Consider the following 54,218-nt stretch of genomic DNA (forward strand, 5'->3'; position numbering starts at 1 on the left):
CCGATGGTACTGCAGGGGGGACCCTGTGGGAGAGTAGGACGCCGCCGAACTAATATTACGGAAAAGCCCCCGCACTTCGGTGCGGGGGCTTTTTTTTGCGTTCCGGTACATGCAGGTGCATTCGGTTTCGTTACCGTGGCCCTCATGAATCCTGAGTACGTGATCCGTTCGATAGGCAGTGACGAGTGGCCCGCAGTGAAGGAGCTCGCGCTGGCCGCTCTCAGTGATCCGGTGGCACATCTGGCTTTTCTGGATACGTACGAGGTCGCGGTGGGCCGGCCCGACAGTTTCTGGCAGGAGCGGGCCGCCGGAGCCGCGGAAGGGGTGCGTGAACGGCAGCAGATCGTCGCCGAGGGGCCCGGTGGCCGGTGGGTCGGGTGTGTGGTCGTACTGGTCGAGGAAGCCGGGGCTGTCGGGGCGCTGGGTGCCGTGAGCCACGTACGGCAGGGGCATTTGGTGGGGGTGTTTGTGCGGCCCGAGGTGCGGGGGAGTGGGCTCACCGAGCGGCTTTTCTCGTCTGCGCTGCGGTGGGCGTGGGAGGACGCCGGATTGGAGCGGGCGCGGTTGTTCGTGCACGAGGGGAACGGGCGGGCTCAGGCCTTCTACCGGAAGTTCGGGTTCGTGCCCACGGGGGAGAGTGTTCCGGCACCCGGGGATTCGGGTGCGCGGGAACTGGAGTTCGTGTACGAGCGGCCCTGGGCGCCGTAAGTCACACCGGGAGGTCCTGGTGGGGCCAGCGGGAGCGGGCCTGTTCCTGGGAGCGGAGCAGGGCCAGAACGGGGAGGCCTCGGTCCGGGGCTGTGCCGCCTGCCGCGGCGAGCAGGTCCGGGAGTTGGGGGAGTGGGGCCACCGCGGCGACGTCGTCCAGGACGAGGGTGAGTGGTGGGTCGAGGCGACCGGAGGATGACCGTTCGGCCATGCGCCGGCCGCGCTCGACCACGCTTGAGGCGAGGGCCGTCAGGAGCGGCATGGCGCCGGGGTTCGACCTCGGGTCCTCGATGGGTTCACCGACCACATAAAGCGTGCCCCCTTCGTTGACGAAGGAATCCAAGGTGAGGGTGTCGGTTCGGTTTGGAGTGCAGGCTTCCCGGACGTTGACGGTGGAGAGGGCGGAGAGCGCTCGGGCCGTCAACTCCTGGGCGATGTCACGACGTTCCGGGTGCGAGGTGAGAGCGGCTTCGAGTTCACCCGCGGAGCCTGCGGCCGACTTGGGGTTCGTACGGAGGATGCGTACGGCTTCCTGGACCTGGGCGCCCTGGGCCCAGCGGTGGACGTGGCGGATGGTGCGGCCGTCCACCGCCGCGGCGTGGAGGTAGCTGCGGAGGAGCGTTTCCGCGGTGTCGGCGACCGCCTGGTCGAGCTTGGCGGTCGGCCGGACCGGGGCGAGGAGTGCCGCCGCGCGGGCCTTCGCGGTGTCCTTGGTCTCGCAGCCCGCGGACGGGGACCAGTGGAGGCGGGCCGGGCTGTCGCAGAGGTGGGAGGGGTCGTAGAGGAGGACGGGGCCCAGTTTCGCGCGGGCGTCCTTCGTGCTTGACCAGAGGGCGGGGTCGGAGGTGATGACGAGGGCGGGGCCGTCCGCGTCCCGGATCGCCTGGACGGCGAGGGGGTGGCGGGTTTCGGGCGGGCCGAGGACCACGGGTCCCTGCGGGGCCGTGACGGGGCTTTCCCACCCGCCCGCCCGTTCGGCGGTTTCCACGGGAACCGACTCCAGCGGTGGCTCCGCCGACCGGGCCGCGGGCGCCGAGGCGTGCTCGACCGGCGGGCGTGTCACCTCGGGCCGTTCCGACGCTCGGCTCCGAGGGATCTCGGGTGTCGTCTCGTCCTTGCGCGGAAGGTCCGGGCCCGCTGGGGCGAGTGCTCTGCGGCGGGCTGTGCCCGCCCGCCATCTCGCCACCGTGCCCAGCACGAAGACCACCAGGACCACCAGGACCATCAGCTGGCCGATGAACAGTCCCCAGAAGAGCCCGTATCCGGAGAGTTGGACCGGTGGGGTGTCGGGCCAGGCGGTCGGCAGGTCGTGGGGGGCCTCGACGAGTTGGCGTATGGCCAGGGGCGTACGGCGGAAGGTGACCTCGGCCGGCCAGGAGCCGTGGGAGAAGAGGCCGGCGAGGCCGGTCGCCGTCCAGACCATGACGGTCATGCCGAGGACGAAGGCCAGGATGCCGAGCAGCAGGCCGTCGGGGATGCCCCCTTCGCCGCCGCGGTGCTGATCACCGCGGTGACCGCGGTGGTCCGGTCTCATCTCGGGTCGCTCCTCTACGCCACTGTGGACTCGGACGAGTCGTCTAGATCGCTCAGGTGTTGCTCCATGAACGCCGCGGCCCGCTCCTCGGCCTCCAGCTCGGCGGCGCGCAGGGCGTCGTCCGCGAGGTGGTCCGCCGACGACTCCGTCATGGCGCGGTCGGTGAAGACGAGGGGGCGCTCGGCCTCGGAGATCAGGTGTTTGACGACCTGGACGTTGCCGTTGACGTCCCACACGGCGATGCCCGGTGTGAGGGAGGGGATGATCTCGACCGCCCAGCGGGGCAGGCCGAGGACGCGGCCCGTCATTCTGGCCTCGTCGGCCTTCTGGGCGTAGATCGTCCTTGTCGAGGCCATCTTGAGGATCGCCGCGGCCTCCTTCGCGGCGGCCCCGTCCACGACGTCGGACAGGTGGTGGACGACGGCCACGAAGGACAGACCGAGGCGGCGGCCGAACTTCAGCAGGCGCTGGAAGAGCTGGGCCACGAAGGGGCTGTTGATGATGTGCCAGGCCTCCTCGACGAGGAAGATGCGCTTCTTCCGGTCGGGGCGGATCCAGGTGTGCTCCAGCCATACGCCGACGATCGCCATGAGGATGGGCATGGCGATGGAGTTGCGGTCGATGTGGGACAGGTCGAAGACGATGAGCGGGGCGTCGAGATCGATGCCGACCGTCGTCGGGCCGTCGAACATGCCCCGCAGGTCACCGTCGACCAGGCGGTCGATGACCAGGGCGACGTCGAGGCCCCAGGCGCGTACGTCGTCTATGGCGACGTTCATCGCCTCCGCCGACTCCGGTTCGGGGTGGCGGAGCTGCTCGACGATGTCCGTCAGTACGGGCTGGCGGTCGATGATCGTCTCGTTGACGTAGGCGTGCGCGACCTTCAGCGCGAAGCCGGAGCGCTCGTCCAGGCCGTGGCCCATCGCGACCTCGATGATCGTCCGGAGCAGCGCGAGCTGGCCGGTCGTCGTGATCGCCGGGTCGAGCGGGTTGAGCCGGATCCCCATGTCCAGGGCGGCGGTCGGGTCGAGGCGGATGGGCGTCAGTCCCAGCGCCTGGGCGATGAGGTTCCACTCACCGGCGCCGTCCTCGCCCTGCGCGTCCAGCACGACGACCTGGCGGTCCTTGAACCGCAACTGCCGCATGACGTACGTCTTCTCCAGGGCCGACTTGCCGTTGCCGGACTCGCCGAGGACCAGCCAGTGCGGTGCCGGGAGCTGCTGTCCGTACAGCTGGAAGGGGTCGTAGATGTACCCCTTCCCGGAGTAGACCTCGCGGCCGATGATGACGCCGGAGTCGCCGAGGCCGGGGGCCGCGGTCGGCAGGTAGACGGCCTGGGCCTGGCCGGTGGAGGTGCGCACCGGCGGGCGGGTCGTCTCGACCTTGCCGAAGAGGAAGGACGTGAAGCTTTCCGTGAGGACGGACAGCGGTTCCCGCATGAAGTCCTACCTCCGGATGCCGGTCGCGAACGGGAGCGTGTTGACGAAGGCGCGGTGGTGCTCGCGGTCGCACCATTCGAGCTTCAGGTACGACTTGCCGGCCGAGGCCCTTATCGTCCGCTTGTCGCGGGCGAGCGCCTCGGGGTTGCGGGACGAGACGGTGATGTATCCGACGAGGTTGACGCCGGCGGCGCCGCTGGCGAGGTCCTGGCCGCGCTGGTCGACGCGGTTGTGGGAGGCGACGTCGCGCGGGTCGACGGTGCGGTTCATCTTGGCCTGGCGGCTGGCCTCGGCCTCGTCGTTCGTCTTCTCGGTCAGCATCCGCTCGATGGCGACCTCGGTGGGTTCGAGGTCCATCGTGACGGCGACCGTGCGGATGACGTCCGGGGTGTGGACGAGCAGCGGGGCGAGGAAGTTGACGCCCACCGGGGTCATCGGCCACTCCTTCACCCAGGCCGTGGCGTGGCACCAGGGGGCGCGGGTGGAGGACTCGCGGGTCTTGGCCTGGAGGTAGGTCGGCTCCATGGCGTCCAGCTCGGCCGGCCAGGCGTTGCGCTTGGTCATGGCCTGGATGTGGTCGATGGGGTGGTCCGGGTCGTACATCGAGTGCACGAGTGAGGAGAGTCTGCCCTGGCCGAGCGGCTGGCGCACCCGGATGTCGGCCTCCTGGAGGCGGGAGCAGATATCGGTGAGCTCGCGGGCCATGACGACGGCGAGCCCGGAGTCCTTGTCGAGCTTCCTGCCGCCATGGGGGCGGGCGGCGCGGGCCATCGCCTGGGCCTCGGCGGCCAGTTCGCGCGAGTAGTGCATGCAGGCGACGAGGTAGGCGCGGTGCTGTTCGCTGCTGGTCGACACCATGGACGAGAGCTGCTCGTACGACTCCTGCAGCCAGCCGGGTGCCCGGTCGTCACCGCGTACGGAGACGTCCTTGGCGTGGGCGTCCGGGTCGGCGGGGAGGGTGCGGGCGAGCATCTGGATGCGGGTGACGAAACCGTCTCCGTTGGCGACGTGCTTGAGGAGGGTGCCGAAGCGGTCGACGAGGGCTTCCTGGTCCTCGCTGTCGCGCAGGCCGACGCCGGGACCCTCGATCTCGATGGCGGCGGTGACGGTCTTGCGGTCGGCGTGCAGGAGGACGGCGATCTCGTCCGGGCCGAACGGCGCCGCGAGCCAGGAGATGCGTCCGATGCCCGGGGGCGGGCCGATCTCGACCTCGCGGCCGTCGACGTGGGTGCCCGACTCCATGACGTTGCTGCGGTAGGCGGTGCCCCGGCGGAGCGATCGCTTGTAACTGCGGTTGATCTCGAACCACTTGTAGAAGGTGCGCCGCTTGTACGGGACGTAGACCGCGGCCAGCGCCAGCATGGGGAAGCCCATGAGCAGCACGATGCGCAGGGAGAGCACGGGGACGATCAGGCCGCACATCATGCCGAGGAACGCGCCCGCGATGATGAGCCCGATCTCGCCCGACTCGCGGTTGCGGCCGACGATCGCGCTCGGCCGGGCGCGGCCGATCAGATATGTACGGCGGGGCGTGACCGGATGGGACGTATGGGCCACATGGGAATCAGTCGTCAACGCCCTTCACCTCCCGTGCGGTTGTTGCTGCTGTTGCTGTTGCGGTTGTTCCCGGCGTGGGGGGTGTTGATCGGGCTGGAGCGGGGCGGGGGTGCGGAGGGGACCGATCCGCCGCCACTGCCCGAGGAGCCGCGTGAACTGTGGGCCGCGACGCCGCCGGAGATGGGGTTCGAGGGGCGGGCGCCGCTGTTGCCGCCGCCTCCGCCGCCGTTGTTGTCGGCCCGGGTGCTGTGGGTCTTGATGCCCTGGGCGACGAGGGTGGCGGGCGAGCTGATGGCGGCCGCGGCCTTGCCTTCGGCGCCCTGCATGATGCGGTTGTTGCGGCCGCCCGCGATCTCGTCGCCGAAGCCGGGGACGAAGCGGTAGATCATCGCGCTGGCGAAGATGGCGAGCAGGATGATCGCGAGGCCGGAGACGACGGCGGAGAAGGAGTCCGGGCCGTCCTCCGCGGAGAGGGCTCCGGCGAGGCCGAGCACGATCACGATGACCGGTTTGACGAGGATGACGGCGATCATGATGCCGGCCCAGCGGCGGACGTGGCCCCAGAGGTTCTTGTCGACGAGGCCGGCGTAGACGACCGTGCCGAGGAGGGCGCCCACGTAGAGGAGGGCGGCGCGGATCACCAGTTCGAGCCAGAGGACGCCCGCGGCCAGGATCGACACGAGGGAGACCACGATCAGCATGATCGGGCCGCCGCCGATGTCGGTGCCCTTGTTCAGGGCGCCGGAGAAGTTGCCGAAGAACGTGTCGGTCTGGTTGCCGGTCGTCTTGGCGAGGACCTCGGCTACGCCGTCGGTCGCTGAGACGACGGTGTAGAGGATGAGCGGGGTGAAGGCGGAGGCCAGCACCGTCAGCCAGAGGAAGCCGATGGCTTCGCCGATGGCCGTGCTGAGGGGGACGCCTCGCACGGCGCGCTTGGCGACCGCGAGCAGCCACAGGAGGAGGGTGAGGATGGTCGACGCGGCGAAGACGACTGCGTACTGCTGGAGGAACGTGGGGTTCGTGAAGTCGACGGTCGCCGTGTTCTGGACGGCGTCGCTGAGCTTGTCGATGGTCCAGGAGGCGGCTTTGGCGCAGCCTTTGGCCAGGGAGGCCAGGGGGTCGAGGGCTGCGGTGGGGTCGTTTAGGGAGGGGCTGTTGCGATTGTTGCTGCCTTGTTCACAGTAGTCGCGAGCCTGACCCGAAATCTGTGAGCAGTAGTCTTCCGAGGGAGTTGGCGTCGGCGTTGGCGCCGCGTGGGCCTGCGAAGCAAGCAGCACGACTGTGGTCTGTACGGCTGCTACGACGCTGGTGAGCTTGAGGGCGCGCTGCGGGCTACCGGGCATACGTGAACCCTCCGAACTCCTCGACCGCCTTGCCGATCTCGTCGGACCCGGAGACGGGGTTGTCTCCATTGACGGGGGTTGGGCCGGTCTTCTGGCTGGTTCCCAGGACTTTCCAGTCGTCATCGGCCCAGTTCAACTTCACGGTCACGGTGAACCAGCCGCTTGTCACGGGTTTGGTGGACGTCTCCCCGGTGAGTCCGAAGAGGCTGTTGCACCAGACTTCGACGGTGGCCGCGTCGGTGCTGCTGGACGTGACTTTTGTGCCCACTGGCAGCGTGCGGTTGACGAAGGTGCTGCCGGAAGGCGCGCTGCCGTCCTCCGCGAGGCCGATCTTGGCCAGGAGCGCCGCCGAGTAGTCCGCGTCGAATCCGGACCGGAGCCGGTCCAGTGCGCCGGGTTCGGCGATCGTCTTCAGGATTTCGTGCCGCTTGGCGGTAATGAACATGCTGTCAGAACCGAGTGCTGCCGCGTAGTTGGCCGCAGCGCTCTGCGCGCCCTGGTCGTCCTGGGCGTACCCGGTGGGGATTCCGGCGGTCTTCGACCGCACCGGCCGCTCCCCCGAGGCCGACGTAGGCGCGGCGCCAGCCTTGCCGGTGCCTTCGTCGGAGGTCGCGCCGGGATCTCCGTCGCCGCGGTTGGCGAAGGCGATGGCTGCGATCAGGAGGACCACCACGCCCACCACTGTGACGAGGCTGCGCGACGACGAGCGGCCACCGCGTCGCGGCCCTCCGTGGACGTCACCGGCACTGTCGGGGAGTCGCGTGCGCGTCTGGCCGGTACCTCCGTACCCGCCGTCCTCGCCGCGCGCTCCGTGCTCGTCGCCGAGACTCATGCCGCGTACGCCCCCTCAACCTCGTGCTGAACCGCGTGATACGACGGTAGCCCCGCTGGTTTCCGCGCGGGCGCGGTGTGGTGACTGGACATCAGGGAAACGCAACCTCAGCCGGTGGGCACGACGGACGGGTGGGTGGAGGAGGGACCGGGTGTGCCCGGCCGGGTCCGAGGACACCGGGCCGGCGGCCGCCTAGACGGCCATGCCGTACACGATGGTGAAGAGCGTGCCCAGTGAGCCGATGATGAAGACCCCGGTGAGACCCGCGATGATCAGACCCTTGCCCTGTTCCGCGCTGAAGGTGTCGCGGAGGGCGGTCGCGCCGATACGTTGTTTCGCCGCTCCCCAGATCGCGATGCCGAGGCACAGGAGGATGGCGACCGCCATCACGACCTCGATCATCACGCGGGCTTCGTTGCCCAGGGTGCCGAACGGGCCCCAGTCCGGAGCGATTCCGCCGATGATCGTGTTGATGTCGCCCTTTTCGGCTGCGAAAAGCATGTAAGTCACCGCCCCTAGTGGGTTGTTCTGCCTCCTCTGCCACTCTGCGCAGAGGTCACGGCTATTGTCGCTGACAATGATGCTGTCGCATGTCGACTTGGCGTCATTGATTGGCGGGTTTCGTGCGAATCCCTTGTCACCGGAGCTCGCGGGACCCTTCAGGGGGCGCAGGACGGTATACGAGGGGACGTATCGTCACTCTGTGTATCACGGCAGGTCACGCCGGGCAATGAAGTAGATGCGGAACCTGTGTGTGGTTCCGTCGTTAGCCCCTCTTGCGCGAACGCCAACTGATGGTGGCCGATTCCGCCCGTCCATCGAGCCCGACTCCGTCCCGAGTGCGCCGGTCCGTCGTGCCGATGTTCTCCGGGTCGCGCGTCTCCTGGTGTGTAGACGCCCCCGTTTCGCTGTGGTGCAGGTTATCCCGGACGGGGTGGCGCGGTGTGCCGGGGTGGGGCGGTGGACGGCGCTCTCTATCGCCTCGTACTTATATAAGTGTGCAGTGATATGTTGGTCCTGTGCACGCATTCGACGTACTCGGTGACCCCGTTCGCCGACGGATCCTGGAGCTGCTCGCGGACGGCGAGATGAGCTCCGGGGCGGTGAGCGAGGTCGTGAGGGAAGAGTTCGGGATATCGCAGCCCGGTGTCTCACAGCACCTCAAGGTCCTGCGGGAGAACGGCTTCGCCACGGTCCGGCCGGAGGGGGCCCGGCGGTTGTACGCCGTGAACTCCGACCCCCTGCGCGACATCGACGCCTGGCTGGACCGCTTCCGGCGCTTCTGGACGCCCCACCTCGACGCCCTGTCCACCGAGGTGGCCCGCGGCAGGCGTGACCGCCGGCTCCGCGAGCGGTCAGGCGACGGCAGAGCCGGCGACGGCAGCCCTTTGCAGTGAAGGACGCAGTGAAGGACGCAGCGAAGAACGTAGTGGAGGAGTAGCGCATGATCGATGTCAATCAGCAGGTCAACGCCGTGCGGCGGCAGGTCGGCAGCCGTGTCGTCGAGGCCGGTGAAGCCCACGTGGTGACCGTGAGTCAGACGTACGACACGACCGTCGAGGACCTCTGGGAGGCCTGTACCGATCCCGAGCGCATTCCGCGCTGGTTCCTGCCCGTCACCGGCGAGCTGCGTCCCGGCGGCACGTACCAGTTGCAGGGCAACGCCGGGGGCACTGTCGAGCGTTGTGACCCACCGAAGGGGTTCACCGCGACCTGGGAGTTCGGCGGGAACGTCAGCTGGATCGAGCTGCGGCTGACCCCCGCGGCGGACGGCGGTACGCGCTTCGAGCTGGACCACATCGCTCCCGACGACGACGAGAAGTGGCAGCAGTTCGGGCCCGGGGCCGTCGGCGTCGGCTGGGACATGGCGCTCATCGGGCTCACCCTCCATCTGTCCTCCGGCGCGGCCGTGGATCCGCAGGAGGCCATGGCCTGGTTCGGGACCGAGGAAGGGCTGCGGTTCGTCGGGCTGAGCAGCGAGGGGTGGTACGCGGCGGCCGTCGCCGGCGGTGAGGCCGAGGAGGTCGCCCGGGGGAGGGCGGACCGGACGACCGCGGCGTACACGGGGGCGGAGCCCTCCTGAGACCCGACTGCTTACTTTCGAGTAACCTCGCACGGCAGCCGCTGCCCCAGCCCTTCATGGGCTCTCGGAGGAGGAACCGTGCCAAGGTCGGAACGCTCGCCCCTGTTGCTCGCAGGCCTGTTGGCCTCCGCCGCTGTCGCCCACTTCGCGGTGCCTCGGCAGTTCGACGCGACCGTCCCGCGCGCACTGCCGGGCTCGCCGCGGGCCTGGACGTACGCGAGCGGTGTCGTCGAGCTGGCGCTGGCGGCCGGAGTGGCGGTGCCGCGTACGAGGCGGGTGGCGGCGCTGGCCACCACCGCGTTCTTCGTCGGGGTGTTCCCCGCGAATGTCCAGATGGCCGTGGACTGGCGGCACCGGCCAGCGCCACAGAGGGCCGCGGCGCTGGCGCGGCTGCCGCTTCAGGTGCCGTTGGTGCTGTGGGCCCGGGGTGTGGCGAGGAGTGTGGCGAGGGGTGGTGCGGCGGGGCGGGCCGCTCAGGGCTGACCGCCGCCGAATTCCTCGAACCCCTCCACTCCCTCCACGAAGTGGTCGAACTCGCCTGCCTGTACGCCGAGTACGAAGGCGTCCCACTTCTTCCGGGTGGTCGTGACGACGGTCTCGGGGTCGCTGGTCTCGCGGATGTAGACGAGTTCGTCGTCGCCGAAGGCGAGTTCGATCCAGGGGCCGGGCCCGGTGGCCTCCGGCGGGGCGGCGCGTTCCCAGGTGAGGTTCGCGGGGATGTCGGACATGGGTCGGGCTCTCTTCGAGTACGTGGATGAGGGCGTCGAACGTCTTTGGCGGCAACCGTATCTCCGTCCTGGGTCCGCGCCCTTCGACGGTGGGTGACGGGGTGGCGGGGTGATCATTCCGTGGTGGGCTTTCCGGCTCTACACTGACGTTCGGATTACCGTGCGGCGAGGGGCGGTTGACGGTGCGTAAGGGCTGGATCTTGGCGACCGCCGCCCTGGGGGCGGGGCTCAGCTTCGTCATGGTGCTGGTGGTCGGCGTCTACATGGTTGCCGGGAACCTCGCCAACGGTGTGGGGCAGGGGGCTGTCGGCCTTGCCAAGGGGTCCGTGCCGGCGGCGTACCGGACGCTCGTGCAGAAGTGGGGCAATCTGTGCACCGCCATTAATCCGGCACTTCTCGCCGCGCAGCTGTATCAGGAGAGCGGGTTCAATCCCGGCGCCAGGAGCCCGGCCGCCGCGCAGGGGATAGCGCAATTCATCCCCGGGACGTGGGCCACGCACGGAATCGACGGCGACGGGGACGGCGACCGCGACGTATGGGATCCGAATGACGCGATTCCATCGGCCGCGAAGTACGACTGCACGCTCGCGAAGTACGTCAAGGACGCGCCGGGGAACCCGACGGAGAACATGCTCGCCGCGTACAACGCGGGGGCGTACGCCGTCATCAAATACGGGGGCGTTCCGCCGTACAAGGAAACCCAGAACTACGTGAAGACGATCACCACGCTGCAGGAGAGCTTCGCCGCTCCCGTCGGTCGTGTGCAGCCCTCCCAGCAGGCCGCCGGCGCCATCTACTTCGCGCAGAAGAAGCTTGGCACGCTCTATCTCTGGGGCGGCAACGGCACCGCTGACCAGGGCGGACGCTTCGACTGCTCCGGGCTGACCAAGGCCGCGTACGAGACGGTGGGCATCACCCTGCCGCGGGTCGCCAACGACCAGTACAACGCCGGTCCGCACCCCGGGCGGGACGAGCTGCTGCCCGGGGACCTGGTCTTCTTCTCGGACGACCTCACCAACTCCCGGGCCATCCGGCACGTGGGTATCTACGTCGGCGGCGGGTACATGATCAACGCGCCCCGGACGGGTGCCGTGATCCGCTTCGACGCCATCGACACCCCTGACTACTTCGGGGCGACGCGTGTGACCGAAGATGGCGCGAAAGCATTGCCCACCTCTGTGTGAAACCAACCCCTGAGCTGCGGCGATGTATCTCTCTTCGATAACGTCTGCGTGATCATTCGGTGGAGGGTGGAACGTATTGAAGGGGAGTGTGCGTTCCTGTTCTTGTAGCCGACGACGGGGGTTGTGGCGCGACGCATCCGGTGGGTGCGTCGGAAAGATGACGACGAAGGAGCCGTTGCACCATGGCTGGACTCGCCGACTCCGGATCGAACCCCGACGTCGACTTGCTCTACGACATCAATGGTCTCGCCAAAGACGCGCCGCACTGGTTCGACCGCGTCATGGAGTTCGTGGGCGAGTGGGGACTCCTGCTCGTCATGGTTCTGCTGGTGCTGTGGTGCTGGTGGAACGTACGGCGGCGGGGTGGGGACGAGGCCGCGTCCTCTGTGGCCTCACTGATCTGGGCGCCGTTGGCCGCCGGGGTCGCCGTACTCGTGAACGTGCCGATACGGGGATTCGTCGAACGGCCTCGGCCCTTTGTGGACCATGAGGGGCTTGATGTTCTCATCGGCGGCAAGAGCGACTATTCGTTTGTGAGCGACCACTCGACTCTCATGATGGCTATGGGGGTCGGGCTGTTTGTCGCGAACCGGAAGTTCGGGCTTGTCGGGATAGGGCTTGCGCTGCTCGGTGGGTTCTGCCGGGTTTATATGGGCGTGCACTATCCGACTGACGTGGTCGGGGGGTTCGCGCTCGGGACGGCCGTTGTTCTGCTGCTTTCGCCGCTTGCCACCGCTTTGTTGACGCCTGTGGTCAAGGCTGTTGAGCGGGCTGGGCGGGTGGGGTGGTTGGTTCGGGCGGATCGCTCCGCCGGGGCGCGGGAGAGAGTGATTCCTGGGACTCGTAGTGATGTTGATGCTGCGGAGCGGGATCTTGCGGCGTAGGTAGGTGGGGGGTAGGGGGTGGGGGTGCGGGTTCGCTGTGGCTGGTCGCGCCGTTCCCCGCGCCCCTGCAGGCGAAAGGTCGCGCCGTTCCCCGCGGCCCTGAAGGACACAAGATTGCGCCGTTCCCCGCGCCCCCAAAACACACAAGACTGCGCCGTTGCCCGCGGCCCTGAAAGACACAAGACTGCGCCCTTCCCCGCGCCCCTGGGGGGTTCGGGTTCTGTGTCTCGTTATAGGGACTGGGGGAAGTTGAAGAAGTTGTTGGGGTCGTACTGGGTTTTCAGGGACTTCAGGTGGGGGGCCGCTTGGCCGTAGTACGCCTTGCGCCAGTTGGGGAGGGTGGGGTCTGTGTAGTTCTGGTAGGCCGCGCCTGAGGCGTGGGGGCGCATGGCCGTGTGGGTGGCCGTCAGCCAGGACTCCGAGGCGCTGCCTGAGGTGCCCGGCCGCCACGCCGCGATGTACTGGGCCAGCATGCGGGAGCGGCGGTGGACGAAGGCTGTTGCTGTGGGGTCGACTCGGTTGATCGCGCCGCCGAGAGCGGTGAGGGCGATGCTGCCCGTGCCGCCTCGTACCCCGGATATGCGGGAGAGCAGGGTCCGGATGCCCGTCGCCGAGATCGAGCGGTCGAAGAAGTCCGAGCGGCCCGCGTACGTCTCGCGGCCCAGCGCGCCCTGCGTCGAGCGGCCCGGTGTTCCGCCCGGGAGATGGCACTGGGCGTCGGCCGAGAAGGACGAGCAGCCCGCGTACACCTCCATCGCCTCCTGGTAGGAACGGCGCCTGAGGGAGACGCTCCGCGCGGAGGCGCCTATGCGGTCGGCGAGGCGGTCCACCGCGTTCTGCAGGTCACCGTACGTGCCGAGTGAGAACGCGGAGACGGAGACGGTGGGGGTGCCGCCCGCCGCGTTCCCGACGTGGACCGATGACCAGATCTCGTCCGGCTGGTCGGGGCCCCACTCCTGCCAGGCCGCCAGGACCGCCGCCGCCCTCGACCACGGCCAGGACATGTTCGCCACCACGCCCCGCGGGGCCGGGTGCGTCTTGAAGCGGAGTTCCGTGACGACGCCGAAGTTGCCGTTGCCCGCCCCGCGCAGCGCCCAGAACAGATCCTTGTTCTCGGTCGCGCTCGCGGTGAGCTGCTTGCCGTCCGCCGTGATCAGGGTCGCGTGTGTGAGGCTGTCGCACGTCAGCCCGTACGCCCTCGACACCACCCCGTGGCCGCCGCCCAGCGCCAGACCCGAGACGCCCACCGTCGGGCAGGAGCCCGCCGGGACGGTCACCCCCTTCGCCGCCAGCCCGCGGTAGACGTCGATCAGTTTGGCGCCCGCGCCGATCACCGCCTCGTCGCCGGAGGCGCGTATCCGGGACAGCTTCGACACGTCGACGATCAGCCGGCCGTTCCCGGAGGACCAGCCGGCGTACGAGTGACCGCCGTTGCGGATCGCAACGCGGACGCCGTGGCCGCGGGCGTACGCGAGGGCCGTACGGATGTCGTCGGGGTGGGCCACGTACGCGACCGCCGTCGGCCTCAGGGAGTCGAAGCGGGTGTTGTAGAGCTGGCGGGCCGCCGCCCAGTCGCCGTCGCCGGGGCGGACCAGGGGGCCGTCCAGGTCCGCGGCCAGCGCCCGCAGGTCGGCGGCCGGTGTGCCCGCCGGGGTGCCTTTGGCCGTCGTGGTCGCTCCGGTGCCCTCGGCCGGCGTGCCGGACGTACGCGTCGTTCCGGCCGACCGCGGCCCCGAGCCCTTGCCGCTGCATGCCGCCGCCGCGGTCACCGCGACCGCCGCCGTGCCGCCTACGAACGTACGCCGTTGCATGTGCGCCTCCCGTTGCCCCCTGTGAACGAGACGGGTAAACCGCCCGGCGGGTTCCACAGGCGGCGTCCGGCAATCCACGAGTACGTGCACGACTACGCGCACGAGTACGTACGTGAAGCCGCGGTGACGGGTTCTGGCCAGGGGTGGGAGACGGGTGAGGGAGCGAAGGGAGGGCCTCCGTTCGTCGGGACCCGCACGTGTTCTACCCGTAAGCGTTCCGTGACCTCACCGCACTGACGGCAGGGGTTCACCCTCCGTTCACTCACGGCCATCGGCGGCTTCACCTGTTCTGCCTAATTTCGGCCTTACACGGTGCGTGGTGCGGATGAAAGTCCGCTTCCGTGCCGATCGATGAACAAGCGGAACCCATGACATCGCACGCCGCCGGTAACGGCGGCTTCTGGAAGGAACTCACGAAAGTGAAGCTTCAGCGCAAGAACCGGCTTCGCGCCCTTTCCCTCGGTGCTGTCGCCGTCTCCGGCGCCCTTGCGCTGACGGCGTGCGGCTCCGACGACACCGGCGGCAGCAGCAGCGACGGCAGCACGACCGCCGCCAACAGCTCCATCAAGTGTGACGACGCCAAGGGTCAGCTGCTGGCCAACGGCTCCTCCGCGCAGAAGAACGCGATCGACGCGTGGGTCAAGCAGTTCGTGACCGCCTGCAAGGACGTGCAGATCAACTACAAGTCCGAGGGTTCGGGCGCCGGTGTCACGGCGTTCACCCAGGGCCAGGTCGCCTTCGCCGGTTCCGACTCCGCGCTGAAGCCCGAAGAGGTCACCGCCTCCAAGGAGGTCTGCAAGGACGGCCAGGGCATCGACCTGCCGATGGTCGGCGGCCCGATCGCGGTCGGTTACAACGTCCCGGGTGCCGAGGGCCTCGTCCTCGACGCGGAGACCCTTGCGAAGATCTTCGACAGCAAGATCACCAACTGGAACGACGCGGCGATCAAGAAGCTGAACCCGGACGCCACGCTGCCCGACCTCAAGATCCAGGCGTTCCACCGCTCGGACGAGTCCGGCACCACGGACAACTTCACCAAGTACCTGATCGCGGCCGCGCCCGACCAGTGGAAGTACGAGGGCGGCAAGGCCTGGCAGGCCAAGGGCGGCCAGTCCGCGTCCGGCTCCTCCGGTGTCGCCCAGCAGGTCAAGCAGACCTCCGGCGCCATCAGCTACATGGAGCTGTCGTACGCCAAGGACGGCATCACCTCGGCCAAGCTGGACACGGGCGCCAGTGAACCCGTCGAGGCCACCGTCGAGAACGCCACCACGGCCATCGCGGACGCCAAGGTCGTCGGCACGGGCAAGGACCTCGCGCTCGAACTGAACCGCGCGACCAAGGCCGACGGCGCCTACCCGATCACCCTGGTCACGTACGAGATCGTCTGCGACAAGGGCAACAAGGCCGACACCCTGGCCGCCACGAAGGCGTTCCTCACCTACATCGCCAGCGAGGACGGCCAGAAGATCCTGGCCGAGAACGACTACGCCCCGATCCCCGAGGAGATCATCGCGAAGGTCCGTACGACCGTCGCGGGCCTGAGCTGACCTGAGCGCGCGGTCCGGCCCCGCACGAGGGGCCGGACCGCGCGCCGTCCGGTGCACCGCCGCCTGGGGCCACACGGTGTGTGGCCCCGCAGACCGGAGAACCTCATGGATATATCCACCAAGAATTCCGCAGCGCCTCCCCCCGTCTCCCCACCCTCGGAGACCGAGCAGAAGCGTGCGGCCCGCGGGGCCACCCGGCCCGGCGACCGCATCTTCCTCGGCCTGTCCCGCGGGTCGGGCATCTTCCTGCTCGTGATCATGGCCGCCATCGCGGCCTTCCTCACGTACCGCTCCGTGCTGGCGATCAGCAAGGACGAGAGCAACTTCCTCACCACCCTGGAGTGGAACCCGACCGCCGCGGAGCCGAGCTTCGGCATCGCGGTCCTGGTCTACGGCACGGTCATCTCGTCGATCATCGCGATGGTCATCGCGGTACCGATCGCGGTCGGCATCGCCCTGTTCATCACGCACTACGCCCCGCGCAAGCTCGGCGGAACCCTCTCCTACGTGATCGACCTGCTCGCCGCCGTACCGTCCATCGTGTACGGCCTGTGGGGCGCCCTGGTCCTCGCACCGCAGCTGGTCGGTCTCTTCGGCTGGCTGGACGACTACTTCGGCTGGACCGGCATCCTCGACTGGCAGGGCGGCGCACCGCGCTCGCTGTTCACCGTGGGCGTCCTGCTCGCGATCATGATCCTGCCGATCATCACCAGCGTGAGCCGCGAGGTCTTCCGGCAGGCTCCGCTGATGCACCAGGAAGCCGCACTGGCCCTCGGCGCCACGCGCTGGGAGGTCATCCGCATGTCGGTGCTGCCCTTCGGCCGCTCCGGTGTCATCTCCGCCTCGATGCTCGGCCTCGGGCGCGCGCTCGGCGAGACCATGGCCGTGGCCACGGTCCTGTCCCCGAGTTTCGAGATCAACGCCAGCCTGCTCGACCCGGGCGGCGGCACCTTCGCCCAGAACATCGCCAGCAAGTTCAGCGAGGCCAGCGAGATGGGCCGTGACGCGCTCATCGCCTCCGGTCTGGTGCTGTTCGTCATCACCCTGCTGGTCAACGGCGGAGCCCGCATGATCATCGCCCGCCGCGCGGAGTACTCGGGGGCCAACGCATGAGCCAGACCGTGAACGACAGGCGCCCCAGTACCCTGCAGGGCGCGACGCTGCCCAAGTGGAGCCCGTACGCGATCGCCGGCGGCTCGATCGCCCTCGGTCTCGGCATCAGCGCCGCGGCCGGACTGGACAGCAACATCCAGTGGGGCCTGATGGCCGCGATCTTCTTCGTGGTCGCGTCGTACGGCATCGCCGCGCGGGTCGAGGGCCGCCGACAGGCCAAGGACCGGGTGGCGACCAGCCTCGTCTGGGTCGCGTTCCTCCTCGCCGTCATCCCGCTGGTCTCGCTCATCTGGGAGACCGTCGAGCGCGGGGTGAAGGTCCTCGACGTCTACTTCCTCACCCACTCGATGGGCCTGGTCACCGACACCGAGCCCGGCGGAGGCATCTACCACGCGATCCTCGGCACCCTTGAGCAGGTCGGCATCGCCACGGCGATCTCCGTGCCGATCGGCATCCTGACCGCGATCTACCTCGTGGAGTACGGGCGCGGCAGGCTCGCCCAGGCCGTCACCTTCTTCGTCGACGTCATGACGGGCATCCCGTCGATCGTCGCGGGCCTGTTCGTCCTCAGCTTCTGGATCATCATCCTGGACATGGGCTACTCCGGGTTCGCCGGCGCGATGGCCCTGACCATCCTGATGCTGCCGGTGATCGTCCGCTCCACCGAGGAGATGCTCAAGCTCGTCCCCAACGAGCTGCGCGAGGCCTCACTGGCGCTGGGTGTGCCGAAGTGGCGCACCATCATGAAGGTGGTCCTGCCGACCTCCATCGGCGGTATCACGACCGGTGTGATGCTCGCGGTCGCCCGCATCACGGGTGAGACCGCGCCGGTGCTCCTGCTGGTGTGGGGTTCGACCTTCATCAACACGGACCCCTTCGACGGTCCGCAGGCCTCGCTCCCCATGTACATCTACCAGCAGTACGCGAACAGCGGCGGCTCCGGCGCGGCGTACGACCGGGCCTGGGCGGCGGCGCTCACGCTGATCGCGTTCGTGATGATCCTCAACTTGGCGGCTCGCGGCATCGCCCGCTGGAAGGCCCCCAAGACCGGTCGCTGACGCGGCCAGACAGCGACCAGTCTTCCCCCTCGAAAGAAGCAGTGATCCCATGGCCAAGCGAATCGACGTCAGCGGCCTCAGCGCCTACTACAGCTCGTTCCGAGCCATCGAGGACATCTCGATGGCCATCGAACCCCGATCGGTGACGGCCTTCATCGGCCCCTCCGGCTGCGGCAAGTCCACCTTCCTGCGGACCCTCAACCGGATGCACGAGGTGACGCCGGGCGGACGGGTCGAGGGCAAGGTCATGCTCGACGACGAGAACCTGTACGGCGCCGGGATCGACCCGGTGTCGGTGCGGCGCGAGGTCGGCATGGTCTTCCAGCGTCCGAACCCCTTCCCCACGATGTCGGTCTTCGACAACGTGGCGGCGGGGCTGCGTCTCAACGGCAGCTACAAGAAGTCCGAGCTGGGCGACATCGTCGAGAAGTCGCTCAAGGGCGCGAACCTCTGGAACGAGGTCAAGGACCGTCTGAACAAGCCGGGGTCCGGTCTGTCCGGTGGTCAGCAGCAGCGTCTGTGCATCGCGCGGGCGATCGCTGTCGAGCCGAAGGTGCTGCTCATGGACGAGCCCTGCTCGGCCCTCGACCCGATCTCGACGCTGGCCATCGAGGACCTGATCGGTGAGCTGAAGGAGCGCTTCACGATCGTCATCGTGACGCACAACATGCAGCAGGCGGCGCGGGTTTCCGACCGGACGGCGTTCTTCAACCTGTCCGCGGTCGGGCAGCCCGGCAAGCTCATCGAGATCGATGACACCGAGCGGATCTTCTCCAACCCGTCCGTGCAGGCCACCGAGGACTACATCTCGGGGCGTTTCGGCTGAGCCCGTCCGTGGCGTAGACCCCTCGCGGTGCTGCATGGCGGTGCCACCGCGGGGACCGATAGGGCCCGCCTCCCGGCTATCGGGAGGCGGGCCCGTTGGCTTGTCCCCGCCCGCGAACCCCCGGTCCGCCGGCGCGACAGGGGGGTCTGGGGGCGCAGCCCTCAGGGATGGGAAAGGAGGCTTACAGGAATGTCACGTTCACCAGCCAGAAACTGGTTGCCGCGACCAGCGCCGCCGCCGGCATCGTGATGAACCAGCCGAGGATGATGTTCTTGGCGACACCCCAGCGGACCGCCTTCACCCGCTTCGTCGCCCCCACGCCCATGATCGCCGACGTGATGACATGAGTCGTGGAGATCGGCGCGTGGAAGATGAACGCCGTCGTGAACATCAGCGACGCGCCCGTCGTCTCCGCCGCGAACCCCTGCGGGGGATCCAGCTCGATGATCTTCCGCCCCAGCGTGCGCATGATGCGCCACCCACCGGCGTACGTACCCAGCGACAGCATCACCGCGCACGCGATCTTGACCCAGACCGGAATCGGGTCGCCCGCCTCCTCGACGTCCGAGATGACCAGGGCCATCACCACGATGCCCATCGTCTTCTGGGCGTCCTGGAGGCCGTGCCCCAGGGCCATACCGGCCGCCGACACGGTCTGCGCGATACGGAAACCGCGCTTCGCCTTGTGCGGGTTGGAGCGGCGGAAGAGCCACATGATCGCGCACATCACCAGATAGCCGGCGATCAGGCCGACGACCGGGGAGATGAACATCGGGATGACGACCTTCTCCAGGACGCCGGACCAAATGACATCGATTCCGCCGGCGAGCGCCGCGCCCACCATGCCGCCGAACAGCGCGTGGGAGGAGGAGGACGGCAGGCCGAAGTACCAGGTGACGAGGTTCCACACGATCGCGCCCACCAGCGCGGAGAACAGGATCCACATGCCCCTGTTGCCGTGCGGAGTCTCGATCAGGCCCTCGCTGACGGTCTTGGCGACCCCGCTGCCCATGAAGGCGCCGGCGAGGTTCATCACGGCGGCCATCGCGAGTGCCGCACGCGGCGTCAGCGCGCGTGTGGAAACGGAGGTGGCGATGGCGTTCGCGGAGTCGTGGAAGCCGTTGGTGTAGGTGAATCCGAGCGCGACACCGATGGTCACGATCAAGGCGAAGGTGTCCATGAAGGGGTCAGGACTCCTTGACCGCGATGGTCTCCACCGTGTTGGCCACGTGCTCGAACGCGTCGGCGGCCTCTTCGAGGACGTCCACGATCTGCTTGAGCTTCAGCACCTCGATGGCCTCGTACTTGCCGTTGAAGAGCATGGCTAGCAGCTTGCGGTGGATCTGGTCGGCCTGGTTCTCCAGACGGTTGACCTCGATCCAGTACTCGGTGAGGTTGTCCATCGTGCGCAGGTTCGGCATGGCCTCGGCGGTGAGCTCCGCCGCCCGCGCCAGTACCTCGATCTGCTGCTCGACGCCCTTGGGCAGTTCCTCCACGTTGTAGAGGACGACCAGGTCGACGGCCTCCTCCATGAAGTCCATGATGTCGTCGAGCTGAGAGGCGAGGTTGTAGATGTCCTCGCGGTCGAACGGCGTGATGAACGAGGAGTTCAGCTGGTGGAAGATCGCGTGTGTGGCATCGTCACCGGCGTGTTCCGCGGCCCGCATACGCTCTGCGATCTCGGCTCGGTCGGACGAGTCCGCCCCGAGCAGTTCCATCAGGAGCTTGGAGCCTGTGACGATGTTGTCCGCGGAAGCGGCGAACATGTCGTAGAAGCTCGTCTCCCTGGGGGTCAGACGAAATCGCACGTGGGGTCCTCGGATTGCTTCGGTGTCGGTCAGGCTGATGCTAGGCGCATCATCCGGCCACGGCTAACCGGCCGCCCCCCAGTGTCGCCCATCGGGCACAGTGATCAGCACGGGGTCCCGCGAGGGCATCTGCCAAGGGCCCTATACCCAGCAAAGTTCGTTACGATATACCCGGTAGGGGTATCAGTCAGCAGGAGGACGCGATGACGACCACCGAGGCCGGCGCCACGGCGCCCTCCGGGGAGACCGGTGCGGCGGGGGCTGGTGCCGCAGAGATCGTGACCGACCACGATCGCGGGATCCACGGCTACCACAAACAGAAGGACGAGCACCTCAAGCGGCTGCGGCGGATCGAGGGGCAGGTGCGGGGGCTGCAGCGGATGGTCGACGAGGACGTCTACTGCATCGACATACTCACCCAGGTCTCCGCCTCGACGAAGGCGTTGCAGTCGTTCGCCCTGCAGCTTCTGGAGGAGCATCTGCGGCACTGTGTCGCTGACGCGGCGGTCAAGGGGGGTGCCGAGGTCGATGCGAAGGTGGAGGAGGCCACGAAGGCGATTGCTCGGCTGTTGCGCACGTAGGCGCTGCTGGGCGATGGGCGATGGGCGATGTGCGGGGGGCGGGGGGCGGGGTAAAAGACTGCGCCGTTCCCCGCGCCCCTCAAGGCCAACGGATTGCGCCGTTCCCCGCGCCCCTGGAAGGCCCTCGTGAGGGCTATGGGGTGGGTTAGTTTGTGGGGGTTCCTGTTCGTTGGTGGGGGAAGCGTTCTTCGGCCACTTTGAGGACCTCGTCGATGCGGTCGGGGCTGAGACGGTCCTCGTGGGCGGCCGAGGCCGCGATGATCAAGTCGCCGCACAGCTCGATCTCGGCCAGGGCCACGTGGTCCTGAACTGCCGTACCGCGCGCCGGAGCCACGTGCATCACCTCTTCCTGCCGTTACCGACTTCCTAGAGTAGGGAGCGGTCCACGGACAGCGCATGGCACCAACGGACCATTTCCGGCCCCGTACGCCAACGTTTCCTCACTGGGCGATCCGCCCGGCGAAGATGTCCTTCGTTTCGGGCAGGCGTACGTCGACCGCGGCTCCGAAGTCGTACAGCAGTGTCGTGGAGAACACCGCGACCGTGTCCTTCTGCTGCCCGTTCACGAAGCTGAACCGGTGGCGGACCTTGCGGATGCGGCCCTGGTCGTCGAGGTAGACGTCGAAGGGGACCGTCGCCGTGGCGAAGCCTTTCGCCGCCGCCCGCAGCGCCTTCCGGTTGCCCGCCGAGGCATCGCGCGCGGCCACCGTGAGGTCGGCGGTGCCCCGGTAGTGCCGTACGGCCGTGCCCGCGACCGACGTCCTCCCCATGTACGTCGCCTTGCGCGCGCCCCGCAGCAGCTCCGCGGCGGCGAACGGATCGGTCGCACCGCCCGTGACCAGGTTCCCGTCGGAGAGCGTGGCGGTGTCGACACGCACCCACTTGTCGGTGGGCACGCCCGCGCCGCGGTTCTTCATATAGAGCGCGCCCGGTGCGAGCAGCTCGGTGATGGGGCGGTGGCCGTCGGCGCCGGCCGGGTCCTGCGGGAGGAGTACCTTCAGCCGGCCCACCTGGTCCGCGAAGTCGTAGACGCCCTCGCCGCGGATGGTCACACGGGTGCCGCCGGTCGCCATCTCCATGGACGTACGCGCCTTGGACGTACCGGCGCGGACCAGGTCTCCGGCCGCTCCGTGGAGCACTTCGACCGGGTCCTCGGCGGCCCGGGCGTCGCCGGAGGCGGTCCCACCGCCCGAGCATCCGGTGGCGCAGAGCAGAAGCCCCGTCGCCGCGGCGGCCAGGGCGACCGCCCCGTCCCCTAGTTTTCGCTGCCGCTCCACCATCGCCTGCTACCCCCAGCCGGGACGTCCTTGGGCGGGCCTCGTGTCGTTCCGCTTAACGACCGGTGAGGGGTGTTGTCACGCGGGCGCCGGGCATGGGGAAGCGTTTACCAAGCATCGGTACGGTGGGGCGCGTGGCACAGCAGGAAGAGATCACTCCCCTGGAACACCGGACGACGACGGTCGAGCAAGGCCCCTTCTGCCTGGCGCGATGCACCTGCGGCTGGAGAGGCCCGGCCCGCAGAGCCAGAAGCCTGGCAAGGACGGACGCCCGGAGCCACATGACCGACCCCGGCTGAGACGCGCCCCTCAAGGGGCGCGGGGAACTGCGCCCCCCAGCCTCCACGGGCCCGCCCTCGACCATCCGCCGGCAGCCGCCCAGCCCTGCTCGAACCAGCCGCACGCAAGCGCTACGCGTGCCGCAGCACCGACAGCAGCTCATCCACCAGTTCCCGGTCCCGCGCCTGCGTGAGCCGCCCCCGTGCCGCCGCCGGCGCGAGCCAGAGCACCCGGTCCACCTCACGGTTGGCGACGAAGCCGCCGCCCGTCTCCTCGGCGGCCCAGTAACTCACCAGCTTGGGCCGGTCATTGGCCACATAGCGGAGGGTCGTCAGCCGCGGCCCCGGCGCGCACCGGTGCCCGGTCTCCTCCTCGACCTCGCGCAGCGCCGCCGCGAGCGTGTCCTCGCCGGACCTCAGCTTGCCCTTGGGGTGCGACCAGTCGTCGTACTTCGGCCGGTGGACCAGGCAGATCCGCAGTTCGCCGTCGGCCGGTGAGCGGCGCCACAGTACGCAGCCCGCCGCGAGCACCGGGTCTTGGTTTACGGGGTTTCCGTCCACGGGGTTTCCGTCCATGGGCACGGGGTTTCCGTTCGAGTGCACCGGGCCTCCGATCGCGAGTAGCGGCCTCCGTGGGTCAAGCCGTCACGGAGTGCCGACCGTCTCCCTCATCCAGGCCCGCTGAAACGTGAACCTGGCCGCTTCCACTTCGTGTCGCTGGTCCGCGTGGAGCACGCCGAGCGCGTACGCCGTCGCCGGTGCGATCCGCGGGGTGCGGGCCGCCGCGGCCGCCGCCGCGGCCGCCTCCGCCGCGTCGCGATGCCGGTCCAGGGCCTTGCCCGCGTTCAACAGGCGGACGTCCAGGAGGACTTCGTCGCCGAACAGGACCTCGCGCGCATAGCGGTGCAGGCGCAGCAGGAGGCGTACCTGGTGCCAGGGGGCGTCCTGGGGCTGCGGGGCCGTGTCGGCGGAGAGACCGTGGACGAGGGCCTCCGAGTTGTAGGGGTGGTCCGCGGCGACCAGGGGGAGTCCGGTGACGGCGTCGCGGAGGCGGTCCTCCGCGGCGGCGGCCAGCGGCTTGAGCCCGGCGGAAGCCGTGTGCGCCGTCGCCGTGGCTGTCGCCGTGGCTGTCACCGTCGTCGTGGCCGTGGTCGCGGCGGCGGTCAGTGGGACCTCGCTGGCCAGTACCGCGACATTGTCGGCGATGGCGTGGAAGCGGCTGGAGCCGAGGGCCTGGAGCGCGGCCGAGTGGGCGCGGGTCCGGGCGAGGGTCAGCTGGCGTTCCAGGAGGGCGCCTGCCTTGGCCGCGCCGACGGTCAGCTGGCCCTTCTCCTGCCGTACCTCGGAGGAGGCCTGCGAGGGGAAGGCCGCCGAGCCCGACAGCCGGTGCAGTGCCGCGAGCAGCCTCTCCTGGCGGGAACCGTAGGCGTGTTCGCGGGCCAGGGTCCCCGAGAGCCAGGCCAGTTCGGGGCGCATGATCTCCGACCAGCCCTCGTCGAGGAAGGGCCGGAAGGTGTGCAGGGTGCCGCTGATGCGGCGGGCCGAGCGGCGCAGGGCGCGCGCCGCGTCCACGGCCTCCTTCGAGCCGTTCTCCCCCACGCCCGACTGCGCTCGCGCGAGGGGACCCCCACCCGCCGCGCCGCCGGTCTCCCGGTGCTGGCGCAGCGCGCGGAGGAACTCCGTGGCCTGGGCCCGGAGGTATGCCGCGAGGGCGTCCCCGGCCACAGGTCCGGCCGTCGGGTCAAGGTGTCGCTGTGCCACGCCGGCGCCTCCGGGCGTCTATGAGCATCTCCTGGACGTTGCGCAGGGGCTGGCCCTCGGCGTCGGTCGCGTGCCGGGTCCACTCGCCGTCGGGGCCGAGGTGCCAGGAGGAAGTGGTGTCGGACATGCCGGTCTCGAACAGCCGGGTGATGGCCGACCGGTGGGCCGGGTCGGTGATCCTGACCAGTGCTTCGATACGGCGGTCGAGGTTGCGGTGCATCATGTCGGCGCTGCCTATCCACACCTCGGGCTCGCCGCCGTTGCCGAAGCCGAAGACCCGGGAGTGTTCGAGGAAGCGGCCGAGGATGGACCGTACGCGGATGTTCTCGGACAGGCCCGCGACTCCGGGCCGTACCGCGCAGATTCCGCGTACCCAGACATCGACCGGCACGCCGGCCTGGGAGGCACGGTAGAGCGAGTCGATGAGCGCCTCGTCCACCATCGAGTTGACCTTTATGCGGACATGGGCGGGGCGTCCGGCGCGGTGGTGCTGGACCTCCTTGTTGATGCGCGCTATCAGGCCGTCGCGCAGGGACTTGGGCGCGACGAGCAGACGGCGGTAGGTCTCGCGGCGGGAGTAGCCGGAGAGCCGGTTGAAGAGGTCGGAGAGGTCCGCGCCCACCTGTGGGTCGGCGGTCAGGAGCCCCAGGTCCTCGTACAGGCGGGCGGTCTTGGGGTGGTAGTTGCCCGTGCCGACGTGGCTGTAGCGGCGCAGGGTCTCGCCCTCCTGGCGCACCACGAGCGACAGCTTGCAGTGGGTCTTGAGGCCGACGAGGCCGTAGACCACGTGGCAACCCGACTCCTCCAGTTTGCGGGCCCACTTGATGTTGGCCTGCTCGTCGAAGCGTGCCTTGATCTCGACGAGGACGAGGACCTGCTTGCCGGACTCGGCGGCGTCGATGAGGGCGTCCACGATGGGGGAGTCGCCCGAGGTGCGGTACAGCGTCTGCTTGATGGCCAGCACGTCCGGGTCCGTCGCCGCCTGCTCCAGGAACGCCTGGACGGAGGTGGAGAAGGAGTCGTACGGGTGGTGCAGCAGGACGTCGCGTTCGCGCAGGGCCGCGAAGATGTCGGGCGGGGACGCCGACTCGACCTCCGCGAGGTCGCGGTGGGTGCCCGCGATGAACTTCGCGAACTTCAGCTCGGGCCGGTCGAGGGCGCCGATGCCGAAGAGACCGGTGAGGTCGAGGGGGCCCGGCAGCGGGTACACCTCGGCCTCGGAGATCTTCAACTCCCGTACCAGCAGGTCCAGTACGTACCGGTCGATGGACTCCTCGACCTCCAGGCGCACCGGCGGGCCGAAGCGGCGGCGCATGAGTTCCTTCTCCAGGGCCTGGAGCAGGTTCTCGGCGTCGTCCTCCTCGACCTCCAGGTCCTCGTTCCTGGTGAGGCGGAACGTGTGGTGCTCCAGGACCTCCATGCCGGGGAAGAGCTCCTCCAGATGGGCCGCGATGACGTCCTCGATGGGGACGAAGCGGTTCGGGGAGGCCTCCAGGAAGCGGGAGAGCAGCGGCGGCACCTTCACGCGCGCGAAGTGGCGGTGCCCGGAGACCGGGTTGCGCACGACGACCGCGAGATTCAGGGAGAGACCCGAGATGTACGGGAAGGGGTGCGCCGGGTCGACCGCGAGGGGGGTGAGGACCGGGAATATCTGGTGGCGGAAGAGCGTGAAGAGGCGCGCCTGCTCCTTCTCGGACAGCTCGCTCCAGCGGACGAGGTGGATGCCCTCCTCCGCGAGCTGCGGCGCCACGTCCTCCTGGTAGCAGGCGGCGTGCCGGGCCATGAGCTCGCGCGAGCGGGCCCAGATCATCTCCAGCACCTCGCGGGGCTGCAGGCCCGAGGCAGAGCGGGTGGCCACGCCGGTGGCGATGCGCCGCTTCAGGCCGGCCACCCGGACCATGAAGAACTCGTCCAGGTTGCTGGCGAAGATCGCCAGGAATTTCGCCCGTTCGAGGAGGGGCGTGTTCGGATCCTCGGCGAGTTCGAGGACCCGTTCGTTGAACGCGAGCCAACTGCGTTCCCGGTCGAGGAACCGGCCCTGCGGAAGCTGGACGCCGTCCTGCACCAGATCCTCGTACTCGTCGAGATCGGCGTCGAGGTCGGGCTCCAGGTCGGAGACGTTCGCCGCCACGGTGTGCGGGCGGTGGGCGGCTATGGAACCGACGGACGGCTGCGGGTGCTGGACCTGCGCCTGGGCATTGGGCTGGTTCATGAACCCATTCTTCCGTGCCGGGCCGGAAACAGGCGCGTCGGAGAGAGCGGTCGGAAGCGCCGCGAGGATGTGCGGGCTTCCGTTCCTCCTCTTCGGGGAGGGCTCGCGCTCCGGCGGAGGCGGGGGCTCGGGCGGACCGGGATTCATTGCCCGAGGGTCGCAAGCCTGTCTGAATCACTGGTTACGGCGACATGACGTGCGGGATATCGGGGGGAGGCTCCCCGGGGCCGCGCCCCGTCAGAGGCGCGGGGCTGTGACATGTGCGGCTGCGCCGCGTGGGCGCGACCGGCCGCATCGGACCGGCACACGCATCCGATCCTCACCCCCGTACGTCGTCCGGCGGGGCCGCACCTTTGGAGGGGTGCGGGGCTGTGACATGTGCGGCTCCGCCGCGTAGCGCGACCGGCCCTCACCGGGCCGGCACGTACGCACCTACCTCAGCCTGTACGGAGTCGGCGATGATCCCGGCCTCCCAGACCAGGGTGCCGATGGCGGCCAGCAGGAACGCGCCCCACACGGCCAGTGCCGCGCGGTGCAGCCGCAGCACGGCCCACGGCAGTCCGGCGTTCCAAGGCAGTCCGGTTCTCAACGGCGGTCCGGAGTTCAACGACAGTCCGGTTCTCGACGGCGGTCCGGTGTTCATACGGCGGCTCCCGCGGCAGCGGTACGACGGCGGAGCAGGACGAACGCGGCGGTGACCGCGAGGGCGGCGACGACGAGGACGATCCCGGTCTCGACGAGCTGCAGGGGCCAGAAGTGGGACCGCGGGTGGAAGGTGGCCCAGATCTCGGCGAGGTCGTTGTGGGCCAGGCAGCTCCGCAAATCCTCCGCGCCGCCGGTGTCGGTGCAGGCCATGTTGTTGCCGATGCGGACGCCGTCGTCGGTGATCACACCGTGGTCGAGCTGGAGAGCGTGGTCCGGCAGGCTCAGGGACTCGGCGCCGGTGACCGTGACCGTGGGCCACATACTCGGCCGGTACTGATCGCCCAGATGGGTGAGCGCGAACATGACGGCGACGGCGACGCCCAGGGCGGGGAGCGTACGGCCGGTCACCAGGCCCGCGAGGACGCCGACGGCCAGACCGCAGAGGGCGTACGCGAGGGCGGTGGTGCCGTTGGAGCGGAAGCCGTACGCGTCGAACCAGTCCGTCCACAGCAGTTCTCCGCCGCCGTCCCACATCAGGCGGTGCAGGGGGACGAGCAGGGCCGCGCCCGCGGTGACGAACAGCGCGGGGACGGCGAGTTTCGCGGCGAGCCAGCGGGCCGGGGAGACGGACTGGGTCCAGGCGAGATGCGCGGTGCCGTTCTCCAGTTCGCGGCCGATGAGGGCCGCGCCCGCCCAGGCGGCGAGGAGGAGGGGGAGGAAGGAGACGACGAGGGTGGTGAGGGCCACGGCCGTGCTGTACCGGCTCAGCCAGGGGCCGCCGGGGAAGTGGCAGGCCTCGACGTCCGTTCGGCACTGTTCCTGGACGTTCGCGGCGGCCGTGTCGTAGCCCGGACCGTACGCCCACAGCATCGCCGCCGAGAGGGCCACCACCAGCAGCAGCCAGAACCACAGCGCCGACCGGTGCAGCCGCAGGAGGGACCGGGCGAGCCCGAGTGAGGGGGCCGGGCGCGGGGAGGCGAGGAGAGTCGTCATGGGCGCACGTTCCCCTCGCCGCTCACGTCGGCTGTATCGGTGTCGCTGGTCTCGCCGGTTTCGCCGGTGCTGCCAGTCTCGTCGGTGCTGCCGATCTCGCCGGTGTCGCCGGTGTCGCCGGTGTCGCCGGTCTCGCCGGTTTCGCCGGTGCCGCCGGTCTCCTCGGTGAACAGGTCCGGTGCCTCGGGATTGCGCAGATGGGCCAGGAGCAGCTCTTCCAAAGAGGGCGCGGTGGTCTCCCAGCCGTCGGTCGGCGGGCCGACCGTGCGTATCAGCGCGGTGAGCTGGCGGCCGGTGCCGTGCGACTCGACGACGGTGTGGCCCGAGAGGTCGCGGGCCGGCCCGGTGAGCAGGGTGTGCGCGGCGAGCAGCCGTTCGGGGTCGCCGCCCAGCCTGATCCGGCCACCGCCCATGAGGAACAGGTGGTCGCAGACGCCCTCCAGTTCGGCGACGACGTGCGAGGACATCACGATGGTCGTGCCGTGCTCGGCGGCCTCACCCAGCAGGGCCCCGAGGAGTTCGCGCCGGGCCAGCGGGTCGAGGTCGGCCATCGGCTCGTCCAGCAGCATCAGTTCGGGCCGTTTGCCGAAGGCCAGGGCGAGGGCGACCCGGGTGCGCTGGCCGCCGGAGAGCGAGCGGATCCGGTCGTCGGGGTGGAGGCCGCCCTCCCGGACCACGTCCGGGCCGGGGGCCGGCTCCAGTGCGGTCTGCCTCGCCGTGTCCCCGTACACCGGCCCGTACACCGGCCCGTACGCGATCCGTTCCGCGGCCGTCCGGTCCCAGCGGGCGCGGTTCAGTTCGGCGCCGAGGCGCAGGGTGGCGGCGACCGTGAGCTGCGGCGGCAGCGGCTTGGCCTGGGCGACGTAGGCGAAACGCTCGCGGGCGCGGGCGGGAGTGGTGCCGAGGACCTTCACGGTGCCCTCGGTGGGGCGGGTCAGGCCCGCGGCCAGTGCCAGGAGCGTCGACTTGCCCGTGCCGTTGGGTCCGACCAGGGCGCAGATCCGGCCCGTGGGCAGTCGGAAGGAACAGTCCCGCAGTACGTGGCCCCTCCCGCGCCGGTACCGCTTGCCCAGCCCGACCGCTTCCAGCGCGGTCCCTTCGCGGTCCCTGTTCATCGCTCCCCCTCAGGGCACTTCTCGTCCAGTACGGAGGTGAAGAGCGCGGAGATGTCCTCGCGCTCCAGACCTTCCTTGCGTGCCTCGTCCAGCCAGGCCGTCAGTTTCGAGCGCAGGGCGGTGTGGTCGGCGGGTGCGGAGCCCAGGGAGCGCCGCACGAAGGTGCCGAGGCCGCGTCTGGCTTCGACCAGGCCCTCGCGTTCCAGCTCGCGGTAGGCCTTGAGGACGGTGTTCGGATTGATCGCGGTGGCCTCCACGACCTCGCGGGCAGTGGGGAGTCTGTCGCCCGGTTCGAGTACGCCCAGGCGCAGTGCCTGCTTCGTCTGCTGGACGATCTGGACGTACGTGGCGACACCGCTGCGCCGGTCGATGCGGTACTCGACCACCCGACCATCACCCTTTCACTAATTGAGTAGTGAAAGGGTGATGGCCGACCTGGGTGCCTGTCAAGGTGATGCGGCGATTCTCAAGGTGCGTGGGGTGCGTGGGGTGCGTGGGGTGCATGAGGTGCATGAGGTGCGTCAGGTGCCTCAGAGGTTCCGAAAACTTCTCGCGGAGGCGTGAACCGATCCGTGGGGCTCGTGCGATGAGGGGGTGTGAGGGAAACGAGAAGCGACGGTGATCTGCTGCGGGCCATCGCGGCGGACGGTGACCGGCGCGCCTTCGAAGAGCTGTACCGGCGGTACGCGCCATGGCTCGGAGCGAGGCTGCGAGGCCGCTGTTCCGACGCGGGGACGGTCGACGAGGTCGTGCAGGAGACGTTTCTCGCGGTGTGGCGCGGCAGTGCCCGCTACCGCGAGGAGGGCGACGTGGCCGGCTGGCTGTGGCGCATCGGCTCGCGGCGGCTCATCGACGCCCTGCGGGGCGACGGCGCCCGGGGCCGGATGCGGCAGGCGCTCGCGCGGCTGCGGCACCGCGAGGAGGCGTCCGCGGAGGAGCGCGTGCTCGCGGGGGTGGAGCACGGGGACCTCGCCGGCGCCCTGGTCCGGCTGTCGCCGGAACTGCGGTCGGTCCTGCAGGCCACGGTCATAGACGGGCTGACCACCCGGGAGGCGGCCGTCCTGCTCGGCATCCCGCCGGGGACGGTCAAGACACGGGCGCTTCGGGCCCGCAAGCAGCTGCGGGAGGAGTTGGCATGAGCGACGGCGACACGAACGGGGTCCGCGATCCGGGCGGTATGACCTGGCACGTGGCGGAGGACGACCTCCGGGCGTATGTGAGGGGCGAGCTGGCGGCCCCGATGCTCTGGTCGACCGACACGCACCTCATGGCCTGCGCGCGCTGCCGGGCGGTCCTCGCCGAGGTGAGCGACCCGGCCCCGCTGGACGAGGGATGGGAGCGGCTCGACGCCGAACTGGACGTGCCGCGACCGGGGTTCCTGGAGTCGCTGCTCGTACGGGCCGGGGTGGCCGACCACACCGCGCGACTGCTGGCCGCGACGCCGGTGCTGCGCCGGTCGTGGCTGAGCGCGGTCGTCGCCGTGCTGGTCATCACGGTGCTGGCGACCAGTTCCCTCAGAGCGCCCGAGAGCCCGGCGATGTTCCTCGCCCTGGCCCCGCTGCTGCCCCTCGCCGGGGTCGCGCTGTCGTACGGGCCGGTGGTCGACCCGACGTACGAGATGGCCGTGGTGTCGCCGATGCACGGCTTCCGGCTGCTGCTGATCCGCACGGTGCCGGTGCTGGCCGTCGCGCTCGCCCTGAACGGCCTGGCGACGCTCGCGCTTCCCTCGTACGGACTGCGTGCCCTGGCCTGGCTGCTGCCGGCGCTCGCGCTCACCTCGACCGGGCTCGCGCTGACGCCCCGGCTGGGCCCGGTCCTGGCACCGGGTCTGGTCGGCGGTACGTGGATCGCCGTGCTGCTGATCGCGCAGTGGACGACCTCCGAGGGGACGCTCGCGCCCTACACGGTGGCGGGGCAGAGCGTCGCCGCCACGGTCGCCGTGCTCGCCGCCGGGTTCTTCTATCTCCGCCGCGACCGCTTCGACTCGACCTCCGCGCACACCCCGTTCGCGGGCTTCACGGGCTTCACGGACGGGGGTGCGGCGTGATGTCGGTCGCCTGGCGCAGGCGCTTCAAGCTGGTCGGAGCCGCATTGCTGGTGACCGCTTCGGTTGTCTGCAAGGTGCTGTACTTCGCCGTCCTGGTCCTCTTGGCCTTCTCCTCCGGCAAGCGGGGTTCGTCCTCCTCCTCCTCTTCCTCCGGCGGGGACGGCGGCTGAGGGCACTTCGCCCCCACGCCCCCTCCCGCCGCCTCTTCTGCCCTTTCTTCCTCTTCCTGCCTTCGCTCTCTTCCACGGGATCCTCTGGAGTCACGCATGTCTGACCTGTCCTCGGCACCTCCTTCGGTACCGACGGTGTCCGCCGCCGGGCTGACCCTCCGCTACGGCGGAACGGCCGCCCTCGACGACGTGTCCGTGCGGCTCGGCGAGGGTGTCACCGGGCTGCTCGGACCCAACGGGGCGGGCAAGACCACCCTGTTGCGGGTCCTGGCCACGGCCGTGCCTCCGGACAAGGGAGCGTTCACGGTGCTCGGCAACGACCCGGGCACGTCGGCCGGACGGCAGGAGGTGCGGCGCGCGCTGGGCTATCTGCCGCAGGCGCCCGGTTTCCACCCGGACTTCTCGGCGTTCGAGTTCGTCGACTACGTGGCGATCCTGAAGGAGCTGACGGACCGCACCGCCCGGCACCGCGAGGTGCGGCGGGTCCTGGACGCCGTCGCGCTGTCCGACGTACGGAGCAAGCGGATCAAGAAGCTCTCCGGCGGGATGCGCCAGCGGGTCGCGCTGGCCGCCGCCCTCGTCGGCGACCCCGGTTTCCTGGTCCTCGACGAGCCGACCGTCGGCCTCGACCCCGAACAGCGCATGCGGTTCAGGGAGTTGATCGCCCGGGCGGGGGAGGGGCGGACCGTGCTGCTGTCCACCCACCAGACCGAGGACGTCGCGATGCTCTGCCATCGCGTGATCGTCATGGTCCGCGGCCGTGTCCGCTTCGAGGGCAGCCCGGCCGAGCTGACCGCACGGGCGGCCGGCCGGGTGTGGAGCAGCACCGAACGCGACCCGGGCGCGTGGGCCGGCTGGCGCACGGGCACGGGCTCCTTCCGTAATGTCGGTGAGCCCCCCAAGGGCGCCGAACTCGTCGAACCGACCCTGGAGGACGGCTACTTGCTCACCCTCGACGGGGAGTCCTCGGAGGTGACGGCCGCATGAGCGCCGTACTGGAGACACCCGCGCGGACCACCGGGCCGACGCACCCGGCACGCCCCTGGGCAGCCGTGTTCGCCCTCGCCCGCTTCGAGGCGCGCGAGCTGCGGATGAATATGTCCTTCCTCGCCCTCGCGGTCCTGTACATGATCTGGATCGTCTGGCAGACCACCCAGAGCCAAGGCGACTTCCCGATACTGCAGAACGTCGATCGCGGCACGCAGATGATGCCGGTACTGATCGGGCTGGCCGTCATGCTCAACGTCAACCGCGCGGTGCTGCGCTCCCGTCGACGCGACACCGACCGCCACTTCGACGTCCTGGTCGTCGAGCCATGGCGGCGCACGGCCGCCCATGTGCTGTCCGCCGTCCCGGCGGCCCTGTTCACGGCCGTGTGCGTGACCGTCCAGTTCACCTGGGCCGCGCTCAAGCCGGGTGCGGCCGGGCACGGTTCGCCCGCCGAACTCGCCGTCGGCCCGCTGACGGTCCTGCTCTTCGGAGTCCTGGGCGTGCTCTTCGGCCGCCTGTTCCTCTCCATCTTCGCCGCGCCGATGCTTCTCGTCCTCCTGCTCTTCGCGGAGGTCTTCGTGGCGCCCCCGTCCGGAAGCGACTGGGCGAGCTGGCTGTACCCGGTGGTCTCCGAGACCGGCTCGGACCCGCTCCCCTCCGACCTGCTGGAACGCCCCGCCGCCTGGCACGCCCTGTACCTCATCGGGCTCGCCCTGGTCGTCGCCCTGCTCGCGGTGCTGGTCAGCGGCGGCCGTTCGACGGTCGTCAAGGCGGCCGTCGCGGGATCCCTCGCCCTCACGGTGGTGGGCGTGGCCGGCCAGTCCGGCGGCACCCCGGCCGGGTCGACACCGGCCCGCGAACGGGCGTCGGTCACCCCGGAGAAGATCCGCACGTGCATCGAGCACGGGAAGTCCTCGTACTGCGCCTTTCCCGAGTGGACGGGCCGCGCCGCCGACTGGGCCGCCGTGGTCGACCGCGTCCAGAACCTCGCGGGCGGCAGGGCCGGCGCCGAGCGGCTGACCGTGAACCAGCGCCTCGACGCCCGCTACGGCCTGGAGTCCGACAGCACGCTCTCCCCGTCCACCGAGCCCGGCCATGTGACCGTCCGCACCGACTGGGGCGGCAACCGCGTCCCCGAGTTCGCCGTCGCCGTCGCGTCCGCCCTGGTGGCGGGCGACGAGAAGGCGGGCACCGAGATCTGCGACGCCCGCCTGGTGACGGTCATGTGGCTGGCGCTGGGCGGCGATCCCGACCCGATGTCCGCGCTGCGCAACGTCCGCCTCGACGACAACGTCGTGGGCCCCGCCCTCGTCCTGTCGCCCACCGAACCCTTCTTCATGAGCGCCGAACAGACACGGATCGTCGTGGAGTTGCTCAAGAAGCCGCGTTACGACGTCGCCGGCAAGGTGAAGGCCAAGTGGACGGAGCTCACCTCGCCCGACACGTCGATGGCGCGGGTCGCGGAACTGCTGAACGTGCCGGCCGCGGGCGGCAAGGCGACGGACGGTGACTCGTGCGACATGTGACGGTCATGACGCGCGCTCTCCTCCCGCCCGTGTGGCGCGCGCTGCCCCGGCGCGCGCTCGTGGCCGCCGCCGCCGTGGGGCTGCTGCTGGCCGGCATCCCGCGGATGCGGTCAGGCACGCCCGATCCGCTGGTCGGCCTCTACGCGCTGCGGGCCGCCGCGCTCGTCTTCGCCGTTGGCCTGGCGTTCCTGCTGGACGATCCGGCCCGGCACATCACCTCGGCGGTGCCGGCCCGCCGCCCGGTGCGGGTCGCCCTGCGCGTGGCGCTCGTCGCCCCATGGGCCGCGCTCTGCTGGACGACGGCACTGCTCCTCGTACCGGAGGAGGCCCGCCCGCCGGCCGGTGCGCTCACCCTGGAGGCGGCGGCCACCGTGGTACTGGCCCTCGCCGCGGCGGCCCTGGTCATACGCCGCACGCAGGTCACCGAGCCGGGAGCGGCGATATCGACCTGGCTGCTGGCAACCGGCGCCACGGCGTTCCTGCTGCTGCCCCACGACTGGGCCCTGTTCGTGGCCCCGGACGACCCACGCTGGCAGTCCAGCCACGACCGCTGGACGGTGCTGCTGATCGTGGCGGCACTGGCGGGAGCACGAGCATGCGCCGAACCTCTACGAGCAAGGCTGAGGCTGCGCCCGGTCAGGAGCGCCCGGTAGGGCGTCTTTCAGGGGCGCGGGGCTGTGACATGTGCGGCTCCGCCGCGGGGCGCGACAAGCCCTCACCGGGCCGGCACTTTCGCACCGGCCTTCTGGACCCGCCCCGTCCGGCCAGGACCCCGCCCGGACTCGGTCAGGACTCGGTCCGGTACATGAGGTCCGTCTCGTGCACCGCGAACCCCAGCCGTTCATACACAGCCACCGCGGCCAAGTTGTCCGCATCGACGTACAACATCGCGTCCGGCACCCCGGCACCCGCCAGATGCCGGAGGCCGACGGTGGTGAGCGCCTTCCCCAGCCCACCCCCCTGCGCATCGGGCCGCACCCCGACCACGTACACCTCGCCGAGGCCCTCGGCCTCGTGGACCTTGGTCCAGTGGAACCCGACCAGTTCGTCGCCGCGGAAGGCGAGGAAGAACCCGGCCGGGTCGAACCACGGCTCGCCCTTGCGCGCGTCGAGGTCCCGCTGCCCGAGCGAGCCCTGCTCGGGATGGTGCGCGAAGGCGGCGGCGTTCGCGGCGAGCCAGGCGTCGTCGTCCTCGCCGGGCACGAACGTGCGCACCCGCACGCCGTCCGGGAACGTCGGCTCGGGCAGGTCGAGGCCGGTCAGGGGCCGCCGCATCTGACGCAGTTCGCGGAACAGCGCGAGACCGAGGACCTGCGCGAGATGGCGGGCCGCCGCGTGCCCGCCGTGGGCCCACACCCGCAGCCGTTTGCCGGACTCGGCGAGGAGCGCGTTGCCCAGCGCGCGGCCGTGCCCGTGCCCCCGGTGCGCCGGGTGGACGACCAGCTCGGCGGCCGGCGCCTCGATGGGGTCGGTGTCCTCCAGTTGCGCGTACCCGACGAGCCGGTCCTCGGTGCTCAGCAGCAGATGGCGGATTCCGTCCGCTGCCTCTCCGCGCAGGTGCAACCGGCCCTGTTCGGACACCGCCTGCTGTCCGTCGTTGCGGGCGGCCTCCGCCAGGAGTGCCAGCACGGCCTCGGTCTGCGCGGGGCTCAGCGCGGTGAGGACGTCGAGGGAACGGGCCGTGGGAGTACCGCCCTGGCCGAGCGAGGCCGAGAGCTTGCGGGCAGCCGGTGCGGTGTCGTCGCTGGTCATGGGTACGAGGGTACGGCGTGTCCGGTTCATGGCGAAGTGGCCCGCCAGGGAGCATCAGGAGGAGTGCGCGGTCCGTACATGGCCGGTACGCGACCTGTCCGGTTCGTGGTGAAACACCCGTCGTGGCAACCAGTCCGTAACCCCGAACCCCCTGTCGCGCTACGCGCGTTGACTCTAGGCTGCGCCGGGACGGGGCCCATATATCAGCCGACCCACAGGGGGGCACATGTCAGCCATACCTCAGCCGTTCCGCCCAAGAAGCCGCACCACCCGCCTCCTCGCGGCGACCGCGGGCGTCGCCACCGTCGGCGCGCTGGTCGCGGCGCTTCCGGCGTCCGCGGGCGAGTCGGCGAAGAAGCACGGGCACCAGAGCCCGTCCCGCTACCAGGACGTCCAGCTGCTGTCCTTCAACGATCTGCACGGCAACCTGGAGCCGCCGTCCGGCTCCTCCGGCCGGGTGACCGAGATCCAGCCCGACGGGAGCACCAAGGCGATCGACTCGGGCGGCGTGGAGTACCTGGCGACGCATCTGCGCCAGGCCCGCCAGGGCAACAAGTACTCCGTCACCGCGGCGGGCGGTGACATGGTCGGCGCGTCGCCGCTGATCTCGGGCCTCTTCCACGACGAGCCCACCATCGAGGCGCTGAACAAGCTCGACCTCGATGTGACGAGCGTCGGCAACCACGAGTTCGACGAGGGTGCCAAGGAACTGGGCCGCCTGCAGAACGGCGGCTGCCACCCCACGGACGGCTGTTACGTGGCGGGCAAGAAGTTCGAGGGCGCCGACTTCCCGTACCTCGCGGCGAACGTCCTCGACGAGAAGACCAGGAAGCCGATCCTCAAGCCCTACTGGGTGTGGAAGAAGAACGGCGTGAAGATCGGCTTCATCGGGGTCACGCTTGAGGACACCCCGGGAGTCGTCTCCGCCGAGGGTGTGAAGGGCCTCAAGTTCAAGGACGAGGTCGAGACGATCAACAAGTACGCCAAGGAGCTGGAGAAGCAGGGCGTCAAGTCGGTCGTCGCGCTGGTCCACGAGGGCGGGCTGCCCGCCTCGTCGGCGTACAACTACGACTGCGACTCGCCCGGTGGCGGCGACGGTATATCCGGTCCCATCGTGGACATCGCGAAGAACGTCACGCCGAAGGTCGACGCGCTGGTCACCGGCCACACGCACGCCGCGTACGCGTGCACGATCGACGATCCGTCGGGCAAGCCCCGCACGGTCACCTCGGCGGCGTCCTTCGGGCGGCTCTACACCGACACGACGCTGACGTACGACCGCCGGACCGGCGACATCGCCAGGACCGCCGTCGCCTCCGCGAACCACGTGGTGACGCGTGACGTGGCCAAGGCCCCGGACATGACCGAGCTGATCACCAAGTGGAACACCCTGGCGGCGCCGATCGGCGACAAGCCCATCGGGTACATCTCCGGTGACATCAGCAATGTCGGCACCGAGTCCCCGATCGGCGACCTGATCGCCGACGCGCAGCTCGCGTACGGCAAGGAGCTGGACCCCGAGACCGATCTCGCGCTGATGAACCCGGGCGGTGTCCGGGCGCCCCTGACCTACGCGGCCAAGGGCAGTGAGGGCGACGGAGTGGTGACGTACGCGGAGGGCTTCACGGTCCAGCCGTTCGCCAACACCGTGAACCTGCAGAGCTTCACCGGCGCCCAGGTCGTGCAGATACTGAAGGAGCAGGTCAGCGGTACGAACGCGGCCTCGCCGAAGGTGCTGCAGATCTCGTCGGGCCTCACCTACACGCTCGACCTCACCAAGAGCGGCGCCGACCGGGTCGTCACCGACTCGATCAAGCTGAACGGTGCCGCGATCGACCTGGCCGCCACCTACCGCGTCGCGACGAACAGCTTCCTCGCGGGCGGCGGCGACGGCTTCACCACGCTGGGTCTGGGCACCGACGACCTGGTGGGTGACGACGACCTCGCGGCCCTGGAGAAGTACCTGCTGGCCAACTCGTCGGCGACGGCACCGCTCGCGCCGCCCGCGGCGAACCGGATCACCGTTGTCCAGTAGCAAGTGGTCCGGTGAGCGGCGTAATAAAGTCTGTGTGAATAGGGGAATGGTTCCCGACTCCGTCTGAAAACCGTCTCAGCCGCAATTCATGGAGGTCTCAGCGGATTTGGCGATTTCCGTCTCCGCGCTCCCGTAGTGTTTTCCATGTCGAAGCCGAACAGGGCTTACGGCAAAGGGAACACCGCAAGACGCAAGACATAAGAGATCACCCGCACAGGAAAGAGATTCCCATGAGCTTCCACAAGGTCACCCCGGTCCGCAAGTCCCGCAAGGCCGCCCCGGCCGCCAAGAAGCAGGCCGCGAAGCCCGCTCCGAAGCGTGCCGCCAAGCAGCAGCAGAACCGCCGCCCGGTCGGCAACAAGTAGGCGACGCCACGAGGCGGGGTCCCCGGATTCGATCCGGGGACCCCGCCTCGGCCATTTCCCGGACCCGGGAAATGCAAAAAGGGCGATGCAAAAGGGTAGGACACGAGTAAGGCACGGGCAGGGAAAGGGAATTGAACGCCATGCGGGAAGTACGGGAGGCATTCGCGCGTTTCTGGCCGCTGACGCGCGGCGACCGCCGATGGCTGTTGCTGATCATCGCCTGCGTGATCGTGGCCGCACTGGCGGAGACGGCGTCGATCCTGCTCTTCGCGGAACTCACCGACCACGCGCTGCAGGCCGGTTCGCTCAGCGCCTTCTGGGGCCCGGCCGGTGCCTGGCTGGCGGTGGCCGTGGTCGGCGCGGTCGTCGGCTATCTCGGCAACTCCCTCGCTGTCCGTACGGCCGAGAGATTCGTACTGCGGCTGCGCGCGGGCGTCTTCCGCCATGTCCAGGACCTGCCCCCGCACTTCTTCCAGCGGCACCGCAGGGGCGATCTGGTGGAACGGCTCACCGGCGACGTCGAGGCCATCGAACAGATGGTGGTCTCGGGCGCGGTAGGAGCGGTCTCCGCCCTGTTCTCGGCGGTCTTCTACTCCGCCGCCGCCCTCTGGCTCCGCTGGGACCTCGCCCTGGTCACCTTCCTCCTCGCACCCCTCTTCCTCGTCGCGGCCCGCCGCTTCGCCGGCCGCATCCAGAAGGCAGCCAAGGACGAGCGGACCGCCGACGGCGCGATCACCTCGGTCGTCGAGGAGTCCCTCGGCAACATCGTGCTCACCCAGGCGTACAACCGGCGCGGGGCGGAGGAGAAGCGGCTCGACCGCGAGGCGCGCGCCTGGCTGCGGGCCAGTGTGCGCGGGGCCCGCGCGAGCGAGATGTACGAGCAGTTCGTCGAGGTCGTCGAGACGGTCTGCGTGCTCACGGTGATCGGGCTGGGCGCCTGGGAGATCGCGCAGGGCCGGATGTCCCTGGGCCAGCTGCTCGCCTTCGCCGCCTTCCTCGGCTACCTCTATCCGCCGATCCGCGACCTCGGGCAGCTGGGCCTGACCCTGACGGCCGCGACCGCCGGGGCGCAGCGGCTCCAGGAGATCCTGGACACCGAGCCGGCCGTCACCGACCCCGCCACCCCGGTCGGGCACTGGCCCGTACAGGGCTGGGTCTCCTTCCACCACACGTCCTTCCGCTACCCGGGCGCGGAGCGCGACAGCCTGCACGAGGTGTCGTTCACCGCGCGGCCCGGCGAGTTCGTGCTGGTCACCGGCCCGAGCGGGGCCGGAAAGTCGACCCTCACCAAACTCCTGACCCGTTTCTACGACCCCTCCGCGGGGGTGATCTGCCTGGACGGCGTCCCGCTCACGGACGTCACCCTGGAGTTCCTGCGGGAGAACGTGGCCCTGCTGCCCCAGGAGACCCTGGTCCTGCACGGCACGATCCGCGAGAACATCGCGTGCGGGCGGCCGGGCGCGACGGACGAGGAGATCGAGCGGGCCGCACGGGACGCGGACGCCCACGAGTTCGTCCGCTCCCTGCCCGACGGGTACGAGACGCTGATCACGCCGGGCACGGCCGTGCTGTCCGGCGGGCAGCTCCAGCGGGTGGCCATCGCCCGCGCGATGCTCCGGGCCGCCCCCGTCCTCGTACTCGACGAACCGACCACCGGGCTCGACGCACTCGCCGCACGCCGGGTCGTACAGCCGTTGCGGCGCCTGGTTTCCGGCCGTACGACCTTGATGATCACCCACGATCTGACGCTCGCACCGGACGCCGACCGCATCCTCGTCGTGGACGGCGGACGTCTGGTGGAGCAGGGCACGCACGAGGAACTGCTCGCGTACGGGGGTACGTACGCGCAGCTGGCGGGTCCGCTCCCGACGGAGACGACCCTGCCGCTGCTGCAGCCGAGCCCGTAGATCCGGCTGCCCGGGTCAGGAGGCGGTCGGGGTCCAGGTGCCGAGCCAGTCCGCGACCTCCTGGCCGGTGGCCTGGGCGTCGGTCAGCTGTGGTCGGTCCGTGCTCGCGGCGCCCGAGCCGGGACCGGTGTTCCTGTACTCCGCGAAACGGTCGTCCTTCCAGGAGAAGCCGCCCATGTCCACCCACGGGGTCGACTTCACGGCCGCGCTCAGCGTGGAGTCGCGGACGGTGGTCTGCGGATCGAGGGTCGCGTCGCCGCCCGCGTGCCAGTTGCGGCCGAGGTGGAAGGTCCCGGCGGACACGTCGCCGTTGACGGTCGAGCGGTTGACGAGGATGCCCTTGCGGTCGGCCGCGGTGCTGGGGGCGGTGATGTACCCGGCCGAACTGCCGTCCCAGCGCTTCTTCAGGGTGATCACCGACTGGTCGATCACGGCGGTGGCGCGGCCGAAGATGAAGTCGACGTTCCCGACGACGTAGGAGTTGCGGACGTAGACGCGGCCGAGCTTCTCCTTGGCGGCGGTGTCGAGGAGCAGGGTGTCCTGGTCGCCCTCGACGATCACGCCGTCGAGGAAGACCTGGTCGGCGGCGGTACGCAGGGCCACGGCCTGGTGACCGCTCAGGCTCTGGTTGGCGCCTTCGTCGAAGTCGTTGGAGAGCGTGAGGTTGCGGGCCTGGAAGTCGTCGGCCTCGACGGCGACGGTGGCGCTGCCGCTGGTCCCGTACGTGCCGCCGCCGGGTTTCGCGGTCCCCGCGGCGTTGTTGTAGACGATGACGGTGTCCTTGCGGCTGCCGCCGCTGCCCTGGACGGTCACGTGCGGTTTGTTCGACGGGACTTTCACCAACTCGCGGTACGTGCCCGGCTTGACGGAGATCACGACGCGCGAGGCGTTGTTCGCGGGCACGGCGTTCACGGCGGCCTGCACGGTCGCGTACATCCCGCTGCCGTCCTTGGCGACGGTGAGGGTGGTGGCCGCGGCGGCCCGCGCATGGACTCCGGCGTCGGCGTCGGCGTCGGCTTCGGCGCCGCTCGCCGCGTTCGCGGTGGAGGCGACCAGGGCCAGCGGGATGCCGACGACCACGGCGGTCCTCAGCCTGCGGGGGCGGGCCTTGCTGCGGTTCACAGTCACGGGCGGCTTCCGTTCGTGTGGGGGTGGGGGGAGCCGGTCGGTTCCTGGTCGCTACCCGTGGGCGAAAGGTTGCCGGGGAACGGAGACCGGCCGGGTGCGGGGCGGCAGGGTGACCGGCCAAGTGCGTTGGCACGGCTACCGGCTACCGGCTACCGGCTACCGGCTACCGGCTACCGGCTACCGGCGGGGGCGGAGCCGAGGGCGACCGTGCCTGTGCCGGTCGCCGGGCTCTGGCATGTGCTCCCGTCATGCTTCCGCGCGCCTGCCCCGGGTGGCTGCTGTGCCGGTACGCGACCGCCCGCCGCCTCGTTCATCCCTGGACGGCCGGGTGTGAACACGGGGGCGGGTCATGCGGGGTGCACGGGTACAACGGCGGGTCGGGCTGGGCATGGGCGCCGCGGCCCTGCTCGCACTGGCCGTCGCGCTGGCGGGCGGCGGCGGTCCCGACCGGACGTCGATGTGGATCTCCGCGGTCTCGGCGCTCGTCTCGGTCGGCGCCTTCCTGGCCGACCTGCTGCGGGAGGAGGCGGACCCCGGCACCGGCGCCGAGCGGCGGCAGCGGGCGGCCGACGAACTCGCCGACGCGGTACGGCTCCAGTGGGAGGCGGAGGCGCGGCTGCGGAGGTTGCAGGACCCGGAGCCGTTGAACGTGCGCTGGTTCCGCGTCGGCCCGCCGCTCGCCGACCGGCCCCACCACGCCCGGCGGCCCGGTGGGCTCGGTCAGCCGGGGGAGCCGCGGGAGCCGGGGGAGTCGCGGCACGGGGTCGCGCTGCCGGAGCCGCGCGACGGTGACCAGCGGCTCGACCGGATCGTCGAGACGTTCATGGCGCTTCCCTCCCGGCGGCTGGTCGTACTGGGCGACCCGGGGGCGGGCAAGACCGTCCTCGCGGTGCGGTTCGTGCTCGGGGCGCTCGCCGCCCGGCAGCCCGACGACCCGGTGCCGGTGCTGTTCCCCCTGGCGGGCTGGGACCCCCGTTCCATGGCCCTGCGCGACTGGCTGGCCGAGCGGCTGGCCGCGGAGTACCGGCCGCTGGCCGCCGTCACGGACGAGCGCACCATGGCACGCGAACTGCTGGACGCGGGCCTCCTGTTGCCCGTACTGGACGGCTTCGACGAGCTGCCCGCCCCGGCGCACGAGGTGGCGTTGCGACGCCTCAACGCCGAACTCGACGAACGGCTGCCCGTCCTGCTCACCTGCCGTACGGAGGTCTGGGCCCGGGCCGTGCGGAGTGGCGACGTACTGACCGCCGCCGAAGTCGTCCGCATGCGACCGCTGGACTTCGCCACCGCGCGCCGCTATCTGGAGGACACCGCCCGGCCGGACCCGCACGGCGCCACCCCCTGGGCACCGGTCCTGGCGGACCCGCCCCCGCCCCTGGCGGAGGTCATGACGTCACCGCTGATGGTGGCGCTGGCCCGCACGGTCTACGGGGACACCTCGCGCGACCCGGCCGAACTGCGGAACACCGGCCGCTTCCGCACGGCCGGAGACGTCGAGGAACACCTGCTGAACGCCTTCGTCCCGGCGGCCTTCGGCGCGGCGGGCCCGGGCCGCGGCACCTGGGACCCGGACGCGGCCTTGAGCTCGGAGATGAGATGGAGCCCGGACGCGGCCCACCGCTGGCTTCGCCGGCTCGCCCGCGACTTCGGCCACCAGGGCACCTGGCGGCTGGCCTGGTGGGAGTTCCCGGCGGCGATGCCCCCGGCACTGCGCGTGCTCGGCCCCGCCGTGCTGGCGCTGCTCGCCTCGGCGGCGCTGCTGGTGCCGCTGGCCAGGTACGGACGTGGAGTGGTCGCGAACTGGGACACCGTGCCGTCCGCCGTCCTCAACTACGCGGGCATCCTGCTGGGCCTGTGCTTCGGACTGACCCTGCTGCTGCCCGCCACGGCGCGGAGTCCGCAGGGGGCACGGCAGTTGGCGCGGCTGGCCCTGACGATGGCCGCCGCCGCGACGGTGGTGGCGGTGGGCATGGGCCTGCTCGTACCACCCCTGGTCGGCTCCCGGCTCGGCGCGGTGCTCACCCGAAGGCCCGCCTGGTTCCTCAACGGCTGCTGTTTCGGGCTGATCCTGTCGATGATGTTCGGCGTCGCCGGTCTGCCCCGACGCCCTCTCCCGATGGGCCTGCCGTGGGCGGGCAGCCCGAGCGGTCCGCGGACCGTACGCGCGCTCGGTGCCGTCGTGGTCTTCGCCGGACTCGCGATCTACGGCTATTCGCGGCAGACGGCGGTGGTCCCCGCTCTCACCTGCCTCGGCGCGGGGCTGCTGCTCCTCCTCGCCGGACTGCGGCGCGGGGAGCGGACGGCGGTGCCGTACACCGGCCCGGGCGCGGTACTGCGCGGCTTCGGCAGAGGACTGCTCCGGGGCTTCGTGGTCTGCACGCTCATCGGCGTCTGCGTGGGGGCGCTCGTGGGTTGCGTGGCAGGCGCGTTCGCCGCGTACCGGATCCAGTCGGCCGAGCCGCGCGCGAGCGGTGAGGTGATCGGAGGCTGGCAACTCCGTCGGACGGCCGACGGCGAGCGCTCGGTCCACTCGGTCGTGCGGGAGGAGTTCTGGCTGGTGGGGCGTACGGGGCTGGACGAGCCGTTCGCCGTGAAGGCGGGCGCGCGGATCTCGCGGGACGAGAGACTCGGGACGTTCGAGGGGACGGTGGCGATCCGCGAGGAGGAGCAGGACGGCTGGACGACCGTGTGGCAGAGCGGTCCCCGCGCCTGGAAGGGCAAGTCGGTCGACGCCCACAACCTGGTACTCGCCCTGCCGTACGAGGCCAGGGTCTGGCTCGTACACCGTTCGCCCGGGGCCGTCGTTCTCGACGCGGTGGGCCCGTTCGTGGCGTTCGGCGTCCTGATCGGTGCCATCGGGGGCTGCGCCTCCGGCGTCTACCGCGCCCTGAACACCCCGTCCGACACCATGCGCGCGGCCGGTCCGCTCAGCACCCTGCGCACCGACCGGGACGCCACGCTCGCCAGGAGCGCGATCGCCGCGCTCCTCACGGGCGGGGTCTGCCTGGCGCTGATCTCGGCGATGCCACCGGGCGGCACCCTGGGCACCATGCACACCGAGGTGTGGGTCCAGTTCGGCACGTCCGCGCTCGCGCTGAGCGCCTGGGGCCGCCTGGGCCCGGCCAGAATCTGGCTGGCCCTGACCGGCCGGGCCCCCTGGCGGCTCATGACCTTCCTGGAGGAGGCGCACCGCCGCGGGGTGCTGCGGCAGTCGGGGGCGCGTTACGAGTTCTGCCATCTGCGCCTCCAGCAGAGCCTGGCGGCGACGCCGGAGGGCCGGGGAGAGAGCACCGGTCACGGCGGGGCAGCCACTGCTGAGCCTGCCGCCGCCCGGTAGTCAGGGCACCCGCGCTCCCCGGCTCGCCGCGATGCGGAGTACGTCTCGCAGACACTCCAAAGACCTGGTGAGCGCGAAGCGCACTTCGCCTTCGCCTGCCTTGGGGTCGGCGAGTACGGCCCTGGCGCCCGCGAGGACCTGTTCGCCGGAGTCCAGTTGCGCCGCTTCCACGTCATCGGCGAGGAGGGAGAGCCTGCTCGCCGAACTGTCCGTACTCAGGTAGCAGGGCTTTCCCTCCGGGGTCGTCCAGGGCAGCAGACGCAGCGGGCCGTTCACGCGTGCACCGGGGTGAGCCCGCAGCGACACCCGGGCACAGCGGGTGCCGCTCGATGCCGGCCCCGGGCGGGCAACAGCAGGCGCAACAGCAACTCGCAGAGTTTCGTACCGGGTCCAGACATGGCTGAGCTCCTAGTGGTGTGAACAGGGGCGTTGACGAGCGGTGATTACCGTTCGTGCCTACATCGTCACTGTCTGGACGTACGCTGCGGAAGGGGGCGCCCGTTGTCTGGGCGCCCCGACAACGGTGAGGGGTGACGTGGACGAACGCGTTGACGTTGAAGGGGAGTCGGGGCTCGCGGGACTGGGCCGGACCCTTCGGCACCTGAGGGAGAAGGCCGGTAAGTCGCTGGGGCAACTGGCTCAGGAGACGGCGTACGACAAGAGTTATCTGAGCCGTCTGGAAGGGGGTAAGCGACTGTCCAAGATGGCGGTCATGCAAGAACTCGACCGCTACTACGGGTCCGGTGACCTGCTGGTTCAGCTGTGGAAGGTGGCACGGCACGACGCCTTCAAGGACAAGTACAAGGAGTTCATGCGGCTGGAGGCGACGGCTCGGGTCATGCACATCTTCACGCCCGGGGTGCCTGGACTGTTGCAGACCGAAGAGTTCGCGCGCGGGATGTTGTCTGGCGCCCAGACAACGGTTGGCAACACCGAGGCAATTGAGGAACAGGTGGCCGCGCGTATGGGACGGCAGCTCCTGTTGCGCCGGGACCCGGCACCCGACGTCCGCTTCATCATCGACGAGTACGCATTCCGGCGCCCCGCTGCCATCGCGAAGACCTGGGACGACCAGCTGCTCCGTATCGAAGCCGTGGCCTTGTGGCCGAACGTTGTCCTGCAAGTGCTTCCCTTCGCCACCGGAGTGCACCACCTCATGGACGGATCACTGACCCTGCTGTGGCAACAGAACGGAAGTGCCGTTGCCTACAAGGAAGGCAACGGCGGTGGGGAGTTGATCGACGAACCGGACGGGGTCCTGCGGCACCGCTTGTCCTACGATCGGCTCCGAGACTTGGCGTTGCCCCCGTCGGACTCGCTGGCGTTCATCAGGGGCGTTCTGGAGGAACACAGATCATGAAGCGCACCCCCAACCTCAGCACCGCCGCGTGGCGCAAGTCGTCCTACAGTGACGGAGGGGCCAACAACTGCGTCGAGGTGGCCGACGGCTACCCCGGCCTCGTCCCCGTCCGCGACAGCAAGACCCCGAACGGTCCGGCGGTCGTGTTCGGCATGGCCTCATGGGCGTCGTTCGTGAGCAAGGTGCGGGAGTCGGCGTGACTCCCGACCTCAGCACCGCTGCCTGGCGGAAGTCGTCGTACAGCGACGGGGGAGACAACAACTGCGTCGAGGTCGCCGACGGCTACCCCGGCCTCGTCCCCGTCCGCGACAGCAAGACCCCGGCCGCACGCCCGCTGACCTTCTCGGCGTCCTCCTGGGCCGCGTTCACGGAGGGCGTCAAGCGTGGGGCGGACCTGAATCCCGGCGGGTGAAGCGGGCGGGAAACCCGTACGGGAAGGCGGGCGGTCCAGTCAGGGTGCTGCCATGGCAGAGATCATGACCACAGAACCCTCGGCGGAGCAGCCGCGCGCACAATCCGCGTGGGGGCGGTGAGCGCGGCTATGGTCGTAGACACGACGCGTCGAAGGAGGACACCGGTCATGGTTGCTCACGCTGCGGAACCCGACGCGGTGCTCCCCCCTATGCCCGAGCGGACCCCGAAGGCGCTGCGCAGAGCCCTCGCGGAGGACGCTCCCCACCTCCTCCCGGACTTCGACAAGCACTGGAAGCGCGCGATCGCCGACACGTACGACCTCGGCCCTGTGCCCGCTTTCGTGGCCCGCTGGTGGTGCGAGTACGCGATCGTCCGTGACCCGGGGCTCGACGCCCACGTGCGGGATCTGTACCGCCGTGCGGAGGAGTCCGACGACTTCTCCGAGGCCCAGGCCCTCCTCGAAGAGGTGGCGAAGATCCGCTACAGGACGCGGGATCTGGAGCCCGGCGAGTGACCGGCGCGTTCATGGGGCCGCCTTGGCAGATGGACTGGCGGCTCGATGCCCTCGCGGGCCGTGACGCATTGCCCGAGCACGTGCGGAAGATGGTTGACGAGGCCCGCGCGGAGCTGGTCACCGCACCGGACCCGTACTTCCGAGGGATCGATGCCGATGCCGGCCTGCCGGAAACGATCAGCGTCGTACCGGTCCAGTCCACTGATCCCAAGGGATCCCGCATTCTGTACTTCGACAACTACAAAGGCTGGTTGGTCTACCTCTTCAAGCGGCGCATCGAGGATCCGCAGATCGTGGTGCTGGAGATCTTCTGGCAGTGAATGTCCGGCCAGGCAGGCTGAGGTCCGGGCAGTCCCCGGTCAGTCTCCGTCCGGTGTGGGCGGCGGAGTCGGGGCGCCGGGGAGGCGGATCGTCGCGATCGTGCCGCCGTCCGGGGCCGGGCTCAACGCCACGTCCCCGCCCGACTGCTGGACCGTACGCGCCACGATGGACAGGCCGAGGCCCGAGCCGGGGAGTGCGCGGGCGCTCGGGGAGCGCCAGAAGCGGTCGAAGACATGGGGGAGTTCGTCGGCGGGCACGCCCGGACCGTGGTCCCGTACGGTCAGTTCGCCGCCTCTGAGGGTGACGTCGACCGCTCCGCCCTCGGGGCTGAACTTCACCGCGTTGTCGAGGATGTTGACGATCGCCCGCTCCAGCGCGGTGGGCTCCGCCCGGACGAACCAGGGGTGCACGTCCGCCGTGATCGTCAGCTCCGGGCCACGCAGCCGGGCCCGGCGCAGGGCCGACTCCACGGTGTCCTGGAGCGCGACCACCTGCACACGGTCGGCCGGCGTGCCCGCGTCCGACCGCGACAGCGTCTGCAGGTCGCCGATGAGTGCGGCCAGTTCGGTCATCTGCGCCTTCACCGAGGCGAGCAGCGCCTTGCGGTCCGCCGGGGGGATGGGCCGGCCCGTCTCCTCACTGCGGGTGAGCAGCTCGATGTTCGTACGGAGGGAGGTGAGGGGCGTGCGCAGTTCGTGACCGGCGTCCGCGATGAGCTGCTGCTGCAACTCACGGGAGTTGGCGAGCGAGGCGGTCATGGAGTTGAAGGACCGGGAGAGCCGGGCGATCTCGTCCTCACTCTCCTCCTGCACGGGGATGCGCACGGAGAGGTCCTCGGTGCGGGCCACGTGCTCGACGGCCTCGGTGAGCTTGTCGACCGGACGCAGACCGGCACGGGCGACCGCGAGTCCTGCGGCGCCGGCGCCGAGCACTCCGATACCGGAGACGAGGAGCAGGACGAGGGCCAGGTCGTTGAGGGTGCCCTGGGTGCTCTTGAGGGGCACGGCGACGAGGAGGGCGGTGTCGGGGTAGAGCTGCGGTCGGCTCGGGCCCTGGGTGACGGTCAGGGGAACCGTCAGGATGCGTACGGCGTTTCCGTCGGTGTCGGTTCCGCTGCGGAAGGTTCCGTCTTCACTGTCCGCGTTCTTGATCACGTCGGTGTCGTCGCCGGTGACCGTGACCGTGCCTTCGGAGTTCGCCGAGACGCAGGGAGTCCCGTCCGCCTTGATCAGTTGCAGGTAGTAGATGTCCCGGGCGCCGAAGTCGTCGTTCTTCGGCAGCGGTGTCTGGGTGCAGTTCTCCAGGGCGGCCTCGACCTGTGAGTGCGGCTGAGGCGTGGCGGCCGCTTTCAGGTCGTTGTCGACCTGGTCGTACAGCTTCCTCTGCACGATGAACCAGCACGTCACCGACACCGCCGCCACCGCGAACGCCACCGCCGCCGCCACCAGGAGGGACAGCCGCGCCCGGATCGGCAGGGAGGTGAACCGGCGTACGAGCCTCTTCACTCCGCCCCGCCCGACCGCAGGACATACCCCACACCCCGCACCGTGTGCACGAGACGCGGCTCGCCGCCCGCCTCGGTCTTGCGGCGGAGGTACATCACGTACACGTCCAGGGAGTTGGACGACGGCTCGAAGTCGAAGCCCCAGACCGCCTTCAGGATCTGCTCCCGCGTGAGGACCTGGCGCGGATGGGCCAGGAACATCTCCAGCAGGGTGAACTCCGTGCGCGTCAGCTCGACGTGGCGGCCGGCGCGCGTGACCTCCCGGGTCGCGAGGTCCATGCGCAGGTCGCCGAAGGCCAGCGCGTCGTCCGCCGGGGCGCCGACCGCGGCAGCCGCGTACGAGCTGCGCCGCAGCAGGGCCCGTACCCGCGCGAACAGCTCGTCCAGTTCGAACGGCTTGACCAGGTAGTCGTCGGCGCCCGCGTCGAGTCCGGTGACCCGGTCGCCGACCGTGTCGCGGGCGGTGAGCATGAGGATCGGCGTCGTCGTGCCCGCGCCGCGCATCCGGCGGGCGGCGGTCAGGCCGTCCATCCGCGGCATCTGGATGTCGAGGACGACCAGGTCGGGCTGGTACGCGATGGACTTCTCCAGCGCGTCCGCGCCGTCGACGGCCACCTGCGTGTCGTACCCCTCGAAGGCGAGACTGCGCTGGAGTGCTTCGCGCACGGCCGGCTCGTCGTCGACGATCAGGATGCGCTGGGGTTCACGGTCGCCTTCGGCGGGGCTCATCGCGGTCAGTTCCTCGGGTGCGGTGGGACGTGGTCGGGGCGCTTTCAGCCTCGCACGTTTCAGGGCTGTTCTCGTAGAGCCGCCCGCAGGGCGAGGGATCAGCCCCGTACGGCACGGCGGGCGCGGGCCGCGGCGCCGCTCCGGCGGGCGGTGCCGCGCGGAGCCCGCGCCGTGGCCATCTCGGGCGCGCGGGGCGACGGCGCGTGCAGCTCGTGGGCCACCGCGAGGGCGAGGGCGAATCCGGCCGGGTCGCCGCCGGCGAGGGTGTGGGGCACGGTCTCGGTGTGCTTGACCTGCTTGATCTGCATGACGACCTCCGGGGTCTGCTCGGGCGGCTCAGGGGTGGGGCCGGCTCAGGGGTGGGCCGGATCAGGGTCGGCTCAACTGTCGGAGCCGCCGGACCGCAGCGAGGCCAGGTCGGCCTTGACGGTGTTGACCGGGATGGCGAAGCCCAGGCCGACGCTGCCGGCGCTCGACGAGGACGAGGAGTCCGTGGCGGCCGAGTACATCGCGGAGTTGATGCCGATGATGTTGCCGTTCATGTCGATCAGCGCGCCGCCGGAGTTGCCCGGGTTGAGGGACGCGTCGGTCTGCAGGGCCTTGTACGTCGTCGTGGACGAGCCGGTGTCGCCGTTGAACTCCTGGCCGCCGAACTCGAACGGCCACTGACCGCTGCCTCCGCTGCCGCTTCCGCCGCCCTGCTGTTGCTGCTGGCCCTGGCTCTCGTCCGTGGAGACGGTGACGTCCCGGTCGAGCGCGGAGACGATTCCACTGGTGACGGTGCCGGTCAGGCCCTCGGGGGAGCCGATCGCCACGACCCCGTCACCGACCTTGACGGCGTCGGAGTCGCCGAGCGTCGCGGGGGTCAGACCCGACGGCGCGTCCTTCAGCTCGATCAGCGCGAGGTCCTTCTTGCTGTCGGTGCCGACGACGCTCGCGGTGTACGACTTGCCGTTGCTCAGCTGCACCTTGATCTGCGAGGCGCCGGAGATCACGTGGTTGTTGGTGATGATCTCGCCGCCGGTCGTGATTACCACGCCGGAACCGGTGGCGGAGCCCGCGTTCGAGGTCGCGCTGATCTCGACGATGCTCGGGCTGACCGCCTCGGCCACCCCGGCGACCGTGCCCTTCTTGCTCGCGGCCACGACATTGGTGCTGGTGGCGCTGCCGGCCGCGGTGTCGTTGCCGGTCAGCTCCTGGAAGGCGTACGCGGTACCTCCGCCCACGGCCGCGGCGGCGATCGCCACGGCGGCCAGCAGGGCCAGCGGGCCCTTGGCGCGCTTGCGGGGCGCGGTCGGAGCGGAGGAGACGGGCTCCGTGAGGAGAGCGGTGGGAGCACCGCCCTGCGCGGCTGCGCCCGGAGTCGGCTGGTAGGCCGGCGGAGGCGGCCACTCCGGGTTCACGGAGGAGGCGTACTGCTGTTGGTGCGACTGCTCGTACGGCTGTCCTGAGTACGCGGACTGCTGCTGGTCGCCCTGGGGGTACTCGCCGCTGCGGCGGAAGCTCTCGGTCATGAGTAAGACTCTGCCGCCCGACGATGAGAGCTCCCTGAGTGCTCCCTGAGAAGCCCGACAGAACGTCGTATGCCCGATATAAAGGCGCCGGAGCCCGGTGATTCCGGGGAAACGGCGGGTTGCCTCTCCGGCGACGGCAAGCCCGACCTGCTCGTCCGCTCCACGGACGGCACGCTGTGGCTCTACCGCGGCACGGGCAAGGAGAGGACCCCCTGGTCGGCCCGCATCAAGGCCCGTACCGGCTGGAACTTCACCTCGTACGTCTCCAGCGGCGACGTGAGCGGCGACGGCATCGCCGACGTCATGACCCGCGACTCGGCGGGCAAGCTCTGGCTGTACCGCGGCACGAACAAGGCCTCGTCGGACCTGTTCGCCACCCGCACCAGCCTGGGCACAGGCTTCAACCAGTACAACTTGCTGTTCTAGAGCGACAGTGGCAGGCGTCGACGCGCCGCGCTAACAGCCACAGCTGCGCCGCACCACCAAGGAGGACGGGAACAACTTCAACCGTTCCCGCCGAGCGCCGGCGACCCGCAACCCGTCATCGAGCACCAGATCAACCGCCGCCCGAGCCATCGCGGACCGATCGCTCGCGATAGTGGTCAGCGGCGGATCGGTCAACGCCGCTTCCTTGATGTCGTCGAACCCGGCGACAGCCAACTCCCCCGGCACATCGATCCGCAGCTCCCGAGCCGCCCGCAGCAACCCGATCGCCTGGTCGTCCGTGGAACAGAAGATCGCCGGCGGCCGATCGGGACCGGCCAGCAGCCGGAGCCCCACCTGGTACGCGTCGTACCGGTTGTAGAGCGCCTCGAAGAGGCGGCCCTCGGTGGAGCGCCCCGCCTCGTGCATCGCCCGCCGCCACCCCTCGACGTGGTCGGAGACCGGGTCACCGACCGTGGGGGTCTCCGCGACACCGCCGAGACAGGCCACGTACGCGTACCCGTGCTCAAGGAGGTGCTGCGTGGCGAGATGCGCCCCGCCCACGTCGTCCGTGACGACCGCGACGTCGTCGATCGCCTCGGGCCGCTCGTGCAGCAGCACCACCCGCGCGTCCCACGCCTCGATCTCGGCGGCGGCCAGATCGTTCAGCGCGTGGCTGACGAGGATGAGCCCCGAGACCCGCATACCGAGAAAGGCCCGCAGATAGTGGACCTCGCGCTCGCCGACGTAGTCGGAGTTGCCGACGAGCACCATTTTTCCGCGCTCGGACGCGGCCTGTTCGACCGCGTGCGCCATCTCCCCGAAGAAGGGCTGGCGCGCGTCCGGCACGATCAGGCCTATGAGGTCGGTACGCCGGGACGCCATGGCCTGGGCGACCCGGTCCGGGCGGTAACTCAGCTCCTTGATGGCGGCGAGTACACGCTCGCGCGTGGCCGGGGCAACCGGCCGGGGTCCGTTGTTGATGACATAGCTGACGACGGCGGTGGACGTACCCGCCAGTCGTGCCACGTCATCCCGAGTCACCTTGGCCACGCGCGGAGTCTACGCGGATGGACCTACCGCTGGGCAGGTCGTACGGCTTCTTCCTGCACCTTCGCCGGGGCCTCCGCGGCACCGGCCGTGTCGAGGTGCGCCGTCTCGTCCGCATCCTCCGGCTTTGGCCCGTCCACCTTGGCCTTCGCCTCTCCCGCGGCAGCCGACCGGTCGACCTTCTCCGGGGTGACGAAGCGGTAGCCGACGTTCCGGACGGTCCCGATCAGCGACTCGTGCTCGGGGCCGAGCTTCGCGCGCAGCCGCCGTACGTGCACGTCGACGGTCCGCGTGCCGCCGAAGTAGTCGTAGCCCCAGACCTCCTGCAGCAGCTGGGCGCGGGTGAAGACGCGGCCCGGGTGCTGGGCGAGGTACTTCAGGAGCTCGAACTCCTTGAAGGTCAGGTCGAGGACCCGGCCCTTGAGCTTGGCACTGTAGGTGGCCTCGTCCACGGAGAGGTCGCCGTTGCGGATCTCCATGGGGGAGTCGTCGTTGACGATCTGCTGGCGGCCCATGGCCAGCCGCAGCCGCGCCTCGACCTCCGCCGGACCGGCGGTGTCGAGCAGCACGTCGTCGATGCCCCAGTCGGCGGTGACGGCCGCGAGGCCGCCCTCCGTCACGACGAGGACGAGTGGACAGCCGGGCCCGGTGGAGCGCAGCAGCTGACAGAGGCTGCGCACCTGCGGGAGGTCGCGGCGGCCGTCGATGAGAATGACATCGGCACCTGGGGTGTCGACGAGAGCGGGCCCCTCCGCCGGAGCCACGCGCACGTTGTGCAGCAGCAGGCCGAGGGCGGGAAGCACCTCCGTCGACGGCTGAAGGGCATTGGTAAGGAGCAGCAGAGAACTCATCGCACCCCACCTACCTGGGTCGTCCTACGGTCACGCACGGTTCGCTCGCCCATAACGTCTGGTTCCTCCTCGGTCCCTGCGAGGACGTTTTCGGCACTGCTAGACGTCGTATACAGCGTTCGTATACAACGCTCCAGAAAGCGCAAAAGGACCCGGGGGCTTCGCTGCCCGAGTCCTCTGCCCAGGAGAATAGCCCACATGAGCCAAGGTCCGGCAGGTCATGTGACGCGATCTTTCATTCGTCCAGAACCTGAGACGGCGGGTGGATGTACGGAAAGTGCTTCAGGAGGATCTTCGCGAGGGGCGCTGAGAAAGTTTCTGCGCGCCGCCGACGGGGTGACGATCGACGCAGCGTACGACCCCGGAAAGAACACATCGGACACGTCAGGCGCATCCGGAACATCCGGTACATCCGGTGGCTCCGGCGCGTCCGGACCCAGAACCGGCCTGGTCATCGTGGTGGCGCACGGGTTCACGGGCGACCTGGCACGTCCGCACGTCCGGCGGGCGGCGGGCGTCTTCGCGCAGTACGCGGCCGTGGTCACCTTCTCCTTCCGCGGGCACGGCGCCTCCGGCGGACGCTCCACGGTCGGCGACCGCGAGGTGCTCGACCTCACGGCGGCGGTGGAGTGGGCGAGAGAACTCGGTCACACCCGCGTGGCCACCGTCGGGTTCTCCATGGGCGGCTCGGTGGTGCTCCGGCACGCGGCTCTGCACCCGAGGAGCGAGCAGGAGCACGAGGGGCGCACGGGGGCGCATTCGGACGCGGTGGTTTCGGTCAGCGCTCCCGCCCGCTGGTACTACCGGGGTACGGCCCCTATGCGGCGCCTGCACTGGCTGGTAACCCGACCGGTGGGCCGCGCGGTCGGGCGCTACGGCCTGCGAACCCGCATCCATCACCGCGATTGGGACCCGGTCCCCTCCTCCCCGGTGGAATCGGTCCCTCTCATCGTCCCCACGCCCC

The 54,218-nt window shown here is 70.0% G+C and carries 56 protein-coding genes and 1 pseudogene (1 of these 57 running past the window's edge); 29 read left to right on the forward strand and 28 right to left on the reverse strand.

Annotated elements, in window-relative coordinates:
* The first annotated feature begins 144 nt into the window (after positions 1–144).
* Entirely contained in the window at positions 145–708 is a 564-nt protein-coding gene (locus ACIOKD_RS37205; RefSeq protein ID WP_402092518.1) for a GNAT family N-acetyltransferase, read from the forward strand.
* A gap of 1 nt (position 709) precedes the next feature.
* Here the strand turns inward: ACIOKD_RS37205 and ACIOKD_RS37210 are convergent, their stop codons facing one another.
* From ACIOKD_RS37210 to ACIOKD_RS37235, 6 genes are all read right to left on the reverse strand, one after another.
* Entirely contained in the window at positions 710–2,242 is a 1,533-nt protein-coding gene (locus tag ACIOKD_RS37210; protein ID WP_402092520.1) for a type IV secretory system conjugative DNA transfer family protein, read from the reverse strand.
* 14 nt (positions 2,243–2,256) lie between these two features.
* A complete protein-coding gene (locus tag ACIOKD_RS37215) occupies positions 2,257–3,681 on the reverse strand; it encodes an ATP-binding protein (RefSeq protein ID WP_402092521.1) in 1,425 nt (474 codons plus the stop codon).
* A 6-nt stretch (positions 3,682–3,687) separates the two neighbouring features.
* Positions 3,688–5,238, reverse strand: coding sequence for an SCO6880 family protein (locus tag ACIOKD_RS37220; protein ID WP_402092687.1), 1,551 nt, complete (start codon positions 5,236–5,238; stop codon positions 3,688–3,690).
* 14 nt (positions 5,239–5,252) lie between these two features.
* Positions 5,253–6,581 carry a hypothetical protein gene (locus tag ACIOKD_RS37225; protein ID WP_402092522.1) on the reverse strand — a complete coding sequence of 443 codons (1,329 nt, stop codon included), beginning with the start codon at positions 6,579–6,581 and terminating at the stop codon, positions 5,253–5,255.
* Positions 6,571–7,413 carry a hypothetical protein gene (locus ACIOKD_RS37230; protein WP_402092524.1) on the reverse strand — a complete coding sequence of 281 codons (843 nt, stop codon included), beginning with the start codon at positions 7,411–7,413 and terminating at the stop codon, positions 6,571–6,573. The genes ACIOKD_RS37225 and ACIOKD_RS37230 overlap by 11 nt, the downstream gene beginning before the upstream one ends.
* Positions 7,414–7,605: 192 nt before the next feature.
* Complete coding sequence (locus ACIOKD_RS37235) at positions 7,606–7,914, reverse strand: hypothetical protein (RefSeq protein WP_107015212.1); 309 nt, start codon at positions 7,912–7,914, stop codon at positions 7,606–7,608.
* Positions 7,915–8,432: 518 nt separating this feature from the next.
* Here ACIOKD_RS37235 and ACIOKD_RS37240 point away from each other — a divergent pair.
* The 3 genes from ACIOKD_RS37240 to ACIOKD_RS37250 all read left to right on the forward strand — a co-directional run bounded on the left by ACIOKD_RS37240 (position 8,433) and on the right by ACIOKD_RS37250 (position 9,979).
* Entirely contained in the window at positions 8,433–8,810 is a 378-nt protein-coding gene (locus ACIOKD_RS37240) for an ArsR/SmtB family transcription factor (protein WP_402092526.1), read from the forward strand.
* 47 nt (positions 8,811–8,857) lie between these two features.
* On the forward strand, positions 8,858–9,496 hold the full coding sequence (locus ACIOKD_RS37245; RefSeq protein WP_402092528.1) for an SRPBCC family protein: 639 nt from the start codon (positions 8,858–8,860) through the stop codon (positions 9,494–9,496).
* Between the two features lie 78 nt (positions 9,497–9,574).
* Positions 9,575–9,979 carry a DoxX family protein gene (locus ACIOKD_RS37250; RefSeq protein ID WP_402092529.1) on the forward strand — a complete coding sequence of 135 codons (405 nt, stop codon included), beginning with the start codon at positions 9,575–9,577 and terminating at the stop codon, positions 9,977–9,979.
* Here ACIOKD_RS37250 and ACIOKD_RS37255 read toward each other — a convergent pair.
* Positions 9,970–10,224: a DUF397 domain-containing protein gene (locus tag ACIOKD_RS37255; protein ID WP_402092531.1), complete on the reverse strand. Its 255-nt coding sequence runs from the start codon at positions 10,222–10,224 to the stop codon at positions 9,970–9,972. The genes ACIOKD_RS37250 and ACIOKD_RS37255 overlap by 10 nt on opposite strands.
* A gap of 176 nt (positions 10,225–10,400) precedes the next feature.
* Here ACIOKD_RS37255 and ACIOKD_RS37260 point away from each other — a divergent pair, with 176 nt between their 5' ends.
* Positions 10,401–11,408, forward strand: coding sequence for an NlpC/P60 family protein (locus tag ACIOKD_RS37260; protein WP_402092532.1), 1,008 nt, complete (start codon positions 10,401–10,403; stop codon positions 11,406–11,408).
* 182 nt (positions 11,409–11,590) lie between these two features.
* Positions 11,591–12,292 (forward strand): phosphatase PAP2 family protein, encoded by a 702-nt coding sequence (locus ACIOKD_RS37265; protein ID WP_402092534.1) that lies wholly within the window; start codon positions 11,591–11,593, stop codon positions 12,290–12,292.
* A gap of 230 nt (positions 12,293–12,522) precedes the next feature.
* On the opposite strand, the gene ACIOKD_RS37270 is transcribed toward ACIOKD_RS37265, so the two are convergent.
* Entirely contained in the window at positions 12,523–14,103 is a 1,581-nt protein-coding gene (locus tag ACIOKD_RS37270; RefSeq protein ID WP_402092535.1) for an FAD-binding oxidoreductase, read from the reverse strand.
* A 419-nt stretch (positions 14,104–14,522) separates the two neighbouring features.
* Here ACIOKD_RS37270 and pstS point away from each other — a divergent pair, with 419 nt between their 5' ends.
* The 4 genes from pstS to pstB all read left to right on the forward strand — a co-directional run bounded on the left by pstS (position 14,523) and on the right by pstB (position 18,647).
* Positions 14,523–15,650: a phosphate ABC transporter substrate-binding protein PstS gene (gene pstS, locus ACIOKD_RS37275; protein WP_402092688.1), complete on the forward strand. Its 1,128-nt coding sequence runs from the start codon at positions 14,523–14,525 to the stop codon at positions 15,648–15,650.
* 105 nt (positions 15,651–15,755) lie between these two features.
* Positions 15,756–16,763: a phosphate ABC transporter permease subunit PstC gene (gene pstC, locus ACIOKD_RS37280; RefSeq protein WP_402092537.1), complete on the forward strand. Its 1,008-nt coding sequence runs from the start codon at positions 15,756–15,758 to the stop codon at positions 16,761–16,763.
* Positions 16,760–17,821 carry a phosphate ABC transporter permease PstA gene (pstA, locus tag ACIOKD_RS37285; RefSeq protein ID WP_402092539.1) on the forward strand — a complete coding sequence of 354 codons (1,062 nt, stop codon included), beginning with the start codon at positions 16,760–16,762 and terminating at the stop codon, positions 17,819–17,821. The genes pstC and pstA overlap by 4 nt, the downstream gene beginning before the upstream one ends.
* Positions 17,822–17,870: 49 nt before the next feature.
* Positions 17,871–18,647, forward strand: coding sequence for a phosphate ABC transporter ATP-binding protein PstB (gene pstB, locus ACIOKD_RS37290; protein ID WP_107015222.1), 777 nt, complete (start codon positions 17,871–17,873; stop codon positions 18,645–18,647).
* A gap of 181 nt (positions 18,648–18,828) precedes the next feature.
* Here pstB and ACIOKD_RS37295 read toward each other — a convergent pair whose 3' ends face one another.
* Both ACIOKD_RS37295 and ACIOKD_RS37300 read right to left on the reverse strand, forming a co-directional pair.
* Complete coding sequence (locus tag ACIOKD_RS37295) at positions 18,829–19,827, reverse strand: anion permease (RefSeq protein WP_402092541.1); 999 nt, start codon at positions 19,825–19,827, stop codon at positions 18,829–18,831.
* Positions 19,828–19,834: 7 nt separating this feature from the next.
* Positions 19,835–20,455 carry a DUF47 domain-containing protein gene (locus tag ACIOKD_RS37300; protein ID WP_402092542.1) on the reverse strand — a complete coding sequence of 207 codons (621 nt, stop codon included), beginning with the start codon at positions 20,453–20,455 and terminating at the stop codon, positions 19,835–19,837.
* A gap of 203 nt (positions 20,456–20,658) precedes the next feature.
* On the opposite strand from ACIOKD_RS37300, the gene ACIOKD_RS37305 reads away from it, so the two are divergent.
* Positions 20,659–21,036, forward strand: coding sequence for a metal-sensitive transcriptional regulator (locus tag ACIOKD_RS37305; RefSeq protein ID WP_402092543.1), 378 nt, complete (start codon positions 20,659–20,661; stop codon positions 21,034–21,036).
* A 145-nt stretch (positions 21,037–21,181) separates the two neighbouring features.
* On the opposite strand, the gene ACIOKD_RS37310 is transcribed toward ACIOKD_RS37305, so the two are convergent.
* Together ACIOKD_RS37310 and ACIOKD_RS37315 are read right to left on the reverse strand one after the other, a co-directional pair.
* Positions 21,182–21,376 carry a hypothetical protein gene (locus ACIOKD_RS37310; protein ID WP_402092544.1) on the reverse strand — a complete coding sequence of 65 codons (195 nt, stop codon included), beginning with the start codon at positions 21,374–21,376 and terminating at the stop codon, positions 21,182–21,184.
* A 100-nt stretch (positions 21,377–21,476) separates the two neighbouring features.
* The gene (locus tag ACIOKD_RS37315) at positions 21,477–22,316 is read right to left on the reverse strand and encodes a hypothetical protein (RefSeq protein ID WP_402092545.1); all 840 of its coding nucleotides are present in this window, start codon (positions 22,314–22,316) and stop codon (positions 21,477–21,479) included.
* A 92-nt stretch (positions 22,317–22,408) separates the two neighbouring features.
* Here ACIOKD_RS37315 and ACIOKD_RS37320 point away from each other — a divergent pair, with 92 nt between their 5' ends.
* Entirely contained in the window at positions 22,409–22,612 is a 204-nt protein-coding gene (locus tag ACIOKD_RS37320; RefSeq protein ID WP_402092546.1) for a hypothetical protein, read from the forward strand.
* A 111-nt stretch (positions 22,613–22,723) separates the two neighbouring features.
* Here the strand turns inward: ACIOKD_RS37320 and ACIOKD_RS37325 are convergent, their stop codons facing one another.
* The 7 genes from ACIOKD_RS37325 to ACIOKD_RS37355 all read right to left on the reverse strand — a co-directional run bounded on the left by ACIOKD_RS37325 (position 22,724) and on the right by ACIOKD_RS37355 (position 29,703).
* The gene (locus ACIOKD_RS37325) at positions 22,724–23,167 is read right to left on the reverse strand and encodes an NUDIX hydrolase (RefSeq protein WP_402092547.1); all 444 of its coding nucleotides are present in this window, start codon (positions 23,165–23,167) and stop codon (positions 22,724–22,726) included.
* 69 nt (positions 23,168–23,236) lie between these two features.
* On the reverse strand, positions 23,237–24,352 hold the full coding sequence (locus ACIOKD_RS37330; protein WP_402092549.1) for a CHAD domain-containing protein: 1,116 nt from the start codon (positions 24,350–24,352) through the stop codon (positions 23,237–23,239).
* Positions 24,333–26,564, reverse strand: coding sequence for an RNA degradosome polyphosphate kinase (locus ACIOKD_RS37335; RefSeq protein ID WP_402092550.1), 2,232 nt, complete (start codon positions 26,562–26,564; stop codon positions 24,333–24,335). The genes ACIOKD_RS37330 and ACIOKD_RS37335 overlap by 20 nt, the downstream gene beginning before the upstream one ends.
* Positions 26,565–26,973: 409 nt before the next feature.
* On the reverse strand, positions 26,974–27,207 hold the full coding sequence (locus tag ACIOKD_RS37340) for a hypothetical protein (protein ID WP_402092551.1): 234 nt from the start codon (positions 27,205–27,207) through the stop codon (positions 26,974–26,976).
* Positions 27,204–28,202 carry an ABC transporter permease gene (locus ACIOKD_RS37345; RefSeq protein ID WP_402092552.1) on the reverse strand — a complete coding sequence of 333 codons (999 nt, stop codon included), beginning with the start codon at positions 28,200–28,202 and terminating at the stop codon, positions 27,204–27,206. Before ACIOKD_RS37345 ends, ACIOKD_RS37340 begins: the two co-directional genes overlap by 4 nt.
* A complete protein-coding gene (locus ACIOKD_RS37350) occupies positions 28,199–29,317 on the reverse strand; it encodes an ABC transporter ATP-binding protein (RefSeq protein WP_402092554.1) in 1,119 nt (372 codons plus the stop codon). The genes ACIOKD_RS37345 and ACIOKD_RS37350 overlap by 4 nt, the downstream gene beginning before the upstream one ends.
* Entirely contained in the window at positions 29,314–29,703 is a 390-nt protein-coding gene (locus ACIOKD_RS37355) for a GntR family transcriptional regulator (RefSeq protein WP_402092556.1), read from the reverse strand. The genes ACIOKD_RS37350 and ACIOKD_RS37355 overlap by 4 nt, the downstream gene beginning before the upstream one ends.
* A 210-nt stretch (positions 29,704–29,913) precedes the next feature.
* On the opposite strand from ACIOKD_RS37355, the gene ACIOKD_RS37360 reads away from it, so the two are divergent.
* From ACIOKD_RS37360 to ACIOKD_RS37385, 6 genes are all read left to right on the forward strand, one after another.
* Entirely contained in the window at positions 29,914–30,456 is a 543-nt protein-coding gene (locus ACIOKD_RS37360) for an RNA polymerase sigma factor (protein ID WP_107015234.1), read from the forward strand.
* A 38-nt stretch (positions 30,457–30,494) separates the two neighbouring features.
* Positions 30,495–31,364, forward strand: a complete 870-nt coding sequence (locus ACIOKD_RS37365) for a zf-HC2 domain-containing protein (protein WP_402092690.1) — start codon at positions 30,495–30,497, stop codon at positions 31,362–31,364.
* The gene (locus tag ACIOKD_RS37370) at positions 31,364–31,534 is read left to right on the forward strand and encodes a hypothetical protein (RefSeq protein ID WP_402092561.1); all 171 of its coding nucleotides are present in this window, start codon (positions 31,364–31,366) and stop codon (positions 31,532–31,534) included. Before ACIOKD_RS37365 ends, ACIOKD_RS37370 begins: the two co-directional genes overlap by 1 nt.
* Positions 31,535–31,630: 96 nt before the next feature.
* Positions 31,631–32,521, forward strand: a complete 891-nt coding sequence (locus tag ACIOKD_RS37375) for an ABC transporter ATP-binding protein (protein ID WP_402092562.1) — start codon at positions 31,631–31,633, stop codon at positions 32,519–32,521.
* A complete protein-coding gene (locus ACIOKD_RS37380; protein WP_402092563.1) occupies positions 32,518–34,050 on the forward strand; it encodes an ABC transporter permease in 1,533 nt (510 codons plus the stop codon). Before ACIOKD_RS37375 ends, ACIOKD_RS37380 begins: the two co-directional genes overlap by 4 nt.
* Before the next feature lie 5 nt (positions 34,051–34,055).
* On the forward strand, positions 34,056–34,703 hold the full coding sequence (locus ACIOKD_RS37385) for an ABC transporter (protein WP_402092564.1): 648 nt from the start codon (positions 34,056–34,058) through the stop codon (positions 34,701–34,703).
* Positions 34,704–34,836: 133 nt separating this feature from the next.
* On the opposite strand, the gene mshD is transcribed toward ACIOKD_RS37385, so the two are convergent.
* Entirely contained in the window at positions 34,837–35,802 is a 966-nt protein-coding gene (mshD, locus tag ACIOKD_RS37390; protein ID WP_402092565.1) for a mycothiol synthase, read from the reverse strand.
* A 226-nt stretch (positions 35,803–36,028) separates the two neighbouring features.
* On the opposite strand from mshD, the gene ACIOKD_RS37395 reads away from it, so the two are divergent.
* The 3 genes from ACIOKD_RS37395 (at position 36,029) to ACIOKD_RS37405 (ending at position 40,109) form a co-directional block, all read left to right on the forward strand.
* Positions 36,029–37,837 (forward strand): bifunctional metallophosphatase/5'-nucleotidase, encoded by a 1,809-nt coding sequence (locus ACIOKD_RS37395; RefSeq protein ID WP_402092567.1) that lies wholly within the window; start codon positions 36,029–36,031, stop codon positions 37,835–37,837.
* Between the two features lie 230 nt (positions 37,838–38,067).
* Positions 38,068–38,202 (forward strand): hypothetical protein, encoded by a 135-nt coding sequence (locus ACIOKD_RS37400; RefSeq protein WP_402092569.1) that lies wholly within the window; start codon positions 38,068–38,070, stop codon positions 38,200–38,202.
* 140 nt (positions 38,203–38,342) lie between these two features.
* The gene (locus ACIOKD_RS37405) at positions 38,343–40,109 is read left to right on the forward strand and encodes an ABC transporter ATP-binding protein (RefSeq protein ID WP_402092571.1); all 1,767 of its coding nucleotides are present in this window, start codon (positions 38,343–38,345) and stop codon (positions 40,107–40,109) included.
* A 15-nt stretch (positions 40,110–40,124) separates the two neighbouring features.
* Here the strand turns inward: ACIOKD_RS37405 and ACIOKD_RS37410 are convergent.
* Positions 40,125–41,093: pseudogene (locus tag ACIOKD_RS37410) on the reverse strand (pectinesterase family protein); the annotation flags it as partial.
* A 493-nt stretch (positions 41,094–41,586) separates the two neighbouring features.
* Here ACIOKD_RS37410 and ACIOKD_RS37415 point away from each other — a divergent pair.
* Positions 41,587–44,574, forward strand: coding sequence for an NACHT domain-containing protein (locus tag ACIOKD_RS37415; RefSeq protein WP_402092572.1), 2,988 nt, complete (start codon positions 41,587–41,589; stop codon positions 44,572–44,574).
* On the opposite strand, the gene ACIOKD_RS37420 is transcribed toward ACIOKD_RS37415, so the two are convergent.
* Positions 44,575–44,850: a hypothetical protein gene (locus ACIOKD_RS37420; protein ID WP_402092575.1), complete on the reverse strand. Its 276-nt coding sequence runs from the start codon at positions 44,848–44,850 to the stop codon at positions 44,575–44,577.
* A gap of 259 nt (positions 44,851–45,109) precedes the next feature.
* Here ACIOKD_RS37420 and ACIOKD_RS37425 point away from each other — a divergent pair, with 259 nt between their 5' ends.
* From ACIOKD_RS37425 to ACIOKD_RS37445, 5 genes are all read left to right on the forward strand, one after another.
* On the forward strand, positions 45,110–45,934 hold the full coding sequence (locus ACIOKD_RS37425; protein WP_402092576.1) for a helix-turn-helix domain-containing protein: 825 nt from the start codon (positions 45,110–45,112) through the stop codon (positions 45,932–45,934).
* Positions 45,931–46,134, forward strand: coding sequence for a DUF397 domain-containing protein (locus tag ACIOKD_RS37430; RefSeq protein ID WP_402092579.1), 204 nt, complete (start codon positions 45,931–45,933; stop codon positions 46,132–46,134). Before ACIOKD_RS37425 ends, ACIOKD_RS37430 begins: the two co-directional genes overlap by 4 nt.
* Positions 46,095–46,346 carry a DUF397 domain-containing protein gene (locus tag ACIOKD_RS37435; protein ID WP_402092580.1) on the forward strand — a complete coding sequence of 84 codons (252 nt, stop codon included), beginning with the start codon at positions 46,095–46,097 and terminating at the stop codon, positions 46,344–46,346. Before ACIOKD_RS37430 ends, ACIOKD_RS37435 begins: the two co-directional genes overlap by 40 nt.
* A gap of 168 nt (positions 46,347–46,514) precedes the next feature.
* Positions 46,515–46,862 (forward strand): DUF6247 family protein, encoded by a 348-nt coding sequence (locus tag ACIOKD_RS37440; protein WP_402092581.1) that lies wholly within the window; start codon positions 46,515–46,517, stop codon positions 46,860–46,862.
* Positions 46,859–47,182 carry a hypothetical protein gene (locus ACIOKD_RS37445; protein WP_402092582.1) on the forward strand — a complete coding sequence of 108 codons (324 nt, stop codon included), beginning with the start codon at positions 46,859–46,861 and terminating at the stop codon, positions 47,180–47,182. Before ACIOKD_RS37440 ends, ACIOKD_RS37445 begins: the two co-directional genes overlap by 4 nt.
* Positions 47,183–47,221: 39 nt before the next feature.
* Here ACIOKD_RS37445 and ACIOKD_RS37450 read toward each other — a convergent pair whose 3' ends face one another.
* The 4 genes from ACIOKD_RS37450 to ACIOKD_RS37465 all read right to left on the reverse strand — a co-directional run bounded on the left by ACIOKD_RS37450 (position 47,222) and on the right by ACIOKD_RS37465 (position 50,930).
* Positions 47,222–48,688 (reverse strand): sensor histidine kinase, encoded by a 1,467-nt coding sequence (locus ACIOKD_RS37450; RefSeq protein ID WP_402092583.1) that lies wholly within the window; start codon positions 48,686–48,688, stop codon positions 47,222–47,224.
* Positions 48,685–49,416 carry a response regulator transcription factor gene (locus tag ACIOKD_RS37455; RefSeq protein WP_402092584.1) on the reverse strand — a complete coding sequence of 244 codons (732 nt, stop codon included), beginning with the start codon at positions 49,414–49,416 and terminating at the stop codon, positions 48,685–48,687. Before ACIOKD_RS37455 ends, ACIOKD_RS37450 begins: the two co-directional genes overlap by 4 nt.
* A gap of 98 nt (positions 49,417–49,514) precedes the next feature.
* On the reverse strand, positions 49,515–49,724 hold the full coding sequence (locus ACIOKD_RS37460; protein ID WP_402092585.1) for a hypothetical protein: 210 nt from the start codon (positions 49,722–49,724) through the stop codon (positions 49,515–49,517).
* 72 nt (positions 49,725–49,796) lie between these two features.
* On the reverse strand, positions 49,797–50,930 hold the full coding sequence (locus ACIOKD_RS37465) for a S1C family serine protease (RefSeq protein WP_402092587.1): 1,134 nt from the start codon (positions 50,928–50,930) through the stop codon (positions 49,797–49,799).
* A gap of 69 nt (positions 50,931–50,999) precedes the next feature.
* On the opposite strand from ACIOKD_RS37465, the gene ACIOKD_RS37470 reads away from it, so the two are divergent.
* Entirely contained in the window at positions 51,000–51,356 is a 357-nt protein-coding gene (locus tag ACIOKD_RS37470) for an FG-GAP repeat domain-containing protein (RefSeq protein ID WP_402092588.1), read from the forward strand.
* Between the two features lie 30 nt (positions 51,357–51,386).
* Here ACIOKD_RS37470 and ACIOKD_RS37475 read toward each other — a convergent pair whose 3' ends face one another.
* Both ACIOKD_RS37475 and ACIOKD_RS37480 read right to left on the reverse strand, forming a co-directional pair.
* Positions 51,387–52,406 (reverse strand): LacI family DNA-binding transcriptional regulator, encoded by a 1,020-nt coding sequence (locus tag ACIOKD_RS37475; RefSeq protein ID WP_402092590.1) that lies wholly within the window; start codon positions 52,404–52,406, stop codon positions 51,387–51,389.
* Positions 52,407–52,429: 23 nt separating this feature from the next.
* Positions 52,430–53,254, reverse strand: coding sequence for a winged-helix domain-containing protein (locus ACIOKD_RS37480; protein ID WP_402092593.1), 825 nt, complete (start codon positions 53,252–53,254; stop codon positions 52,430–52,432).
* 198 nt (positions 53,255–53,452) lie between these two features.
* Here ACIOKD_RS37480 and ACIOKD_RS37485 point away from each other — a divergent pair, with 198 nt between their 5' ends.
* On the forward strand, positions 53,453–54,218 hold the 5' portion of the coding sequence (locus ACIOKD_RS37485) for an alpha/beta hydrolase family protein (protein WP_402092594.1). Its footprint extends 182 nt past the window's final position; only the first 766 of its 948 coding nucleotides appear in the window; its start codon is at positions 53,453–53,455; its stop codon lies off the right edge, out of view.

This window comes from Streptomyces sp. NPDC087844 (assembly GCF_044742785.1).
Classification (GTDB): Bacteria; Actinomycetota; Actinomycetes; order Streptomycetales; family Streptomycetaceae; genus Streptomyces.

Excerpts from the sequence above, each read along its gene's own strand:
- ACIOKD_RS37205 (WP_402092518.1), top strand. The coding sequence starts at position 145 with ATGAATCCTGAGTACGTGATCCGTTCGATAGGCAGTGACGAGTGGCCC.
- ACIOKD_RS37210 (WP_402092520.1), bottom strand. The coding sequence starts at position 2,242 with ATGAGACCGGACCACCGCGGTCACCGCGGTGATCAGCACCGCGGCGGC.
- ACIOKD_RS37215 (WP_402092521.1), bottom strand. The coding sequence starts at position 3,681 with ATGCGGGAACCGCTGTCCGTCCTCACGGAAAGCTTCACGTCCTTCCTC.
- ACIOKD_RS37225 (WP_402092522.1), bottom strand. The coding sequence starts at position 6,581 with ATGCCCGGTAGCCCGCAGCGCGCCCTCAAGCTCACCAGCGTCGTAGCA.
- ACIOKD_RS37230 (WP_402092524.1), bottom strand. The coding sequence starts at position 7,413 with ATGAGTCTCGGCGACGAGCACGGAGCGCGCGGCGAGGACGGCGGGTAC.
- ACIOKD_RS37235 (WP_107015212.1), bottom strand. The coding sequence starts at position 7,914 with ATGCTTTTCGCAGCCGAAAAGGGCGACATCAACACGATCATCGGCGGA.
- ACIOKD_RS37245 (WP_402092528.1), top strand. The coding sequence starts at position 8,858 with ATGATCGATGTCAATCAGCAGGTCAACGCCGTGCGGCGGCAGGTCGGC.
- ACIOKD_RS37255 (WP_402092531.1), bottom strand. The coding sequence starts at position 10,224 with ATGTCCGACATCCCCGCGAACCTCACCTGGGAACGCGCCGCCCCGCCG.
- ACIOKD_RS37265 (WP_402092534.1), top strand. The coding sequence starts at position 11,591 with ATGGCTGGACTCGCCGACTCCGGATCGAACCCCGACGTCGACTTGCTC.
- ACIOKD_RS37270 (WP_402092535.1), bottom strand. The coding sequence starts at position 14,103 with ATGCAACGGCGTACGTTCGTAGGCGGCACGGCGGCGGTCGCGGTGACC.
- pstC (WP_402092537.1), top strand. The coding sequence starts at position 15,756 with ATGGATATATCCACCAAGAATTCCGCAGCGCCTCCCCCCGTCTCCCCA.
- pstA (WP_402092539.1), top strand. The coding sequence starts at position 16,760 with ATGAGCCAGACCGTGAACGACAGGCGCCCCAGTACCCTGCAGGGCGCG.
- pstB (WP_107015222.1), top strand. The coding sequence starts at position 17,871 with ATGGCCAAGCGAATCGACGTCAGCGGCCTCAGCGCCTACTACAGCTCG.
- ACIOKD_RS37295 (WP_402092541.1), bottom strand. The coding sequence starts at position 19,827 with ATGGACACCTTCGCCTTGATCGTGACCATCGGTGTCGCGCTCGGATTC.
- ACIOKD_RS37305 (WP_402092543.1), top strand. The coding sequence starts at position 20,659 with ATGACGACCACCGAGGCCGGCGCCACGGCGCCCTCCGGGGAGACCGGT.
- ACIOKD_RS37310 (WP_402092544.1), bottom strand. The coding sequence starts at position 21,376 with ATGCACGTGGCTCCGGCGCGCGGTACGGCAGTTCAGGACCACGTGGCC.
- ACIOKD_RS37315 (WP_402092545.1), bottom strand. The coding sequence starts at position 22,316 with ATGGTGGAGCGGCAGCGAAAACTAGGGGACGGGGCGGTCGCCCTGGCC.
- ACIOKD_RS37320 (WP_402092546.1), top strand. The coding sequence starts at position 22,409 with ATGGGGAAGCGTTTACCAAGCATCGGTACGGTGGGGCGCGTGGCACAG.
- ACIOKD_RS37325 (WP_402092547.1), bottom strand. The coding sequence starts at position 23,167 with ATGGACGGAAACCCCGTGGACGGAAACCCCGTAAACCAAGACCCGGTG.
- ACIOKD_RS37335 (WP_402092550.1), bottom strand. The coding sequence starts at position 26,564 with ATGAACCAGCCCAATGCCCAGGCGCAGGTCCAGCACCCGCAGCCGTCC.
- ACIOKD_RS37340 (WP_402092551.1), bottom strand. The coding sequence starts at position 27,207 with ATGAACACCGGACCGCCGTCGAGAACCGGACTGTCGTTGAACTCCGGA.
- ACIOKD_RS37345 (WP_402092552.1), bottom strand. The coding sequence starts at position 28,202 with ATGACGACTCTCCTCGCCTCCCCGCGCCCGGCCCCCTCACTCGGGCTC.
- ACIOKD_RS37350 (WP_402092554.1), bottom strand. The coding sequence starts at position 29,317 with ATGAACAGGGACCGCGAAGGGACCGCGCTGGAAGCGGTCGGGCTGGGC.
- ACIOKD_RS37365 (WP_402092690.1), top strand. The coding sequence starts at position 30,495 with ATGACCTGGCACGTGGCGGAGGACGACCTCCGGGCGTATGTGAGGGGC.
- ACIOKD_RS37370 (WP_402092561.1), top strand. The coding sequence starts at position 31,364 with ATGTCGGTCGCCTGGCGCAGGCGCTTCAAGCTGGTCGGAGCCGCATTG.
- ACIOKD_RS37375 (WP_402092562.1), top strand. The coding sequence starts at position 31,631 with ATGTCTGACCTGTCCTCGGCACCTCCTTCGGTACCGACGGTGTCCGCC.
- ACIOKD_RS37380 (WP_402092563.1), top strand. The coding sequence starts at position 32,518 with ATGAGCGCCGTACTGGAGACACCCGCGCGGACCACCGGGCCGACGCAC.
- ACIOKD_RS37385 (WP_402092564.1), top strand. The coding sequence starts at position 34,056 with ATGACGCGCGCTCTCCTCCCGCCCGTGTGGCGCGCGCTGCCCCGGCGC.
- mshD (WP_402092565.1), bottom strand. The coding sequence starts at position 35,802 with ATGACCAGCGACGACACCGCACCGGCTGCCCGCAAGCTCTCGGCCTCG.
- ACIOKD_RS37395 (WP_402092567.1), top strand. The coding sequence starts at position 36,029 with ATGTCAGCCATACCTCAGCCGTTCCGCCCAAGAAGCCGCACCACCCGC.
- ACIOKD_RS37400 (WP_402092569.1), top strand. The coding sequence starts at position 38,068 with ATGAGCTTCCACAAGGTCACCCCGGTCCGCAAGTCCCGCAAGGCCGCC.
- ACIOKD_RS37405 (WP_402092571.1), top strand. The coding sequence starts at position 38,343 with ATGCGGGAAGTACGGGAGGCATTCGCGCGTTTCTGGCCGCTGACGCGC.
- ACIOKD_RS37415 (WP_402092572.1), top strand. The coding sequence starts at position 41,587 with ATGCGGGGTGCACGGGTACAACGGCGGGTCGGGCTGGGCATGGGCGCC.
- ACIOKD_RS37430 (WP_402092579.1), top strand. The coding sequence starts at position 45,931 with ATGAAGCGCACCCCCAACCTCAGCACCGCCGCGTGGCGCAAGTCGTCC.
- ACIOKD_RS37435 (WP_402092580.1), top strand. The coding sequence starts at position 46,095 with ATGGGCGTCGTTCGTGAGCAAGGTGCGGGAGTCGGCGTGACTCCCGAC.
- ACIOKD_RS37440 (WP_402092581.1), top strand. The coding sequence starts at position 46,515 with ATGGTTGCTCACGCTGCGGAACCCGACGCGGTGCTCCCCCCTATGCCC.
- ACIOKD_RS37455 (WP_402092584.1), bottom strand. The coding sequence starts at position 49,416 with ATGAGCCCCGCCGAAGGCGACCGTGAACCCCAGCGCATCCTGATCGTC.
- ACIOKD_RS37460 (WP_402092585.1), bottom strand. The coding sequence starts at position 49,724 with ATGCAGATCAAGCAGGTCAAGCACACCGAGACCGTGCCCCACACCCTC.
- ACIOKD_RS37465 (WP_402092587.1), bottom strand. The coding sequence starts at position 50,930 with ATGACCGAGAGCTTCCGCCGCAGCGGCGAGTACCCCCAGGGCGACCAG.
- ACIOKD_RS37470 (WP_402092588.1), top strand. The coding sequence starts at position 51,000 with ATGCCCGATATAAAGGCGCCGGAGCCCGGTGATTCCGGGGAAACGGCG.
- ACIOKD_RS37480 (WP_402092593.1), bottom strand. The coding sequence starts at position 53,254 with ATGAGTTCTCTGCTGCTCCTTACCAATGCCCTTCAGCCGTCGACGGAG.